Source organism: Serratia aquatilis (assembly GCF_044865145.1).
Classification (GTDB): domain Bacteria; phylum Pseudomonadota; class Gammaproteobacteria; order Enterobacterales; family Enterobacteriaceae; genus Chania; species Chania aquatilis.
This window is the reverse complement of record NZ_CP173186.1, coordinates 2877036-2932985: the sequence shown is the minus strand read 5'-3', so window position 1 is coordinate 2932985 and position 55950 is coordinate 2877036. Positions and strand designations below refer to the sequence as shown.

At 51.2% G+C, this 55950-nt stretch carries 57 protein-coding genes, 2 tRNA genes and 1 pseudogene (1 of these 60 cut by a window edge); 36 read left to right on the top strand and 24 right to left on the bottom strand.

The window, feature by feature from the left end; all coding sequences use genetic code 11:
• Together ychF and pth are read right to left on the bottom strand one after the other, a co-directional pair.
• A protein-coding gene (gene ychF / locus SAQUA_RS13245) for a redox-regulated ATPase YchF (protein ID WP_380675631.1) crosses the window boundary here: on the bottom strand, positions 1-540 show its beginning. It extends 552 nt beyond the left edge of the window; the window shows 540 of its 1092 coding nt (coding positions 1-540); its start codon is at positions 538-540; its stop codon lies beyond the left edge, outside the window.
• 765 nt (positions 541-1305) lie between these two features.
• Positions 1306-1896 carry an aminoacyl-tRNA hydrolase gene (gene pth / locus SAQUA_RS13240; protein WP_380675629.1) on the bottom strand — a complete coding sequence of 197 codons (591 nt, stop codon included), beginning with the start codon at positions 1894-1896 and terminating at the stop codon, positions 1306-1308.
• Between the two features lie 297 nt (positions 1897-2193).
• On the opposite strand from pth, the gene ychH reads away from it, so the two are divergent.
• A complete protein-coding gene (gene ychH, locus SAQUA_RS13235) occupies positions 2194-2472 on the top strand; it encodes a stress-induced protein YchH (protein WP_380675627.1) in 279 nt (92 codons plus the stop codon).
• A 226-nt stretch (positions 2473-2698) separates the two neighbouring features.
• Here the strand turns inward: ychH and prs are convergent, their stop codons facing one another.
• The 3 genes from prs to lolB all read right to left on the bottom strand — a co-directional run bounded on the left by prs (position 2699) and on the right by lolB (position 5308).
• Positions 2699-3646 carry a ribose-phosphate diphosphokinase gene (gene prs, locus SAQUA_RS13230; RefSeq protein WP_095996084.1) on the bottom strand — a complete coding sequence of 316 codons (948 nt, stop codon included), beginning with the start codon at positions 3644-3646 and terminating at the stop codon, positions 2699-2701.
• A 175-nt stretch (positions 3647-3821) separates the two neighbouring features.
• Entirely contained in the window at positions 3822-4688 is an 867-nt protein-coding gene (gene ispE / locus SAQUA_RS13225) for a 4-(cytidine 5'-diphospho)-2-C-methyl-D-erythritol kinase (RefSeq protein ID WP_380675624.1), read from the bottom strand.
• Complete coding sequence (lolB, locus tag SAQUA_RS13220; protein WP_380675621.1) at positions 4685-5308, bottom strand: lipoprotein insertase outer membrane protein LolB; 624 nt, start codon at positions 5306-5308, stop codon at positions 4685-4687. Before lolB ends, ispE begins: the two co-directional genes overlap by 4 nt.
• Before the next feature lie 232 nt (positions 5309-5540).
• On the opposite strand from lolB, the gene hemA reads away from it, so the two are divergent.
• From hemA to kdsA, 6 genes are read left to right on the top strand one after another with little or no spacing between them, the layout of a single operon-like run.
• A complete protein-coding gene (gene hemA, locus SAQUA_RS13215) occupies positions 5541-6803 on the top strand; it encodes a glutamyl-tRNA reductase (protein ID WP_380675619.1) in 1263 nt (420 codons plus the stop codon).
• A gap of 32 nt (positions 6804-6835) precedes the next feature.
• Positions 6836-7921, top strand: coding sequence for a peptide chain release factor 1 (gene prfA, locus SAQUA_RS13210; protein WP_380675617.1), 1086 nt, complete (start codon positions 6836-6838; stop codon positions 7919-7921).
• On the top strand, positions 7921-8751 hold the full coding sequence (gene prmC, locus SAQUA_RS13205) for a peptide chain release factor N(5)-glutamine methyltransferase (protein ID WP_380675615.1): 831 nt from the start codon (positions 7921-7923) through the stop codon (positions 8749-8751). Before prfA ends, prmC begins: the two co-directional genes overlap by 1 nt.
• Before the next feature lie 20 nt (positions 8752-8771).
• Complete coding sequence (locus SAQUA_RS13200; protein ID WP_380675613.1) at positions 8772-9170, top strand: SirB2 family protein; 399 nt, start codon at positions 8772-8774, stop codon at positions 9168-9170.
• Positions 9167-9976 (top strand): invasion regulator SirB1, encoded by an 810-nt coding sequence (gene sirB1 / locus SAQUA_RS13195; RefSeq protein ID WP_380675611.1) that lies wholly within the window; start codon positions 9167-9169, stop codon positions 9974-9976. Before SAQUA_RS13200 ends, sirB1 begins: the two co-directional genes overlap by 4 nt.
• Before the next feature lie 34 nt (positions 9977-10010).
• Positions 10011-10865 carry a 3-deoxy-8-phosphooctulonate synthase gene (kdsA, locus tag SAQUA_RS13190; RefSeq protein WP_380675609.1) on the top strand — a complete coding sequence of 285 codons (855 nt, stop codon included), beginning with the start codon at positions 10011-10013 and terminating at the stop codon, positions 10863-10865.
• 213 nt (positions 10866-11078) lie between these two features.
• On the opposite strand, the gene dauA is transcribed toward kdsA, so the two are convergent.
• From dauA to ttdA, 5 genes are all read right to left on the bottom strand, one after another.
• Positions 11079-12770: a C4-dicarboxylic acid transporter DauA gene (dauA, locus tag SAQUA_RS13185; protein WP_380675607.1), complete on the bottom strand. Its 1692-nt coding sequence runs from the start codon at positions 12768-12770 to the stop codon at positions 11079-11081.
• Positions 12771-13077: 307 nt separating this feature from the next.
• Positions 13078-13167 (bottom strand) — tRNA-Ser (locus SAQUA_RS13180).
• 141 nt (positions 13168-13308) lie between these two features.
• Positions 13309-14775: an anion permease gene (locus tag SAQUA_RS13175; protein ID WP_380675605.1), complete on the bottom strand. Its 1467-nt coding sequence runs from the start codon at positions 14773-14775 to the stop codon at positions 13309-13311.
• A 55-nt stretch (positions 14776-14830) separates the two neighbouring features.
• The gene (gene ttdB, locus SAQUA_RS13170; protein ID WP_380675603.1) at positions 14831-15436 is read right to left on the bottom strand and encodes a L(+)-tartrate dehydratase subunit beta; all 606 of its coding nucleotides are present in this window, start codon (positions 15434-15436) and stop codon (positions 14831-14833) included.
• Entirely contained in the window at positions 15433-16341 is a 909-nt protein-coding gene (gene ttdA, locus SAQUA_RS13165; protein WP_380675601.1) for a L(+)-tartrate dehydratase subunit alpha, read from the bottom strand. Before ttdA ends, ttdB begins: the two co-directional genes overlap by 4 nt.
• A gap of 306 nt (positions 16342-16647) precedes the next feature.
• On the opposite strand from ttdA, the gene SAQUA_RS13160 reads away from it, so the two are divergent.
• The 8 genes from SAQUA_RS13160 to SAQUA_RS13125 all read left to right on the top strand — a co-directional run bounded on the left by SAQUA_RS13160 (position 16648) and on the right by SAQUA_RS13125 (position 24451).
• Positions 16648-17565 (top strand): LysR family transcriptional regulator, encoded by a 918-nt coding sequence (locus SAQUA_RS13160; RefSeq protein WP_380675599.1) that lies wholly within the window; start codon positions 16648-16650, stop codon positions 17563-17565.
• Positions 17566-18145: 580 nt separating this feature from the next.
• Entirely contained in the window at positions 18146-19579 is a 1434-nt protein-coding gene (nrfA, locus tag SAQUA_RS13155; RefSeq protein WP_380675597.1) for an ammonia-forming nitrite reductase cytochrome c552 subunit, read from the top strand.
• A 42-nt stretch (positions 19580-19621) separates the two neighbouring features.
• On the top strand, positions 19622-20191 hold the full coding sequence (gene nrfB, locus SAQUA_RS13150; protein ID WP_380675595.1) for a cytochrome c nitrite reductase pentaheme subunit: 570 nt from the start codon (positions 19622-19624) through the stop codon (positions 20189-20191).
• On the top strand, positions 20188-20859 hold the full coding sequence (gene nrfC, locus SAQUA_RS13145; RefSeq protein ID WP_380675593.1) for a cytochrome c nitrite reductase Fe-S protein: 672 nt from the start codon (positions 20188-20190) through the stop codon (positions 20857-20859). The genes nrfB and nrfC overlap by 4 nt, the downstream gene beginning before the upstream one ends.
• Complete coding sequence (gene nrfD, locus SAQUA_RS13140; protein WP_380675591.1) at positions 20856-21803, top strand: cytochrome c nitrite reductase subunit NrfD; 948 nt, start codon at positions 20856-20858, stop codon at positions 21801-21803. Before nrfC ends, nrfD begins: the two co-directional genes overlap by 4 nt.
• Positions 21804-21834: 31 nt before the next feature.
• Positions 21835-23511, top strand: coding sequence for a heme lyase NrfEFG subunit NrfE (gene nrfE / locus SAQUA_RS13135; RefSeq protein WP_380675589.1), 1677 nt, complete (start codon positions 21835-21837; stop codon positions 23509-23511).
• Entirely contained in the window at positions 23508-23894 is a 387-nt protein-coding gene (locus SAQUA_RS13130) for a cytochrome c-type biogenesis protein CcmH (RefSeq protein ID WP_380675587.1), read from the top strand. The genes nrfE and SAQUA_RS13130 overlap by 4 nt, the downstream gene beginning before the upstream one ends.
• A complete protein-coding gene (locus SAQUA_RS13125; protein WP_380675585.1) occupies positions 23891-24451 on the top strand; it encodes a tetratricopeptide repeat protein in 561 nt (186 codons plus the stop codon). The genes SAQUA_RS13130 and SAQUA_RS13125 overlap by 4 nt, the downstream gene beginning before the upstream one ends.
• Before the next feature lie 138 nt (positions 24452-24589).
• On the opposite strand, the gene SAQUA_RS13120 is transcribed toward SAQUA_RS13125, so the two are convergent.
• The 7 genes from SAQUA_RS13120 to lsrA all read right to left on the bottom strand — a co-directional run bounded on the left by SAQUA_RS13120 (position 24590) and on the right by lsrA (position 31149).
• Positions 24590-24679 (bottom strand) — tRNA-Ser (locus SAQUA_RS13120).
• Between the two features lie 301 nt (positions 24680-24980).
• Positions 24981-25271, bottom strand: coding sequence for a (4S)-4-hydroxy-5-phosphonooxypentane-2,3-dione isomerase (lsrG, locus tag SAQUA_RS13115; RefSeq protein WP_380675583.1), 291 nt, complete (start codon positions 25269-25271; stop codon positions 24981-24983).
• 96 nt (positions 25272-25367) lie between these two features.
• Positions 25368-26243 carry a 3-hydroxy-5-phosphonooxypentane-2,4-dione thiolase gene (gene lsrF / locus SAQUA_RS13110; RefSeq protein WP_380675581.1) on the bottom strand — a complete coding sequence of 292 codons (876 nt, stop codon included), beginning with the start codon at positions 26241-26243 and terminating at the stop codon, positions 25368-25370.
• 54 nt (positions 26244-26297) lie between these two features.
• Positions 26298-27320: an autoinducer 2 ABC transporter substrate-binding protein LsrB gene (gene lsrB / locus SAQUA_RS13105; protein ID WP_380675579.1), complete on the bottom strand. Its 1023-nt coding sequence runs from the start codon at positions 27318-27320 to the stop codon at positions 26298-26300.
• 219 nt (positions 27321-27539) lie between these two features.
• Positions 27540-28538: an autoinducer 2 ABC transporter permease LsrD gene (lsrD, locus tag SAQUA_RS13100; RefSeq protein ID WP_380675577.1), complete on the bottom strand. Its 999-nt coding sequence runs from the start codon at positions 28536-28538 to the stop codon at positions 27540-27542.
• Positions 28535-29587 carry an autoinducer 2 ABC transporter permease LsrC gene (gene lsrC, locus SAQUA_RS13095; protein ID WP_380675575.1) on the bottom strand — a complete coding sequence of 351 codons (1053 nt, stop codon included), beginning with the start codon at positions 29585-29587 and terminating at the stop codon, positions 28535-28537. The genes lsrD and lsrC overlap by 4 nt, the downstream gene beginning before the upstream one ends.
• Complete coding sequence (gene lsrA / locus SAQUA_RS13090; RefSeq protein WP_380675573.1) at positions 29581-31149, bottom strand: autoinducer 2 ABC transporter ATP-binding protein LsrA; 1569 nt, start codon at positions 31147-31149, stop codon at positions 29581-29583. The genes lsrC and lsrA overlap by 7 nt, the downstream gene beginning before the upstream one ends.
• 249 nt (positions 31150-31398) lie before the next feature.
• Here lsrA and lsrR point away from each other — a divergent pair, with 249 nt between their 5' ends.
• From lsrR to SAQUA_RS13060, 6 genes are all read left to right on the top strand, one after another.
• Positions 31399-32364, top strand: a complete 966-nt coding sequence (gene lsrR / locus SAQUA_RS13085; protein WP_380675571.1) for a transcriptional regulator LsrR — start codon at positions 31399-31401, stop codon at positions 32362-32364.
• Between the two features lie 80 nt (positions 32365-32444).
• Positions 32445-34037, top strand: a complete 1593-nt coding sequence (gene lsrK / locus SAQUA_RS13080; RefSeq protein WP_380675569.1) for an autoinducer-2 kinase — start codon at positions 32445-32447, stop codon at positions 34035-34037.
• Positions 34038-34050: 13 nt separating this feature from the next.
• Positions 34051-34401 (top strand): cupin domain-containing protein, encoded by a 351-nt coding sequence (locus SAQUA_RS13075; protein WP_380675567.1) that lies wholly within the window; start codon positions 34051-34053, stop codon positions 34399-34401.
• 412 nt (positions 34402-34813) lie between these two features.
• The gene (ghrA, locus tag SAQUA_RS13070; protein WP_380675565.1) at positions 34814-35755 is read left to right on the top strand and encodes a glyoxylate/hydroxypyruvate reductase GhrA; all 942 of its coding nucleotides are present in this window, start codon (positions 34814-34816) and stop codon (positions 35753-35755) included.
• Positions 35756-35898: 143 nt separating this feature from the next.
• On the top strand, positions 35899-36636 hold the full coding sequence (locus SAQUA_RS13065) for a phosphatase (protein WP_380675563.1): 738 nt from the start codon (positions 35899-35901) through the stop codon (positions 36634-36636).
• A gap of 41 nt (positions 36637-36677) precedes the next feature.
• On the top strand, positions 36678-37256 hold the full coding sequence (locus SAQUA_RS13060; protein WP_380675561.1) for a molecular chaperone: 579 nt from the start codon (positions 36678-36680) through the stop codon (positions 37254-37256).
• Positions 37257-37296: 40 nt separating this feature from the next.
• On the opposite strand, the gene SAQUA_RS13055 is transcribed toward SAQUA_RS13060, so the two are convergent.
• From SAQUA_RS13055 to mdtH, 3 genes are all read right to left on the bottom strand, one after another.
• Complete coding sequence (locus SAQUA_RS13055; protein WP_380675559.1) at positions 37297-37860, bottom strand: lipoprotein; 564 nt, start codon at positions 37858-37860, stop codon at positions 37297-37299.
• A gap of 309 nt (positions 37861-38169) precedes the next feature.
• The gene (gene grxB, locus SAQUA_RS13050) at positions 38170-38817 is read right to left on the bottom strand and encodes a glutaredoxin 2 (protein WP_380675557.1); all 648 of its coding nucleotides are present in this window, start codon (positions 38815-38817) and stop codon (positions 38170-38172) included.
• 204 nt (positions 38818-39021) lie between these two features.
• The gene (mdtH, locus tag SAQUA_RS13045) at positions 39022-40227 is read right to left on the bottom strand and encodes a multidrug efflux MFS transporter MdtH (RefSeq protein ID WP_380675555.1); all 1206 of its coding nucleotides are present in this window, start codon (positions 40225-40227) and stop codon (positions 39022-39024) included.
• 386 nt (positions 40228-40613) lie between these two features.
• Between mdtH and rimJ the strand changes: the two genes are divergently transcribed.
• The 6 genes from rimJ (at position 40614) to SAQUA_RS13015 (ending at position 45280) form a co-directional block, all read left to right on the top strand.
• On the top strand, positions 40614-41198 hold the full coding sequence (gene rimJ / locus SAQUA_RS13040; protein ID WP_380676024.1) for a ribosomal protein S5-alanine N-acetyltransferase: 585 nt from the start codon (positions 40614-40616) through the stop codon (positions 41196-41198).
• A gap of 8 nt (positions 41199-41206) precedes the next feature.
• Positions 41207-41842, top strand: a complete 636-nt coding sequence (locus SAQUA_RS13035; protein WP_380675553.1) for a YceH family protein — start codon at positions 41207-41209, stop codon at positions 41840-41842.
• 1 nt (position 41843) lies between these two features.
• Positions 41844-42761: a Gfo/Idh/MocA family protein gene (locus SAQUA_RS13030; protein ID WP_380675551.1), complete on the top strand. Its 918-nt coding sequence runs from the start codon at positions 41844-41846 to the stop codon at positions 42759-42761.
• 119 nt (positions 42762-42880) lie between these two features.
• Positions 42881-44416 (top strand): murein biosynthesis integral membrane protein MurJ, encoded by a 1536-nt coding sequence (gene murJ, locus SAQUA_RS13025; RefSeq protein ID WP_380675549.1) that lies wholly within the window; start codon positions 42881-42883, stop codon positions 44414-44416.
• 232 nt (positions 44417-44648) lie between these two features.
• Complete coding sequence (locus SAQUA_RS13020; RefSeq protein ID WP_380675547.1) at positions 44649-44924, top strand: type II toxin-antitoxin system HicA family toxin; 276 nt, start codon at positions 44649-44651, stop codon at positions 44922-44924.
• Positions 44921-45280, top strand: a complete 360-nt coding sequence (locus SAQUA_RS13015; RefSeq protein ID WP_380675545.1) for a type II toxin-antitoxin system HicB family antitoxin — start codon at positions 44921-44923, stop codon at positions 45278-45280. Before SAQUA_RS13020 ends, SAQUA_RS13015 begins: the two co-directional genes overlap by 4 nt.
• A 187-nt stretch (positions 45281-45467) precedes the next feature.
• Here the strand turns inward: SAQUA_RS13015 and argS are convergent, their stop codons facing one another.
• On the bottom strand, positions 45468-47198 hold the full coding sequence (gene argS, locus SAQUA_RS13010; protein ID WP_380675543.1) for an arginine--tRNA ligase: 1731 nt from the start codon (positions 47196-47198) through the stop codon (positions 45468-45470).
• Positions 47199-47432: 234 nt separating this feature from the next.
• Between argS and SAQUA_RS13005 the strand changes: the two genes are divergently transcribed.
• Both SAQUA_RS13005 and SAQUA_RS13000 read left to right on the top strand, forming a co-directional pair.
• Complete coding sequence (locus SAQUA_RS13005) at positions 47433-47657, top strand: hypothetical protein (RefSeq protein WP_380675541.1); 225 nt, start codon at positions 47433-47435, stop codon at positions 47655-47657.
• A gap of 272 nt (positions 47658-47929) precedes the next feature.
• Positions 47930-48493, top strand: coding sequence for a VOC family protein (locus tag SAQUA_RS13000; protein ID WP_380675539.1), 564 nt, complete (start codon positions 47930-47932; stop codon positions 48491-48493).
• On the opposite strand, the gene SAQUA_RS12995 is transcribed toward SAQUA_RS13000, so the two are convergent.
• Complete coding sequence (locus SAQUA_RS12995; RefSeq protein WP_380675537.1) at positions 48490-49641, bottom strand: MalY/PatB family protein; 1152 nt, start codon at positions 49639-49641, stop codon at positions 48490-48492. The genes SAQUA_RS13000 and SAQUA_RS12995 overlap by 4 nt on opposite strands.
• A gap of 151 nt (positions 49642-49792) precedes the next feature.
• On the opposite strand from SAQUA_RS12995, the gene cutC reads away from it, so the two are divergent.
• A complete protein-coding gene (gene cutC, locus SAQUA_RS12990; RefSeq protein ID WP_380675535.1) occupies positions 49793-50551 on the top strand; it encodes a copper homeostasis protein CutC in 759 nt (252 codons plus the stop codon).
• Positions 50552-50640: 89 nt separating this feature from the next.
• Here the strand turns inward: cutC and SAQUA_RS12985 are convergent, their stop codons facing one another.
• Together SAQUA_RS12985 and SAQUA_RS12980 are read right to left on the bottom strand one after the other, a co-directional pair.
• A complete protein-coding gene (locus SAQUA_RS12985) occupies positions 50641-50727 on the bottom strand; it encodes a hypothetical protein (protein ID WP_404413211.1) in 87 nt (28 codons plus the stop codon).
• Between the two features lie 285 nt (positions 50728-51012).
• Positions 51013-51195 (bottom strand): annotated as a pseudogene (locus SAQUA_RS12980) (SDR family oxidoreductase); the annotation flags it as partial.
• Between the two features lie 197 nt (positions 51196-51392).
• On the opposite strand from SAQUA_RS12980, the gene hinT reads away from it, so the two are divergent.
• From hinT to ycfP, 6 genes are all read left to right on the top strand, one after another.
• Positions 51393-51743, top strand: a complete 351-nt coding sequence (gene hinT / locus SAQUA_RS12975) for a purine nucleoside phosphoramidase (RefSeq protein ID WP_380675533.1) — start codon at positions 51393-51395, stop codon at positions 51741-51743.
• A 30-nt stretch (positions 51744-51773) separates the two neighbouring features.
• The gene (locus SAQUA_RS12970; protein WP_380676020.1) at positions 51774-52145 is read left to right on the top strand and encodes a YcfL family protein; all 372 of its coding nucleotides are present in this window, start codon (positions 51774-51776) and stop codon (positions 52143-52145) included.
• A gap of 325 nt (positions 52146-52470) precedes the next feature.
• Positions 52471-53046, top strand: coding sequence for a penicillin-binding protein activator LpoB (gene lpoB / locus SAQUA_RS12965; protein WP_380675531.1), 576 nt, complete (start codon positions 52471-52473; stop codon positions 53044-53046).
• The gene (locus tag SAQUA_RS12960) at positions 53030-53905 is read left to right on the top strand and encodes a phosphotransferase (RefSeq protein ID WP_380675529.1); all 876 of its coding nucleotides are present in this window, start codon (positions 53030-53032) and stop codon (positions 53903-53905) included. The genes lpoB and SAQUA_RS12960 overlap by 17 nt, the downstream gene beginning before the upstream one ends.
• 117 nt (positions 53906-54022) lie before the next feature.
• On the top strand, positions 54023-55042 hold the full coding sequence (gene nagZ / locus SAQUA_RS12955) for a beta-N-acetylhexosaminidase (protein ID WP_380675527.1): 1020 nt from the start codon (positions 54023-54025) through the stop codon (positions 55040-55042).
• A 74-nt stretch (positions 55043-55116) separates the two neighbouring features.
• Entirely contained in the window at positions 55117-55659 is a 543-nt protein-coding gene (ycfP, locus tag SAQUA_RS12950) for an alpha/beta hydrolase YcfP (protein ID WP_380675525.1), read from the top strand.
• Positions 55660-55950: the final 291 nt, after the last annotated feature.

The window sequence follows — 55950 nt, the reverse complement described above, 5'->3', positions numbered from 1 at the left end:
CGCACGAAGCATACCGGCGTTTTCCAACTGCGGCAGGCATTTCTCCAGCGCGGCAAGTTCTGCTTTCGCGTCTTTATCACCGCCTTTGGCTTTCTTCTGGACGCGATGAATCGCGCGCTCGCAAGTCTCTAGATCAGACAGTGCCAACTCGGTGTTGATCACTTCAATATCGTCCGCCGGGTCTACTTTATTATTCACGTGGATAATATTGTCGTTCTCGAAGCAGCGGACCACATGGCCAATAGCTTCGGTTTCACGGATATTGGTCAGGAACTGGTTGCCAAGGCCCTCGCCTTTCGAGGCACCTTTAACTAACCCAGCAATATCAACAAATTCCATAGTAGTAGGCAAGATTCGCTGGGGTTTGACGATCTCGGCTAACTGCTCCAGCCGTGAGTCTGGCATTGGTACCACGCCGGTATTAGGTTCAATAGTGCAGAACGGGAAGTTGGCTGCTTCAATACCCGCTTTGGTCAACGCGTTGAACAGGGTGGATTTGCCAACGTTAGGCAGACCGACGATACCGCATTTGAATCCCATGTTTATGTCACCTTAAATATCTTAACTATCAGTAAGTTAATGTTAACCTACTGCATAGAGGGCAAATTTTTCGTATCATTATACACGGAACCAGCGATTTTCTCGATCTGCCCGTGGCATCGCGTGTTTCTTAACCTGCCTTTTTAACTCTCGTTGCTTACAACATGCAAATGACTTCTTTGCCAAAGTGATTACTTTTGCTGGTAATAACCACATTATTATTAGGTTAATTGGGTTATTAATGACCAAAATGACCCATGTGAGATTAATCTAATGCTGAGTCATAATAGTGATAATTACTTTTTGAGGAGTTAGCTTTATGGAGTTATCTTATATTGTTGGTTTTTTTTAACTCAAATATAAGGAACATCCCAACCGAATTTAATTATTTTAGGGTAAATGATAACAAAATTATCTAGAGGTATTGCTGGCGCTATTTTTTTAAGATAGCATTCTTCTATTATTTTCTGAGTGATTTTTTAGTAGGGAAGTTTATTCTTTGAATGGAGTCTATGAGTTTTCTGCTCCGGTGCTATTATTTATCTCTGTGATTTCTTTTATTATTCATTTTCGCAATGAACGTAAAAAGACCTTAATCGTAAGGCCTATTAACGTGAGGAAAAACAAGGTAAAAGTGGACAAGGTTATAACTATTCCGCTGCAGACTGCTGAACAAGATACACCTGCGTGCCAGCACAATAAGCTGTGCCATTTCTGCCCGGTGAAAAAATTCGGCTAAGCAAAATTTTTTGCTTAGCCTGGCAATCAGTTACCGGCTTTAAAGGCATGTAAACGGTTCATTGCTTTTACCATGCCTTCCTTTAACAAAATCTCTGTGCAACGTATTGATTCATCAACTGCATCATCAATCAGCGTTTGTTCTGCTGATGGCGGTTTACCCAAGACAAATCCCACAACTCTGTTTTTGTCACCAGGGTGACCAATGCCGATCCTCAAGCGGTAAAAGTTCGGAGTATTTCCCAACTTGTTCTGGATATCTTTCAAACCATTATGGCCCCCGTTGCTTCCCCCCAACTTCAGTTTGGCTACACCTGGCGGCAGATCCAGCTCATCGTGAGCTACCAGGATCTCTTCCGGCAGGATGCGGTAAAAGGTTGCCATCGCAGCAACGGCTTTACCACTCAAGTTCATAAATGTAGTAGGGACTAATAGCCGTACATCGTTGCCAGCCAAATTCAGGCGCGCTGTGTAGCCGAAGAATTTACTCTCTTCCTTCAGCGGCTGGTTGTGGCGCTGTGCCAGCAAGTCTACATACCATGCACCAGCATTGTGCCTTGTATTGGCATACTCTGCGCCTGGGTTTGCCAGGCCAACAATCAATTTGATACTGCTCACTGGGTGATTCACTTTGGTCGAGGTAATAGAAAGGGCACTAGTTTACCTGCCGATGGGAGGAATGACAAAAGCCTAACAGCGAGCGTGCTTGGCAGCGGAAAATCAGAAAACATTAAAAAAATATTTCAATTTGTTCGCTAATATTTAGCAAGGTGTAAAGATTTGTCAGTGTTTCTTTACCATTTGTGATCCCTTGCTCAATACCCATGCGGTATTCATGCCTATACTTGGTTTAACAAAGTGGGTTAACGAGTTAGCTGTTATCCCTCTTTTGGCGCAAAGCACTATGGGGGACTTATGAAACGTAAAAGTGCAGATCTGATAGGCAACGTGTTAATGGGATTGGGCATGGTAGTTATGGTTGGAGGTGTAGGATACTCCATTCTGACTGAAGTATCACAATTCAACTTGCCACAGTTTTTTGCTCACGGTGCCATTATGAGTATTTTTATTGGCGCCTTGCTTTGGCTGGTTGGTGCACGTATTGGTGGGCGTGAGCAGGTTGCGGATCGCTACTGGTGGGTTAAACATTTCGATAAACGTTGCCGGAATAACCCGTATCGCTCACAGCATTAATCAATAGCGCCAAACGGATTGTGGCGTGTAACAGCAAGGATACGCTTACGTACTAAGGTTTGAGGTTATGTTCCACGACAAGTAAAAAACCCGTTGTTGCTAATGCTTCAACGGGTTTTTTGTTTTCTGCGACGCCAGCTTGTGTAGCAAAATAGAACGCAAGCGGGGCTCAAGCAAGCTGACAGTAACGGGCTGGTGCAGCGATTAACCGCACCAGCCAGGCAGATTAATGTTCAAACATTGCAGAAATTGACTCTTCGTTGCTGATACGGCGGATGGCTTCAGCCAACATACCGGACAAGGTCAGAGTACGGACATTTTTCAGCGCTTTGATTTCCGCCGATAACGGAATGGTGTCGCAGACGATCACTTCATCAATGACAGAGTGCTTAATGTTTTCCACCGCGTTACCGGAAAAGATCGGATGCGTCGCGTAGGCAAATACGCGCTTGGCACCGCGCTCTTTCAGCGCTTCTGCAGCTTTACACAAAGTACCACCGGTATCGATCATGTCATCGACCAGCACACAGTCACGGCCTGCTACATCGCCGATGATGTGCATCACCTGAGAAACGTTTGCGCGTGGGCGACGTTTATCAATGATAGCCATGTCGGTATCATTCAGCAGTTTGGCAATAGCACGAGCACGAACTACGCCACCGATATCGGGAGAAACCACAATCGGGTTTACCAGGTTCTGTTGCAGCATGTCTTCCAGCAGGATTGGGCTACCGAACACGTTATCTACTGGAACATCGAAGAAGCCTTGAATCTGTTCAGCATGCAGATCCACCGTCAATACGCGGTCAACCCCCACACTGGAGAGGAAATCGGCAACAACTTTGGCAGTGATTGGCACACGAGCGGAACGCACACGGCGATCCTGTCGGGCATAACCGAAGTAAGGGATAACAGCAGTAATACGGCCAGCGGAGGCGCGACGCAGGGCATCAACCATAACAACCAGTTCCATCAGGTTATCGTTGGTGGGTGCACAGGTGGACTGGATGATGAAAATATCACCGCCGCGTACATTTTCGTTGATTTGCACGCTCACTTCGCCGTCGCTAAAACGACCTACAGCGGCGTCACCAAGGCTGGTGTACAAACGGTTGGCAATACGTTGTGCTAGTTCCGGGGTGGCGTTACCAGCAAAAAGCTTCATATCAGGCACGAGAAGAACCTCAGGCATGCGTCCAGAGAAGATATTGTCATACGGCCTTCGCCAAGGGGCAGTTGGCCAACGCCGACGCAATATACATACGGGTATGTAAAACTAATATTGAACCGCAGGCAGCGCTGAGATGTCTGGGCCAGATGTGAATGGTCCCATACAGCGAAACGTTGAGTTACGGCTCAAACTGCCCAGAACGTATGCGATGTAGTGGAGAGACGTTAACGCCTCGCGCTACAAATCCTCGCAACCACGACGGGGCTTGATTTAACACCTGAAGGGCAGCGGGCTCGGAGTCGAATTCAGCAAACACACAAGCACCTGTGCCAGTCAGGCGTGACGGCGCGTATTGTAACAGCCATGAAAGAAGCTGTTCAACCTCGCGAAAACGTTTTCTTGCGATTGGTTCGCAATCATTTGCGTAAGGAGCCTGCAACAGCACGCTCAGCGGGCGAATCGGGGTATCCCTTTTTAATTCTTTATCAGCAAAAATTACCGGCGTAGGGATGCTGATGCCAGGATGAGCGACCAAATACCACTTTTCAGCCGGACTGGCCGGTTGCAACTGCTCACCGATCCCTTCAGCAAAGGCGGCATGCCCACGGATAAATACCGGAACATCGGCACCAAGGGTAAGCCCCATTTCTGCCAGTTGATCGTCACTGAGGCCGCATTGCCAAAGTTCGTTCAGCGCTACCAGCACCGTGGCGGCGTTAGATGACCCACCACCGAGGCCGCCGCCCATTGGCAAACGCTTCTCTATGCTGATGTCTGCGCCACGCGGAAGTGTGGCAATCCCGTGTTCTAAACAGTAGCGTTGCAACAGACGAGCGGCTCGCACAATCAGGTTCTGTTCGTCAGGCACGCCTGCGACTGGGGTCGATAACTGAATACTATCATCCTGGCGAGGGTGAATAGTAAGCGTGTCGCCGTAATCAAGGAACTGGAAAAGCGTTTGTAACTGATGGTAGCCGTCTGCACGGCGGCCAGTGATGTAAAGAAACAGATTAAGTTTTGCCGGTGAGGGCCACTGGTGGGTCATTTAAGCGTCCAGTTATCCATTTTTAGCTTGATGCGTTGCTCACCCTGTTGCAGCTCAAGACGGCTGGGCAAAGGGGGCATCAGGTCGGTATTGTAATCCTGATAGGTCACCGTCCAGGTCAGATCGCCTTGCTGATAGGTCAGTTTGCTCAGACGATAGCGATCGTCGAGGCTGAAATCGGTGGCATCACCAGGCAGGCCGAGCATCCACTGGCGTAGATTATTCAGCGGTATTGCCATTCCGGTCAGTTTGCGGATCATCAATTCAGGATCATCGCTGACATAACGCTTACCCTGGTTATCGGTCAGATGAACCACGCTCTTCTGCACGTTCAGCTCTAATTCAGTGCTGCCCAGCGGGTTGGTCAACAGCAGGCGGTAACGCTCTGGTGCGAATTGCTGCCAGAAGAAGCGGGCATAAACTTTCTTTTCATCGGACAGGTAGGCAAAGGCGCCACGGGTCTGATACTGCTCAAGTTTCTGCACGGCCTGCTCGTGAGCACGCCACTGAGGCGAGGTCGGGCTGGTTGCCGGACCACTCGGTTTATTGAGGGTACACGCAGCCAGAAGCAGGCTGGCCAAGGGGATTAGGCGAAGCAAATTCACATTGCGGGTCGGCATAACTTTTTGTTGTCCTTTTGTCCTTGCGGGCACGTTCGGAGAAAACTTTTTCAGCGCTCACGCTAGCGGTGGAACGCCACAACGTCAATAATGTTATTCAACAGATGGTGTCAAGAAAATAACTATATCAGTGATTGTGTGGAACATGCCGTTGTTACTTTTATTGATCTCGTGCATCAAGTAGAATGCCGATCAATGAGAACCCGTACCAAGAGAAGTATTACTTGAAGCAATGACCCTTCTGGCGTTAGGTATTAATCACAAAACTGCTCCGGTTTCTCTGCGAGAACGTGTCACCTTCTCTCCGGAGTCGATCGATAAAGCGCTGAATAGCTTGCTCCAACAGCCAATGGTGCAGGGCGGCGTAGTGTTGTCTACCTGTAACCGTACTGAGTTATATCTCAGTGTTGAACGGCACGGTGACATCCGTGAGCGGCTGGTTGCCTGGTTATGTGATTATCATCACCTGCGCCCGGAAGAAGTCAGCAAGAGTCTCTATTGGCACCAAGGCAACGATGCTGTCAGTCATTTAATGCGCGTTGCCAGCGGGCTGGACTCTTTGGTACTTGGGGAGCCCCAAATCCTCGGTCAGGTGAAGAAAGCTTTTGCCGAGTCACAGCGTGGTCAGTCACTTTCCGGTGAGTTGGAGCGTCTGTTTCAAAAGTCATTCTCTGTAGCCAAGCGTGTGCGTTCCGAAACTGAAATCGGTGCCAACGCGGTGTCTGTAGCCTTTGCTGCCTGTACGCTAGCCCGTCAGATTTTCGAATCTCTCTCTGAACTCAACGTTCTGCTGGTGGGCGCGGGGGAAACGATAGAATTGGTGGCTCGGCATCTGCGCGAGCATAATGTGCAGCACATGATCATCGCCAACCGCACTCGCGAACGCGCTCAACTGTTAGCCAAAGAGGTGGGGGCAGAGGTGATCACGCTGCCTGAGATCGACGAACGCCTGGCGGATGCCGATATCATTATCAGCTCCACTGCCAGTCCGTTGCCAATTATCGGCAAGGGCATGGTAGAACGCGCATTGAAAGCACGACGCAACCAGCCCATGTTGCTGGTGGATATTGCCGTTCCGCGCGATATAGAGCCTGAAGTTGGTAACCTGCCAAACGCCTATCTGTACAGTGTGGACGATTTGCATGCGATTATTCAGAGTAATCTGGCGCAGCGCAAGGCGGCGGCTGTGCAGGCTGAATCGATCGTCCAGCAAGAAAGCAGCAATTTCATGACCTGGCTGCGCTCACAGGGCGCGACAGAAGTCATCCGCGACTACCGTTCCCAGGCCAACGAAATCCGTGCGGAAATGGAATCGAAAGCGATTGCCGCCATTGCGCAAGGTGCCAACGTGGAACAAGTGATCCATGAGCTGGCTTATAAACTGACCAATCGTCTTATTCATGCCCCTACCAAATCCCTCCAGCAAGCTGCCGGCGATGGCGACATGGAGCGGTTACAAATTTTACGCGACAGCCTCGGGCTGGATCAGCATTAGTTATCTTTTACTTACAGGGTTTAAAACCACGCATGAAGTCTTCTATTGTTGCCAAACTGGAAGCGTTACAAGAGCGTCATGAGGAAGTTCAGGCATTACTCGGTGATGCCGGTGTTATTGCCGATCAGGATCGGTTTCGTGCCTTGTCGCGCGAATATGCTCAGTTGACGGATGTTAGCCGCTGTTTTCTGGAATGGCGCCGGGTGCAGGAAGACCTCGCGACGGCAGAAATGATGCTGGATGACCCTGAAATGCGTGAAATGGCGCAAGAAGAACTGAAACAGTCGAAAGCGGCGACAGAAGAACTGGAACAGCAACTGCAAGTATTGCTGCTACCCAAAGATCCTGATGATGAGCGGGGTTGCTTCCTGGAAGTGCGAGCCGGGACTGGCGGTGACGAAGCGGCGATTTTTGCTGGCGATCTGTTCCGTATGTACAGCCGTTACGCTGAAACCCGCCGTTGGCGCGTTGAGATAATGAGTGCCAACGAAGGCGAACACGGTGGTTACAAAGAGGTGATCGCCAAGGTTTCTGGTGAGGGCGTTTACGGCCAGTTGAAGTTTGAATCCGGTGGGCATCGGGTGCAGCGTGTGCCGGAGACCGAATCTCAGGGGCGTATTCACACCTCTGCTTGTACGGTGGCGGTGATGCCGGAAGTGCCTGAGGCGGAAATGCCTGATATCAATCCAGGCGATCTGAAAATCGATACATTCCGTTCATCCGGGGCGGGTGGGCAACACGTTAACACCACTGACTCGGCGATCCGCATCACCCACTTACCGACTGGCATTGTGGTTGAGTGCCAGGATGAACGTTCGCAGCACAAGAATAAAGCCAAGGCGATGTCAGTTCTGGGGGCGCGTATCCGTGCCGCCGAAATGGCGAAACGCCAACAGGAAGAAGCCTCTACGCGCCGTAACCTGTTAGGCAGCGGTGACCGTTCCGACCGCAACCGCACCTATAACTTCCCGCAAGGCCGAGTTACCGACCACCGCATCAACCTGACGCTCTATCGGTTGGATGAAGTAATGGAAGGGAAATTGGATATGTTGATCCAGCCGATCGTGCAGGAATATCAAGCCGACCAGTTGGCCGCACTGTCTGCCGAGCCTGAGTAATGGATTGTCAAACCTGGCTGAAAACCGCTGCATTGCGCCTTGCGCAGAGTGAAAGCGCCAAACGCGATGCGGAGATCCTGCTGGGCTTCGTTACTGGCCGAACCAGGACTTTCCTGCTGGCATTCGGTGAAACTCTTCTGACACCGATGCAAATAGAGCAGCTTGATGCTCTATTGGCTCGTCGCGAGCGTGGTGAGCCTATGGCCTATCTGGTGGGAGAGCGTGAGTTCTGGTCTCTGCCGCTGTCGGTTTCTCCTGCCACATTGATCCCACGTCCAGATACTGAATGTCTGGTTGAACTGGCCTTGGCCCGCTTACCCGAGGCACCCTGCGCCATTCTGGATCTGGGTACTGGCACCGGTGCCATTGCTTTGGCTTTGGCCAGTGAACGGCCCGATTGTCAGGTGACAGGTATCGATCTACAAGCTGATGCCGTGATGTTGGCTCGATATAATGCGCAGAAATTGGCGATTGGTAATGCACACTTCAAGCAAGGTGACTGGTTTACGCCAGTGGCTGGGCAAAAATTTACACTGATTGTCAGCAACCCTCCGTATATTGATCCAGCTGATCCCCATCTGGCGCAGGGCGATGTGCGTTTTGAGCCTAGTAGCGCATTGATTGCTGCCGATAACGGCTTGGCTGATCTGGCGACAATCGTGCAACAGGCGTCAGGCTTTTTGCTGCCGCAGGGCTGGTTGCTGCTTGAGCATGGGTGGCAACAGGGTGAAAATGTGCGAACGTTATTGAATAAAGCAGGATTTAACGCAGTTGAAACCCACCGTGACTACGGTAGCAATGAACGTGTGACGCTAGGTCAAAAAGCATAATAAACAATAAGGAAGCTGCCATGGCCGCCTATACGGTTCTAAAAAACCTACATTTATTAACGGTTTTTATCAGTATTACATTGTTTATACTGCGTTTTTTCTGGAAGTGGCGTGATTCCCCAATGATGCAGAAGCGCTGGGTCAAGATAACCCCCCATGTTAATGATACAGTGCTGTTGGTCAGTGGTGCGGCTTTGGTGGTGATGCTCAAACTATATCCACTCTTTGGCATGGATTCCTGGCTGACCGAGAAATTGTTTGGCGTTATCATCTATATCCTGCTGGGCTATGTCGCATTAGGCAAGAAAACGCAAAACTGGGCTGCACGTACCTGGGCATTTGTTCTGGCTCTGGGTTGCTTGTATCTGATAATTAAACTTGCCACGACGAAAATACCGTTTTTGATGGGATACCTATGAGTAGCATTGCTGATTTCGAATTTAACGCATCCCTCCTGAGTGAAGGCGTGATCCTGGTATCGCAGGCTATCCGGCGTGATTTCCCGGTGGCTGAAGTGGAGCGCAAGTTACAGCTCCTGTCAGAAGAGGCACGTGCCACGATCTCTGACGATCTCAATCAGGAAGATCAATTGGATGCCCTCATCGTTTTATTCTTTAAAACCTGGGGGTTTGGTGGGGCCAGCGGGGTTTATCGGCTTTCTGACGCTATCTGGTTGGATAAAGTACTGGACTCTCGTCAAGGTACCCCGGTCTCATTGGGAACTATTTTCCTGCATATTGCTCATCATCTGGATTTGCCGCTGATGCCTGTGATTTTTCCAACACAGTTGATACTGCGTGGCGACTGGTTGGATGAAGAGATGTGGCTGATCAACCCGTTGAACGGTGAAACGCTGAACGAGCATCAGCTAGAGGTTTGGCTGAAGGGTAATCTGGGGTTGGGTGCGGAACTGGAAGATGGCGATCTGGATGAGTCAGAAAACATTCTGGTGGTGCGCAAAATGTTGGACACCTTGAAAGCCACGCTGATGGAAGAAAAGCAGATGGAGTTGGCCTTGCGAACCAGCGAAGCGGTGTTGAGTTTTGACCCGGATGATCCTTATGAAATCCGTGACCGTGGGCTGATTTATGCGCAGTTAGAGTGCAATCATATTGCTATTTCCGACCTTAACTATTTTGTTGAGCAGTGCCCTGAAGATCCGGTCAGTGAAGTGATAAAAATTCAAATCCATTCGATTGAGCTGAAACAGGTCACGCTGCATTAATTAATTTTGATTTATCTTCAACTAAGGCGAAAGCATGAAACAGAAAGTGGTTAGCATTGGTGACATCAACGTAGCGAACGATCTGCCGTTTGTGCTGTTTGGCGGTATGAACGTACTTGAGTCACGCGATTTGGCGATGCGCATTTGCGAACACTACGTTACCGTGACGCAGAAACTGGGCATACCTTACGTTTTCAAAGCCTCTTTTGATAAAGCCAACCGCTCTTCCATCCACTCCTATCGTGGGCCGGGTCTGGAAGAAGGAATGAAAATTTTCCAGGAAATCAAAAGCACCTTTGGTGTGAAGGTGATCACCGACGTGCACGAAGTGGCACAGGCGAAGCCGGTTTCTGAAGTGGTCGATGTGATCCAGTTGCCTGCTTTCCTGGCGCGGCAGACCGACCTGGTGGAAGCGATGGCCAAGACCGGCGCGGTGATCAACGTTAAAAAACCACAGTTTGTCAGCCCCGGTCAGATGGGCAACATCGTTGATAAATTCAAAGAAGGTGGTAACGATCAGGTTATCCTGTGCGATCGTGGTAGCAACTTCGGCTATGACAACCTGGTAGTGGACATGCTGGGGATTAACGTGATGAAAAATGTCACAGGTGGCCACCCGGTGATTTTTGACGTCACCCATGCATTGCAGACGCGTGATCCTTTTGGTGCCGCTTCCGGTGGCCGCCGCGCTCAGGTAACCGAGCTGGCTCGCGCAGGCATGGCAGTAGGTTTGGCAGGGCTGTTTATCGAGGCCCATCCAGAACCTAACAGCGCCAAGTGTGATGGCCCTTCAGCATTACCGCTGGACAAGCTGGAACCTTTCTTGAAGCAAATGAAAGCGATTGATGATCTGGTGAAAAGCTTCCCAGAACTGGATACCAGCAATTAAGTTGATTGCTAACTGAAAAGGCCCGGCAAATATGCCGGACCTTTGAGATTAATGACAAAGTCGCCTTCTGACCCAAGATACCCGGGCATAGCGCACCGAGGGGCGCTCCGACGGCTTACGCCGTTACGACCCCATCTGCACGCTCTCCCTAATAACGGGGTTTATCAGCAGTCTGAAAGGCCCGGCAAAATATGCCGGGCCTTTTTGATCTGCTTAACTGGCATCCAATGCGGCCAGTGCGTCTGGCAGGGTGGGATAGAAATGCAATCGACTCTCGATCGGTTTCATGCGCGCGCGCGCCAGAGTTTTTAACGGTTGGAAGGGGATATCGGTTATTACTAGCTGTTTATCGGCTGGCAGCGCCTCAATATAGCGTTGCAGGGCGTTCAAGCCACCTGCATCCAATACTGGTACGGCGTCCCACTGCAGCACGATAGTGTGATAGTCCTCACCACGAAACAGAAGCTCGTTAAAAATACGCTCTGCGGCAGCGAAGAACAGCGGTCCGTTTACACGGATGACCAGGCGGCCATTCTCGGCACTCAACTCACTGAGCCGCGTCATGAGTGCAATACGGCGCATAAATAGCAGCGAAGCCAATACAATCCCCACGGTAATCGCGATCACCATGTCAAACATCACGGTCAGTGACATACACAACAGCATGACCAGAATGTCATCCTTTGGCGCGCAGCGGAGCAAATAAATGACCTTATGCGCTTCACTCATATTCCATGCCACTAACAGCAACAGCGATGCCATGGCTGCCAGCGGGAGATAAGAAAGCCACGGAGCAAGCACCAACAGTGCCAACAGAACCAACAGTGAATGGATGATGGCCGATACCGGCGAAGTCGCGCCAGCCCGCACGTTAGCCGCTGAACGGGCAATGGCTGCCGTTGCGGTGATCCCACCGAAGAAGGGAGCGATAATATTACCCGCACCCTGACCAATCAATTCGGCATTGGAGTGGTGTTTTTTGCCCGTCATTCCATCCAGCACCACGGCGCAAAGCAGCGACTCAATAGCACCCAGCATGGCCATGGAAAATGCAGCGGGCAGCAGGGCCGAAAGCATATGCCAGCTTAATTCCATCGGTTTGCCATCAGCGGCAGGCAGGTTCCAGGGCAGTACCCATTGTGGAAGGATCGGTGGGATCCCTTGACCAATGGAGCCATCGGCCAGTTGAAAGCTGTAACGTGAACCGATAGTAGCTACCTGATGGTCGAACATCGCCAGAATGGCCATTACCGCAGTCCCGGCCAGTAGCGCGGGCAGGTGCCCAGGAACGCGCAGCCCCAATTTTGGCCACACCAGTAAGATCAGCAACGTGACCGCACCAATCAGCGTATCACCAAAGTCCAGGGTCGGGAGCGCGTGAAACAGTGCATTGACTTTACCGACGTAAGTTTCTGGAACTTCGGCCAGATGCAATCCAAAGAAATCCTTCACCTGCATGGTAGCGATGGTGATCGCAATACCAGAGGTAAAACCCAGCGTGACGGAAAGTGGGATGTATTCAATCAGGCGGCCAAACCGAGCCAGGCCCATAATTACCAGGAACAACCCGGAAAGCATGGTTGCTATCAGTAGGCCGGAAAGCCCAAACTGTTGCGATACAGGGTACAGGATCACCACAAAGGCTGCCGTAGGGCCGGAAACGCTAAAACGTGAGCCCCCGCTGACGGCTATCACTATGCCGGCAATCGCTGAAGTGTAGAGGCCATATTGCGGTGGAACGCCACTGGCAATTGCCAGTGCCATCGCCAGTGGGATGGCGATAATACCAACGGTAACGCCAGCAATGGCATCTTTCAGCAAGCGTTGGAGTGAATAAGGTTCCCGCCAGCAGGCGTCTATCAGGGCGCTGAAGGGGCGAATCCCGTTAATTTGGTGCGTTTTCATCTATGTTGCAAACCAGATCCAGAAAAGAGAAAGGAATGGCGGGCCAGATGAGGTCCGTCTCGAATAGCTGACGGTTACAATACGCCTTTATTTGGGTAGATATCTAGATTTGTATCAATGCAGGGAAGATTGATTGTCGTTGGCGTTAGCCCTCGGAGTCGCGACCTCGAAAGCTTGCCCTAAGACAATCAGCAATGGAAAAGTGGTGTTTTTACCGCTTAGGTGACTGATGAGCAGTGATCGGGCGATAAAATGCACACATGCAACAAAAAAGCCTGAACTTGCGTTCAGGCTTTTTTGTTAAATTTGGCGGTGAGAGAGGGGTTCGAACCCTCGATACGCTTACGCGTATACACACTTTCCAGGCGTGCTCCTTCAGCCACTCAGACACCTCACCGTATTGTTGCCCCGCTACTCAGTGCAACGGGGCGTAACTATAGGGAGAGTACGCTAACCGGTCAAGAATATTTTCGCAGTTTTGGCTCAGATGGTTAAGCTGTGGCCGCTTTGCTGCAAACTCAGACATTAAAGTCACAAGTTAACTCATTACCAGCGGCATCCAGACTAATCCGGTGACGATTAACAGCACTAAAAAGATCAGACCAAAGATTGCCCCAAGTCGCCAGTAGTCGGTAGTAGGGAGATAACCACTGCCATAATAAATTGGGCTAGGTCCGGTTGCGTAGGGCGTGACGATGCTCCCCAAACCAATTGCCACACCAATCATCAGGCTGAACGTTTGCAGTGGGATCGCGGGTAGCATCAACGCTGCGGCTATCATCATCGGTGCTAACGCAGAAGTATATGCGGTTGCGCTGGCGAAAAAGTAGCGCAGCAGATAGAACACCACTACCAGCAACACCATGACAATAGAAGTTGAGAACCCTTGCAAACCCTCGGCGATCAGCTTGCCGAACCAGTTGATAAAGCCAACTTTATTAAGCCCGGTAGCTAACGCAATCAGCGAGGCAAGCCAGAAAAAGACGCTCCATGCTGCTTTATTGCTGATGATATCGTCCCAGGTAATAATCTTACCCAGCAACATCAAAGCGACCACGGCGTAACCCACCAGTGCGGCATCAATGTATTGCCCACCGAAAATCCATAGCAACAAGGCGATAATCATTAATGCCAGCATTTTCTTTTCACGCAGGCTGAGTGGCCCCATAGCGTTCAATTCTGCAGAGGCCCACTTTGGTACCTGCGGGCCGGATTTGATTTGCGGTGGGTAGAGCAGGTAACTCAGCCACGGCACCAGTGCAATCAGCAGCAGGCTGAGAGGCAACATCCCTATGAACCAGTCGCCCCAGGATAACGTTGCCGCGTGTGATGACGATTTGAGCAACCCGACGAGCAGCAAGTTAGGTGCCATCGCCGTAAGGAAAATGGCGCTGGTCACGCAGTTGGCACAGATACCCATCCACATAACATAAGAACCGATACTCCGCGCACTTGATGAATTGGGTTGGGAGTCATAAAGAGGCGGTAGGTTGCGGATAATCGGGTAGATAATACCGGCACCGCGCGCCGAGTTGGAAGGCGTAACCGGCGCGAGCAGCAGTTCTGAGAGCATGATGGCATAACCGAGCAGCAGGGTTTTATGCCCCATTTTCTTCACCAGGATTAGCGCAATACGCCGGCCCAGTCCGGTTTTCTCATAGCCGGTACCAAACATAAATGCGGCGAAGATCAGCCAGATCACCGAGTTGGAGAAACCGGAAACCATCCAGGAAAGCGAACTGGAGGTATATTTAAAGCCGGGCACAGCTAGCTGTTCTGGGCTAAATAACAACCAAGGGGAGAGAATAGCGATAATCGCCAACCCGGTCATTGCCACCACGGCCCCTGGCGCTGGCTCAAGTATTAATCCAACGATAACGCCAAGAAAAACAGAAAAATAGAGCCAGGCATGGGGCTGTAACCCCGCTGGCGTCGGGCACAGGGCGAGGGCGAGCGCAACCAACACGGGTGCGGCCCATCGCCATGACAAATTAAGCTTTGCCATAGTTGGATCCTCTGCTAATTATCGGTGAAGAGGGGCCGAGGCCCCTCTTGGAGGATTACTTGATGTAATGCACGTGCTGGCAAATTTCCTCAACGATGGGTTCGCAGCGTTGGGCAAAAACCTGCTTGTTTTGGTCGATCAGGTTATTGCCAAAGGTGTCGATAGAGACAATCAGCGGGCCAAACTCCTTAACCCTACAAACCCATAATGATTCCGGCATGCCTAGCTCAGTCCAGTGAACCTCTTCGATTTCTTCTACCTGTGTTGCCGCGACTACCGCACAACCCGCAGGGAAAATGACATGTAATGCTTTGAATTCCTTGCAGCCAGCCTCGGTATTTGGCCCCATGCCACCTTTACCGACGATCAGCCTAACGCCGGTCTGCTCGATAAACGCTTTCTCAAAGCTTTCCATCCGCATACTGGTGGTTGGGCCAATGGAGACCATCTCCCATTTATCACCGTTCTTGCGTACGATTGGGCCCGCGTGGAAAATCGCTTTTCCGCGCAAGTCATAGGGGATGTCGCGTTTGAGTTCGATCAGCCGGCGGTGGCAGACATCGCGGCAGGTAACCAAGGTGCCATTGAGATAGATAACGTCTCCCACTTTGATATCAGCCAAGTCTTGTTCTTTAATTGGCGTAGTCAGGATCTTTTTCATAATGCCTCCCGGGTATGGGAAATGCTTTCAAATGACAGGTCTTGATGAACCAGCAGTGTTCCGCGGCGGTGGGCCCAGCATCCCGTAGAGACGGCAACACCAATTGTGGAAGGATGACGAGCTGCCGACTCGATATGTACCCCCATCACCGAGCTTTTTCCCATTAACCCTTGTGGGCCAATACCTAACTGGTTGAGTCCCTGCTCCAAACGCAACTCAAGATCTGCTGCGATTGGGTTAGGGTGGCGGCTACCGATAGGGCGCAAAATGGCTTTGCGGGAGAGTACCGCGGCGGTTTCTACAGAAGTGGCAATACCCACCCCGACCAGTACCGGTGGACAGGCATTAACGGCTAATGTGGAGATATTCTCAAAAACGAACTTCACTACGCCTTCATAGCCTTCGGCTGGCATTAAGACTTTGGCGCGGCCAGGCAATGTACAACCACCGCCGGCCATATAGACTTCAATTTCCGCGTCCGTCCCCTCGGGAACCAGTTCCCAGGTTACCCACGGCACCCCCGACCCGGTATTTTTGCCCGTGTTGACTTCGTCAAATATTTCTACTGCGTTATGGCGCAGAGGTGCCGAAACAGTCGCATCTTCCACTGCCTGTTTTAGCGAGGCCTGTAATTCGGCCAACAGGGGAAAGGCTGTTCCTACCTTAACGAAAAACATGATTTCACCGGTATCCTGGCAGGCAGGCCGGTTTAATGAGATGGCTTTTTCCATATTCTCAAACATTGTATGGTAAATAATCTTACCTATACCGTCTTGCTCTAAATCCCTTAGCTGTTTTAATTTATCGACAACGTCATCCGGCATTCTTGTTGAAATCATTGCCGTGAAATTGGCAACAATGCGGGTGAGTTTTTCCACCTGTGTGTTTTTATCAATTACGTCCATAAATGTGACTCCCGTCAGGCTTAAATCAACACATTCAAAATTAATGAGTTGTTAAGTCATTTTTCTTGGCCTGAATAAACGCTAACATAGCGCTGTGGGGCAATCTTCAACTGGATTGTGAACCATTAATTCACATAACGTTAATTACCATTATTTGTTTTAATTCAAGGTAATGAATCCAAGGTGAAAATTCAGGGGGAAACCGTTTTAACATAAATGTACTAAAGAAAAACATATAAAGAGCTATAGCGTAAACTATTCGTAACCATTTGGTGTTGCGATGAAATACAGTGAGGCCAAAGCGTTATGTCATTAAAACATTATCCGCAACCCAAAGATTTACAGGTGCTTATTGCGGTGGTTAATACTGGGAGCTTTGGTGCCGCAGCCGAAGCCCTGGGGCAAACCCCGGCTTTTGTGACCAAGCGCATCCAGCAAATGGAGTCATTGCTCGGTGTGAGGTTACTCAACCGTTCCTCTCGCGGTATGGCACTGACTGAAAGTGGACAAACGGCCTATGAACATGCGTTAGAAATTATGCAAAGGTTGCAAAACTTAATGGATGAAGTGACCCATATTAAAGAGCAGCCGGTAGGTATGATTCGTATTGGCTCCAGTTTCGGCTTTGGTCGCGCTTATATTGCACCTGCTATTATGGAAATAATGGAAAATTACCCGGAGTTACAAATCAATTTTGAGCTATTTGATCGGCAAATTGATCTTAACCGGGATAATGTGGATTTGGATATCCGGATTAATGATGATATTCCCGATCATTATATTGCCAAATTACTTGCCAAGAATCGGAGAATTCTTTGCGCCTCACCGGGGTATATCCAACAACGGGGCGTGCCAGAGACACTGGCAGATTTACAGCACCATGACTGCCTGGTTACCAAGGAGCGTGACCAAACCATTGGTATCTGGGAGCTGGAGAATCTGCAAGGCAAGAAATCGGTCAAAATATCCGGGCATCTTTCGTCTAACAGTGGTGAGATCGTTCTGCATTGGGCGCTGAATGGCAAAGGCATTATGTTGCGCTCAGAATGGGACGTATTGCCTTTTTTGCTGGATGGCAGCTTAGTGCAGGTTCTTCCCGAATATGCTCAAAGTGCCAATATTTGGGCGGTGTATCAAATGCCGCTTTACTCTTCAACCAAACTGAAGGTTTGCGTCGAGTTCTTTAGCCAGTACTGCCGCAATATGGGAAAAGCCGTTTCTTGACGTCAGTGTGAACGGCTTTAGGATTGAGGAAGCCAACTAGGCTGTGTCCCTTAACTGTCCGTGGTGCCGTCGCAGACCCAAAAGCCCGTTATCAAGGCGGAGGGCGAAGGGCATAGTGGGCCTCTGTTCAAGCCCGACTTTACTTCGAACGGGCTTTTGGGGCGCGACCCTTCGGGCTGGGGCCATTTGCGCGCATTGCTGCGTTGTTTGCCGCTTATTTGGTCCACCAAACCTCGCGGCTCACGCCTTGCCCTGCGCGAAAATGACCGCCAGTGGCGCTCGCGTGCAGTTAAGGGACACAGCCTAGGTGTTCGGAACGCAGCTTAAGTGAAACCTCTCTCACACGCAACTCATCATATACCTCTTATTAGGTAGTTGATTTGTAAGCATGTTCTGCTGTGTTGCGCCATTTCGCAAAATTCAATCGAAGTCGTGAATTAGCCCTCCTTAACTTGATTAAAGACAACAATTTTTGTGTGGTCTATGTTATCCATAGCGTGCAATGTCGATCATATGTCCTTTGTGGATCTAATAACTAATAAGCCGCTGTTAACACGCAGGCTAAATGGATGGAATGCTTATGACTAAGGTAAGCGATATATTGGCCATTTTTCTGGCAGGGATCTGTGCGGGGCTTGTCTCGTTTTCGCTACAAGCCGACGCCTCTAAAACCGCCGTACCGCAGAAGATAGAAGCCAAAAACGAAACATTCTCTGCGCCTCACCCCGATCAATACCAATCATGGAAAGCAACGTCAGAGCAGTCGGAGCAGAGCGATGCGCTGGGGGAAGATCCGCGCCTAGTGATTCTGTGGGCCGGATATCCTTTTGCTAAAGACTACAAGAAACCGCGCGGTCATGCCTATGCCTTGACGGATGTGCGTGAAACGCTGCGCACTGGGGCACCAAAAACTGCGGAAGATGGGCCATTGCCAATGGCTTGCTGGAGTTGCAAAAGCCCAGATGTCGCCAGAATGATCACCGAGCAGGGTGAAGAAGGGTATTTCCATGGCAAATGGGCGCGCGGCGGCCCGGAAATAGTTAACAACCTCGGCTGCGGGGACTGCCATAATACCGCTTCAGCAGAATTCGCCGAAGGTAAACCAGCGTTGACGCTTTCCCGTCCTTATGCTGCTCGGGCAATGGAGGCGATCGGTAAACCCTTTGATAAAGCGGGGCGATTCGATCAGCAAGCCATGGTGTGCGGGCAGTGCCACGTTGAGTATTATTTTGATGGCAAAGATAAAGCGGTGAAATTCCCTTGGAAGAATGGGACAACCGTCGATGATATGGAAATCTACTACGACAATATCGCTTTCTCCGACTGGACCAATCCACTGTCCAAAGCACCGATGATCAAAGCCCAGCATCCGGAATATGAAACCTGGCGCGCAGGTGTGCATGGGCAAAACAACGTGACCTGTATCGACTGCCACATGCCGAAAGTGCAAAACGCCCAAGGCAAGATCTATACCGACCATAAAATCGGAAACCCATTCGATAACTTCGAAAAAACCTGCGCCACCTGCCATACCCAGGATAAGGCTAGTCTGCAAGGGGTCGTGGCCAAGCGTAAAGCAGATATCACCGAGATCAAGCTGAAGGTCGAAGACCAATTGGTGCATGCGCACTTTGAGGCGAAAGCCGCATGGGACGCGGGGGCCACCGAGGCTGAGATGAAACCGATCCTGACGGATATCCGCCATGCGCAATGGCGCTGGGATTATGCTATCGCGTCGCACGGCATCCATATGCATGCCCCGGACGTCGCGTTGCGGGTATTGGGCACCGCGCTTGATCAGGCCGCGCAGGCCCGCACCAAACTGCTTCGCTTGCTGGCAACCAAAGGTATCAGCCATGAAATCCCGTTGCCGGATATTTCTACCAAACAAAAGGCGCAGTTGGCCTTGGGTATGGATATGCCACAGCTCAATGCGGAAAAGCAGGAATTCCTCAAGACTGTGGTACCGCAGTGGGATGAGCAGGCGCGTAAAGCCGGGCGACTCAGCCAATAACCCCTCCGCCCCGTGCGCGGGGCGTAAAGAAATGGAGTGAATATGAGCGTACTGCGTTCGTTATTAACTACCGGGGTGCTGGTCTGCTGTCTTTGGCTGACAGTATTACCGATATCAGCCCAGACTGCTGGCCCGGTGGTGCAACAGAAAACCGCTGACGTGACGTTACAGCGTAACCCCGATGATGCCTGTTTGCGCTGCCATAAGCCGCAGCAAAATGCGATGCATGGCAAACATGCTAGTGCGATCAACCCAAATAACCAGCTACCGATAACCTGTACCAACTGCCACGGTAATCCTTCACTGCACCACCGCGAAGGGGTGAAAGATGTGATGCGTTTTAATGAGCCGATGTATGGCGTAGAAACGCAAAATAGCGTCTGTATGTCTTGCCATCTGCCGGAGGCGCTGCAAAAAGCCTTCTGGCCACATGATGTTCATCTGGCAAAAGTCACTTGCGCCAGTTGCCATCAGCTTCATCCTCAGCTGGATAAAATGCAGGGGTTGAGTGATAAGGGGCGGGTACAGATCTGCGTGGATTGCCACCGTCAGCAACAGGATGATCCGGCGTTTAATCCAGCAGCCGTGCGGCTGGGTAAGGAGCAGCCATGAGCTGCTCAAGACGCCGTTTTATTACCGGGATAGGCGTTTTGGCCGTGGCGTCTACTGCGGTAGAAAAAGTGCTGGCACGCACGATGAACGTGAATGGCGTGCGTTATGGCATGGTGCATGATGAATCGCGCTGCATCGGTTGCACCGCCTGTATGGACGCCTGCCGTGAAGTTAACCAGGTACCGGAAGGTGTTTCGCGCCTGACGATTATCCGCAGTGAACCGATCGGTAATTTCCCTGATGTGAAGTATCGGTTTTTCCGCCATTCCTGCCAGCATTGCGATGATGCGCCCTGTGTGGATGTCTGCCCGACCGGGGCTTCATTCCGTGATGCTGCCAGCGGGATTGTCGACGTTAACCCGGATCTTTGCGTCGGTTGCCAATACTGTATTGCCGCCTGCCCTTATCGGGTGCGGTTTATTCACCCGATCAGCAAAACGGCGGATAAATGCGATTTTTGCCGCAAAACCAATCTTCGCCAGGGTAAACAGCCTGCCTGCGTGCTGTCTTGCCCTACTCAGGCACTGATCTTTGGCAATCTCGACGATCCAAACAGTGATATCTCGCGCCTGCTGAGGCAGACCACGACTTACCGCTACAAAATTGCGCTGGGTACCCGGCCTAAAATGTATCGCGTGCCTTTTAAATATGGGGAGATAAGTCAATGACCTCTGCATTTCATTTTGACTCTCTAGTCTGGGACTGGCCGATCGCGATTTACCTGTTTCTGATCGGGATTTCCGCTGGTCTGGTAACCCTGAGTATTCTGCTGCGCCGCTACCACCCGCAAGAAGGCACCTCACATAGCCGCATCATGCGCACAACGCTGTTTATTGCGCCCAGTTCGGTCATGTTGGGGCTAGTGATCCTGATTTTCCATCTGACGCGCCCATGGACCTTCTGGAAACTGATGTTTCATTACAGTTTCACCTCGGTGATGTCGATGGGGGTTATGCTGTTCCAGGTGTATATGCTGGTGCTGGTGGTTTGGCTGGCGTTGATTTTCCGTGACGAAGTCGCTGCACTACAGCAGCGCTGGTTGCCGAAGTTGACGCTGATCCCCAACCTGCTGGCGCGTTTACTGCCGTTTATGCGCCCGATTGAAACCTTGATGATGGTGCTGGCCGTGCTGCTGGGAGCTTATACCGGGTTCCTGTTGTCAGCGCTGAAATCCTACCCGATGCTCAATAACCCATTGCTACCCGCACTGTTTTTGTTCTCAGGGGTTTCATCAGGGATCGCAGTGGCGTTGTTAGCCTTTGTGTTCGGCCCTAAGGGCGAACAGCACAGCAAGGAATTACATTTTCTGCATCGTCTAGAAACTCCGGTGGTCTGGCTGGAGATCTTCCTGCTGGCGGCCTTTTTTATCGGCCTGTGGTTGGGGGATGACGGTAAACTACGCGCGCTGTCGGCGGCGCTGGGCGGTGGCTTCTGGGCCTGGTGGTTCTGGCTGGGTGTCGTAGGTGTCGGGCTGTGCTTGCCGTTGTTGTTGAAAGCAGTTGGTTGGGGCAAAGCCCAGCTTCATATTCTGCTGATCAGCGGTAGCAGCCTGTGCGGCGTGTTGCTGTTGCGCTATTTCATTCTGTATGCCGGGCAAATGACGGTAGCCTGAAGGCAGCTGGCAGCGAAAAAAGGCGGTAAACGTGCTGTTGTGGTTACCCGAATTGGGATTTGGTGCACTGTTGTTGGCGTGTACAGCGTCGTTGCTGATATCTGGCGTGACGCTGTTCGCGCGCTTTCGGGTAGCGTTGTTGCCAATCCGCAGTTGGAGCCTGGCGATATTTGCTTTGGTCGCGCTGGCGTTCGCTATCCTGCTGCTGCTGTTTTTACGCGATGATTTTTCGGTGCTGTACGTTGCCCAGCATGGGCACCGTCAGTTGTCAGGCTTGCTTAAAGCCGGGGCGCTGTGGGGGGGCCACGAAGGCTCGTTACTGCTGTGGTTACTGTGCCTGAGTGGTTGGGCCGCCAGTTTCGCTTGGCGTAGTAAGCCGCAGGATCCGCTGGCTTCTATTACGCTGGCGATCTTGGCGCTGATTGTCGGTTGTTTTCTGATTTTCATTCTGTGCTTCTCCGATCCCTTTGTTCGCGTTTTCCCTTCAGCGGTTGAAGGGCGTGACTTGAACCCGATGTTGCAACATATCGGGCTGATCCTGCATCCGCCTTTGCTGTATCTCGGCTATGCCGGGTTTGCCGTCTGTAGCGCCTTGATGCTGGCTGCACTAATTAAAGGAGAGTTTAGCGCCCAGATTGCAGCGCAGTGCCAGCGCTGGGCTTCTCCGGCCTGGTGTTTTCTCACCGCCGGGATCATTCTTGGGTCCTGGTGGGCCTACAGTGAGTTGGGCTGGGGCGGTTGGTGGTTTTGGGATCCGGTCGAAAATGCCTCTTTACTGCCCTGGTTGACCGCAACGGCATTGTTGCACAGTCTCTCCGTCAGCCAGCGTACCGGCGGGTTGCGGCATTGGTCACTGCTATTGGCGCTCGGGACCTTTGTGCTCAGCCTGTTGGGAACCTTGATCGTGCGTTCCGGTGTGTTGCTCTCGGTACATGCCTTCGCGCTGGACGAACAGCGAGCATTACCGTTATTCGTGCTGTTTGCTTTCCTGAGTGGTGCCTCTTTTCTGATCTACGCCCTGCGTGCCAACCGAGGGGAGCAACCGGCGCCACCCGCTCAACCTGTGCTGTTGGTGACATTGCTGCTGTTCAGTTCGGCTGCGCTGATCGTGTTGATTGGCACGCTCTACCCGATGCTTTACCGGCTGATGGGGTGGGGGCAGATTTCTGTGGGGGCGCCTTACTTCAATCTGGTTCTGCTGCCTTTTGGGCTGTTAGCGCTGATATTCATGTGTGTCGGTGGTTTTCGTCGCCAGCTTCCGCAGTGGATCGCGCATTCCGGCGTGCTACTTGTCGCTTTGGGGATCGGGTGTTCATCGCTGCAACACCATGAAGTTAGCCTGAATGTGACCGTAGGGGAAAGCGTAGAGCTGGCGGGGTACGAATTCTCGTTCCGCTCGATTGAGCTTCAGGCGCAGGGTAATTTCACCACCGAACAGGCGGTGATTGATGTTTCACAGCAAGGTAAAGCGGTAGCGCAGCTCAGGCCGGAGCGGCGTTTTTATACCGCGCGTCGGCAGCAGATGTTTGAACCAGGCATCGATTGGAGCGTGCTGCATGATTGGTACGTGGTGATGGGTGAAAAGAGTGGTGAAGATCGCTATGCCATGCGTTTTTACGTGCAGACCGGCATCCGTTGGATCTGGTGGGGTGGTGCATTGATGATGATTGGTGTGCTGGCCGCCAGTTGGCAAAGGAGGAAGCCATGACCAGAATAACCATTTTGCTGTGGTGGTGCCTGCTGGCATGGCCGCTGCGGGCACAGGTGGTCGATACCTGGGCATTTTCCTCGCCAGTGGTAAAAGAACACGCCCTGTCGGTAGCGGCCAAAATACGCTGCCCGCAGTGCCAGAACCAGAATCTGCTGGAGTCTAATGCCCCAGTTGCGATCACCATGCGCCATGAGGTTTTTGCCATGACGGAGCAGGGCAAAACGGAAAGTGAGATCATGAGTTTCATGACCGCGCGTTACGGCAATTTTGTGCGCTATCAACCCGAATTAGCGGCTTCAACCCTGATCTTGTGGGGGCTGCCGCCGCTGATGTTGGCATTGATCGGTTTTGTGCTGTGGCGCAGCAGGAGTAAGCCATGACGCCGCGCCGTTTTCATCAGCTGTGTATCGGTTTGGTACTGGTGATTGCGGTTGGTCTCTATCTGGTGAGCGGTCGCCCGGTAAGCCTGTTGGCTCAACAGCAGTTACAGAGCCTAACTCCACCACAACAGGCCGATAGTGGGCTGATGCGGTTACAGCAAAAAATTAGCCAGACTCCGCAAGACAGCGTGCTGTGGGCTGAATTGGGGGAATATTATCTTTACACAGATAATTTTGACGCCGCGCTCAAGGCTTATCAGCAGGCGTTGACGTTGCGGGGTAGCAATGCGGAGCTTTATGCCGCGCTGGCGACGGTGCTCTATTATCAGGCTGGGCAGCATCTGACGCCGGAGGCGGCGGGCTACATAGAAAAAGCCTTGCAGATGGATAAAGAAGAAGTATCAGCCTTGATGTTGCTGGCCGCAGATGCTTTTATGCAAGCGGACTATGCGCGGGCGATCGGTTTGTGGCAGAGCCTGTTGGACAGCAATTCGCCGCGAGTGAATCGCCAGCAGCTTATCGAGGCGATTAATATGGCAAAAATGTTGGCGCGGTAGCCTTTGTGGGCTGTGGGCACGTGAAGTAACCCTGGTATAGCTGAACCCGCAAACACAACCGCCAGCTTCTCTGCGCAGTTGCGTTGGTCATAGGCAACAAAAAAGCCTGAACTTGCGTTCAGGCTTTTTTGTTAAATTTGGCGGTGAGAGAGGGGTTCGAACCCTCGATACGCTTACGCGTATACACACTTTCCAGGCGTGCTCCTTCAGCCACTCAGACACCTCACCGTATTGTTGCCCCGTTACTCAGTGCAACGGGGCGTACTATAAGGAGACACAGGGGGGCGGTCAAGCGTATTTTCACTGTTTTGGCGCGGGCGGTTAAGCCGTGTTCGCAATGCTGCAAAGTCAGGCTGAAATAGCGGCTGGCCTGAGGTTGCGAACTTTAATGCCAATTGGTAAACCGCTCAAGTACATCACCGCTCACTCGAAACTCAGCCGTCTCTCTTTATGGCAGGGAAGGTGGCGGTTCCGCACTGCAATCATAGCTTAGGGGCGACCCGGCAAACGCCTGTTGAATAATATGTCATCAAGGCATCAAGCCAATAAAGACCGTCTTCTTGCGTGGGCAACTCATCAGCGCTTCTAACTTCTCGACACAGGCTTGATAGTGTGGGGTGGTTTTATGAAAAGCAACCGCCTGCTCGTCGACGTAAGCCTCATAAATATAAAACCGCGTTGGGATTTCAGGATCCTGTAATACATCGAAGCGCAAATTCCCTTTCTCCTGAATGGAGCCTAAATGGTTTTGGCGAAAGACTTCAATAAACTGTTCAACCTTGTTGTCATGAACGTTAATTTCGACCAGTGTAACGTGCATAATATATCTCCATTAAAGGAACGTGGTCTGACAAATGCATTCCCTCTTCCTGAGAAAGAGGGAATGTCACTTTTTAATCGCCAACTGTAACCGGTATTATCCTTTTTCGCTAAGGAACAATTGATAAGCTCGCTCTGCGGTCTCGTTGTGATGAACAATCGCATTCACCGCTTTGATCATGGCAACTGGAGCCTGCGACTGGAAAATATTCCTGCCCATATCGACACCAGAAGCACCCTGGTCAATTGCCTGGAAACACATTTCCAATGCTTCCCGTTCAGGTAGCTTCTTTCCACCAGCGATGACGATCGGCACCGGGCAACCCGCAACAATGCGCTCAAACCCTTTTTCTACATAGTAGGTTTTGATGATTTGCGCGCCCATTTCTGCGGCAATACGCGTGGCTAATGAGAAATAGCGCTGGTCGCGGACCATATCCTTGCCTACACCGGTCACAGCCATGGTAGGCATTCCCACCTTAAGGCCAGCATCAATCAACTGTATGATATTTTTAATTGACTGATGCTCATATTCGGTACCGATATAAATCTGAGCCGCGACGGCGCAGCTATTAAGACGTACCGCATCGTCCATAGCGACGGCTACCGCTTCATTGCTTAATTCTGTCAGAATGGAGTTCGCACCAGAAGCACGCAGGGCTATGGGTTTATTAGTGGCTGGGGGAACTACGCTGCGCAGAATACCCCGGGTACACATCAATACATCGGCCTGTTCAAACAGTGGCGCGATATTAATATCAATACGCTCCAGCCCGGTGGTTGGCCCCTGAAAATAGCCGTGATCGAAAGCCAACATCACGGTTCTATTAGTCCGTGGATTGAAAATACGCGCAAGACGGGATTGCATTCCCCAATCTAGAGCAGCGCATCCCTTCAAGCCAAAAAGGGTGTTTTTCTGCGGTTGGTCAATATGAAAGTCTTTACCATCTTTAATGTCATCTAAATCAGCCATTACGTTACTCCATTGGAATAAAAAATCAGCAGATATGAACTTTTGCTCGATAGATTAGAAGTTATATTTGTCGATATTCTCTTTGTTAAACACCACTCGTTCAGGTAACAACACAATGCCATTTCCTTTTGCTTCGTAGTCATAGCCCTGTACGCTGTTCGCTGAGACTTCTACCTGGCCGACACCAGGGATATCGAGCTTGTCACCAACCTTCAAATCGCCATTTTTCAGCAAGGCGTTGGCAACATACACCGAGATTTTCCCCTGATTAACCACGTCCCACAGACCGAACTCTTTCACCGTTCCACGTTGGATATACGGGCGCATGACGTTAGGAGTACTGAAGCCGACGATGGCGACATTGCTACGTTTCAGGTTCTCTGCAGCCTGTGCTGCGGCGGGCAGGGCGTTGGCATCTGGCGCGATGATGACATCGAGATCGTCGTAGGCTTTCAGGATACCTTCGGCGGTTTGCAGTGATTTGGTGGCATCGTTGTAACCAAACTGCGTAGTAACAATTTTCCAGCCAGGATGGTCTTTTTCGATTTTACGTTTGGCTTCATTAACCCACTGGTTTTGGTCGGTTACCGTTGGGCTAGAGTAGAAAAATGCAACCTTAGCCTCTTCTTTTTGTACCTGATTTGCCGCCATATCGATCAGCATGCTTCCCAATTGCGCTGGCGTACCCTGATTGATGTAATAAGAGCGGCATTCGGGTTTGGTGTCTGAGTCCCAGGTCAGTACCTTTACGCCACGTTGCATTGCGCGTTTTAACGCCGGGCATAAGCCCTCAGGGGAGACTGCAGAAACGATAATGGCGTTATAGCCCTGGTTGACAAAGTTATTGATCAACTGCACTTGCCCCGAGACGCTGGGTTCGGTTGGGCCATCGTAAGTCACATCGACCCCCAATTCTTTTCCCGCGTCTTGCGCACCATTACCACCACTGGTGAAAAAACCGACGCCAACCAGTTTGGGGATAAATGCAATGCGCTCTGCTGCCTGCACGCTAATGCTCAGTGAAGCCATGCCGAGCAGGCCTAACAGCGCGGCTTTTTTGATACGTTGTATAGTCATGTTTTTCTCCGTATATCGCGTTGCCACAAGAAGTGTGTCTGAAAAGAGCAGTATGTCAGGCTGTGTCCCTTAACTGGCCCCAGTCCTGCGGGTCGCGCCCCCAAAGCCCATCCTCTGCGTTGTCGGGCTTGAACAGAGGCCCGCTATGTCCTTCGCCCTCCGCCTTGATAATGGGCTTCTGGGTCTGCGACGGCACCACGGACAGTTAAGGGACACAGCCTAATCCTGCCTGATGGTACGTCTTCGTTGGATCCACTCCTGAATATGATGTCGATGCAGGCTGACTGAACGTCCCACTACGACAATAATCAGTAGCGCGCCTGAGAGTGCGCTGGAAACCTGATTGGCTACGCCGACCATCTGCAACCCTTGTTGCAGATAACCCACCAATAAAACGGCAACGGCGGTGCCGATAATCGAGCCTGAACCACCGTAAATATTCGCCCCGCCAAGAACGACGGCGGTAATAGCGGGCATCAGGAATGAAACACCCAGATCGGAACGTGCCGAACCGAAATAAGAAACCAGTAATACCGCCGCTATAGCGGCAGCGAAGCCAGTCATGGAATAGAGAGCACACAAGGTACGATTAACCGGGATGGCGCTGTACTGAGCCACTCGGCTGCTCTGGCCAATCAGGAAAATGTTGCGTCCGCTATGGGTTCGGTGCATCAGTAACCAGCACAACAGTACACAAAAGATAAAGATGGTCAGAGGAACCGGCAGACCAAACACCGTCAGGTTAGCGAAATCGGTAAAGGCCATGGGAAAACCGCCGATACCCTCATAGCCGGTTGCCCCTGAAATCCCTGAAAGCAGCAGGGCGCTGCCACCAAACAGATACATCGTACCCAGAGTGATAACCAGTGGATTGATACCGGTGTAGATGATTAACCCGGCGTTAATTAACCCACACAGTGCTCCTAATGCCAGCGTGAAGGTTATTGCCAGCGGTAAAGGAATACCTGCTTGAAACATCACGCCCAGCGCTATGGCGCATAGGCCGATAGTGGAACCAAACGAGATATCAATGCCACCGCTGACGATCACCATAGTCAAAGGCAAGGCCACAATCCCGATGCAGATAAAGTCACTGGTGCTGAACAACAGAACGTTAATGTCCAACATGCGCGGGTTGGCCAGGCCAAAAACCAGGATCTCCATTACAAGCAGAACCGCCAGCGCCAATTCCCATCCGTAACGTTGCCAATGTGTCATTCGATGATCTCCTGGTTTTTTCTCTGCGTAGGATGTTTTGTGGCGGAATTGGTTGCCTGAGAAGAGGCTTGGGGATCGGTAAAACGAGCATATTTTTGCCGCCGGATATTCTTTTCCAGCGCGCAGCGCAGCCGACCGTCAAAAATCAACACGGCTAGCAGAACCAGGCCGGCAATAAAGTCGTTCCACCATGCCGGAATGCGTAAAAGAACTAACACACTGTCGATTTGTGTCAGGAAATAGGCGCCCAGAATGGCACCGACTACCGTTCCAGAACCTCCCAGCAGGCTGATGCCTCCCAGAACACAGGCAGCGATAGCTTTCATCTCCAGCCCGGTCCCGGTCTGGTTGGGAATAAAACCAATCTGTGAGGCAAAAACGATCCCTGCCAGAGCAGCCATTAACCCATTGAGAGAGAAAGCGATAATGCGGATGGCTTCTGTGCGTATCCCGAGTTGGCGCGCGCCTTGCAGATTGTCTCCAGTCGCATAAAAGCTGCGCCCAAAGGATGTCTTCAGCAGTACCCAAGCCATTAACGCCAGCAATATCAGCGTTAGCCAACCGATGGGTGAGATGCCCAATAAAACAGGGGAGGAGAGTTGCTTAAGCGAGCTTGGTAGCCCCTCGATCCATTTGCCACCGGTCCACAGCAGCATGACGCCGCGATAGAGCCCAAGCGTTCCGAGTGTTGCCACAATAGCCGGAATTTTTAACCACGCTACCAGAACACCATTGATAAAACCGGCCAGTAGGCCGAGTAGCAGGGTGACGGCGAAGGCGAAAGGCAGACTGTATCCTGCACTGAGCGTTAACCCGAGCAGAACTGCACACATCCCGGTGATCGAACCAACGGAAACATCTATATTGCGGGTCAGCATTACCAGCGCAGCGCCGATGGCCAGTAGCATCAGGATCTGCGAACTGCTGAAGATCATGGTCAACGTCTGGAAGCTGAAATAATTACTATCAATGATCCCCAATAGCGCGAATAAGCCAATAATTGCCAGTAGTGCGGTCAGTTCTCTATTGTTCTGTATCAGCTTTAGCATGATGACTCTCCGTGATGATCTGTAGGACGAGTGGAGGGCCGAATAGCATGTTCTTCGCCAAAAGCCATATGCATAATGGTGTCGACATTAATCTCGTCGCCGCAAAGCGCTGGCCCGGTAATTTCGCCCTGATGCATCACGTAGACGCGATCTGCCATCATTTCAATCTCTTCGAGATCGGATGAAATAAGTAGAATGGCGACATTTTGCTGGGCAATACTGCGGATGAGCTGATAGATGTCATTTCGCGCAGTGACGTCTACGCCACGAGTGGGTTCATCAATAATCAGCACTTGCGGTGAGGCTTCCAGGCATTTTGCGATGAGGATTTTTTGCTGGTTGCCGCCAGACAACGTGCGTGTGGGCTGTTCCGGATGGGTGAATTTTATATTCAGTGCGCGGCGATAACGCTCAAGGGTTGCGTTATCACGCTGCGCACGGCTCCAGAATCCGTTGGTATTATGCGTTAGCGAACAGATGTTCCAGGATAATGAAGCGTCCAGATACAGGCCGGAAGACTGCCGATCTTCCGGCAAATAGACCAAGCCGCGTTGTAACCGCTGCTGTGTGGTCAATTTGGCAATCTCTTCACCATTGAGTGTGATGCTGCCTGTGCGTATTGGGCGTAAACCATACAGTGTCTCAGCCAACTCTGTTCGCCCGGCCCCGACCAGGCCGGCAAGACCAAGGATTTCCCCTGCATGGACGGCGAACGCGGCCTGTAAGAAACCTTCTCCGGTCAGATTTTTAAGCGTCAGCACCGCTTTGCCATGCTCGTTGGTCGGGCGGTTACCCGGTAATTCAAGCCAAAGTTTCTGGCTGGCAGAAAGATCGAGATTACGTGCGGCGGGTGTGATTGCCTGGATGATCTCATCGGTTGTCAGCGAATGGGTGCTCCCCGTCAAGGCAATTTTACCGTCACGCATCACGCTGACGCAGTCGGCAATCTGGCGGATCTCGGGAAGTTTATGGGAAATAAACACGATGCCAACACCTTTGCCAAGCAGTTCTCGCAGGCGGGTAAACAGGCGTTCTGTTTCGGCAGGAGTCAGTGAAGCGGTGGGTTCATCCAAGATCAGGATCTGTGAGTCGCGCATTAATCCGCGCATGATTTCTACTATCTGGCGATCGGCGACATCTAACGAACCAGCCATACTGTTGGGGTCAAGTTTGCATCCTAATAATTCAAGTAACTGATGCATTTTTTTCACAAAGCCCTGTTTGGCAGGCAGGCCAAACAAAATGTTTTCTTTGACCGACAGGCTGGGGAATAACAGCGGTTCTTGCGGAACCAGATAAATCCCTAACTGATGGGCTTTTACCGGAGTCAGGTTGGTACAACGCTTGCCGTTGATTTCGATTGAGCCCCCATCTGGCGGCACAATGCCAGCAATGATCTTCATCAGCGTCGACTTTCCCGCGCCATTGCCTCCGAGTAGGGCGTGTGCCGTTCCTGCATGCAGGGTAAAGTTGATGCTTTTCAGTACCTCAACGCCAGAATATTGCTTATTGATGTTCCGTACGCTGAGCAGCGGTGGAACGGGGTTTTCACCGTTTTGCATCTTGCCTCCGTTCACCCGCAAGTGGGTTACTGAGTTGAACAAATATTTTTTGGAAAACGAATTGTTCATAACCTTAGCTATGCTTTGGTGATAAAACCATCACTTCGATCACGTTTTATGAATAATTGTATTTCATGAAAACTAAAGTTCATTTTTGGTGGATATTTGTGGCGCAGTTCACAGCTATTCTTGGCTGATAACAGAACAATTGCATTCAAGATTTTAAAATGTTCAAAGAGACGCGGATTTATGACGATAAATGACAATGCATTCACAGCCGAACAGGGTATGTGCGAAGAGGAGCAAGTCGCCCGCATCGCGTGGTTCTACTACCACGACGGTTTAACGCAGAGCGAGATCAGTACACGGCTTGGGATCACACGTCTTAAGGTTTCACGGCTGCTGGAGAAAGGGCATCAGTCAGGGATCATACGGGTACAGATTAATTCCCGTTTCGAAGGCTGCCTTCAGTATGAGGATGCGTTGAAAAGGCATTTTAATCTGAAAAATATCCGCGTGTTGCCTGCTTTGGCCGAGGTAGATGATAGTGCAAGACTGGGGATCGGCGCGGCCCACATGTTGATGGAACTCCTGCAGCCTCAGGCGTTGCTGGCGGCGGGGTTTGGTGAAGCCACCATGAGCACCTTGAAGAGGTTAAGCGGGTTTATTTCCTCGCAGCAAATTCGTCTGGTGACGCTTTCAGGCGGCGTAGGGCCCTATATGACCGGTATCGGGCAACTGGATGCTGCTTGCAGTGTCAACATGATCCCGGCGCCGTTGCGGGCCTCTTCGGCTGATATTGCCCGAACGCTTCGTAATGAAAACAGTGTCAAAGATGTCCTGCTTGCCGCCCAGGCGGCCGATGTGGCGGTGGTAGGTATTGGTGCGGTTAATCAAAAGGAGTTCGCTACTATTTTACGTGCGGGCTATATAACGGAAGGCGAGCAGTTGATGATTGGCCGCAAAGGCGCGGTTGGTGACATTCTGGGTTATTTCTTTGATGCTAACGGCGAAATTATCCCCGAGATGAAAATTCATAATGAATTAATTGGCTTGAGCTTAAGTGCGCTGGCAACTATCCCTACCGTCGTTGGGGTTGCTGGGGGAATACAAAAAGCCGAGGCAATCGTTGCCGCTATGAAGGGGCACTATATCAACGCATTAGTTACCGACCAGAACACTGCGGCAGAAATACTGAAATTAATTGAAGAATAATAATTTTTATAAAAGTCATTAGTCTGTGACAGACCAAATCCTTTTCACACATTGAAGCAACACCAGCAGAGGACAAACGTATGGCTCGACTCTGTACTCCTATCACCTCAGGCCAATACCTGATGGCTCTGGACGCTGGCACGGGTAGCGTCAGAGCAGTGATTTTTGATCTGGAAGGTAACCAAGTCTCAGTAGGGCAAGCTGAATGGCAACATCTGGCTGTTCCTGATGTACAGGGCTCAATGGAATTCGATCTTGATAAGAATTGGCAGCTTGCCTGCCGGTGCATTTATCAGGCGCTAAACAGCGCGGCCATTACGCCGGAGTCCATTGCCTCGGTAGCGGCTTGTTCAATGCGTGAAGGGATTGTGATCTACGATGAACAACACCAGCCAATCTGGGCTTGCGCCAATGTGGATGCGCGGGCAACACATGAAGTCACTGAACTGAAGGAGCTTTACAATCATACGTTTGAAGATGAAATTTATCGCTGCTCAGGGCAAACGCTTGCGCTAAGTGCGATGCCCAGGCTGCTGTGGCTGAAACACCATCGCCCGGATATCTATCGGCGTGCGGCGGCGGTTACCATGATCAGTGACTGGCTGGCTTATATGCTCAGCGGTGAGTTGGCGGTCGACCCATCAAACGCAGGTACAACCGGGCTGCTTGATTTGGAGACTCGTGACTGGCGAGGTGGTTTGCTGGAAATGGCCGGTTTACGTTCCGACATGCTTTCGCCAGTTAAAGAGACGGGGACGCCATTAGGCCAGGTTACAGAAAAAGCGGCCAAACTGTCTGGTCTCAAGGTTGGTACGCCGGTGATTGTTGGCGGTGGGGATGTGCAATTGGGTTGCCTGGGGCTTGGGATTGTCAGGCCAGCACAAACTGCCGTACTGGGTGGCACCTTCTGGCAACAGGTAGTGAATCTTCCTGCACCAGTCACGGATCCTGATATGAATGTGCGTATAAATCCGCATGTTATACCGGGAATGGTTCAGGCCGAGTCGATCGGCTTTTTTACCGGACTCACCATGCGCTGGTTTCGGGATGCCTTCTGCGCCGAAGAGAAATTGATCAGCGAGCGTTTAGGTATTGATGCCTACACCTTGCTGGAGGAGATGGCTAAAAGAGTGCCTGCAGGAGCCCACGGTGTGATGCCAATTTTCTCTGATGTGATGCGCTTTAAGAACTGGTATCACGCGGCCCCTTCGTTTATCAATCTGTCGATTGATGCTGAAAAATGCAACAAAGCCACGCTGTTCCGTGCCCTTGAAGAGAATGCGGCCATGGTGTCGGCCTGTAACCTGCAACAGATCGAAGCGTTTTCAGGTGCTAAGGCAGATTATCTGGTGTTTGCTGGTGGTGCATCGAAGGGCAAACTCTGGAGCCAAATACTGGCCGATGTTACCGGGATGAGCGTGCGGGTTCCGGTGGTGAAAGAAGCGACTGCGTTAGGGTGTGCGATTGCGGCGGGTGTTGGGGTCGGGATCTATTCATCCTTGGCTGAAGCGGGGGAAAGGCTGGTGCGCTGGGACCGGGAACATTTACCTAACCCGGAAAATTACACGATCTATCAACAGGCTCGTCAAAAATGGTTAGCGGTTTACCATGATCAACTTGGCCTGGTTGATCATGGGTTGACGACTTCAATGTGGAAGGCACCCGGTCTTTAGAAGGAGACACAGAATGATCAAGACCAATGAGATGGATCACGCCTATCGGTTTGGTGACAACGGCCCGAAATATTTGATCCGCGGACCGATGTGCGACTTAGGTGTTGTGGTGTTGCAGCCAGGGCAGTCATTCAGAAATCATCGTCACAAAGAAGTTTGCGAAGTGTTTTATACCCTTAGTGGCGAAGTGTGCCTGTATCTGGACGGAGAGATGCAAATACTGCAAGAGGGCGATGTGCTGCAATGTGACCCTGGAGAAGCGCATTACCTGGTGAATAAAGGAACGGTTCCTTGGAAGGGAGTCTTCGTGAAGTCGCCACACGTTAACGGCGATAGCCATCCTGCTGAGCCTGATTGTTATTAGGCAAAAATAATCAGGGATAAAACCAATATAAGCTGCAATAGTGATTCGTAAAGGCTAGGCTGTGTCCCTTAACTGCACGTGAGCGCCGCTGGCATACAATTAAGGAACATGGCCTAACCCGAATAGGTAGCGGAAATGGTCTGCAAGGGCATAATTCGCTGTGTAATTCCTCGTCGTTAGCCATCTTATTGAGCATTTGATAGCCACGCTTTCCAAGCCAGCGCCTCAATCCTCCCATTCGCCTCTGCTTAGCGCTATTTGCTGATTTGACCAACGAAAACACTCGCTTCAAGCGATACGCGTCTGTTGTAAATGCCGTTATTGTAGGAATGCAAACCGGTAAAAACAGTCTTATGCTTGCAACGGCCTGCAAACCGCGAAAAGATGCGTGCATAACAAAAGGAAGCTGATTATGAACATAATTTTCTATCACCCGTTTTTTGAAGCGCAGGATTGGTTGACCGGAATGGCGCAGCGATTGCCGCAAGCCAACATCAGGGCTTGGGAGCCGGGGGATGATCGTCCGGCGGATTACGCGCTGGTATGGCACCCACCGCATGAGATGCTGGCCAATCGGCACGACCTGAAAGGCGTTTTTGCCTTGGGGGCTGGCGTTGATGCCATTTTGCAACAGGAGCGCCAACAGCCTGGAACCTTGCCCGCCGGAGTACCACTGGTCAGGCTGGAAGACACTGGCATGGTGCAACAGATGCAGGAGTATGCACTGGCTTGCGTCTTACGCTATTTCCGCCGTTTTGATGAGTATCAATTACAGCAGCAAAAACAAAACTGGTTGCCGCTGGAACCCCACCAGCAGGATAACTTTACCATTGGCATTCTGGGTGCAGGGGTATTAGGGGGCAGTGTGGCGCAAAAACTGGTGGAGTTTGGTTTCAATGTGCGTTGCTGGAGCCGGAGCCATAAACAGATCGCTGACGTGCAAAGTTTTGCTGGCAAGGAACAGCTAATGGCATTTCTTAATGGTACGCGTCTGTTGATCAATCTGTTGCCGCATACGCCGGAAACGGTAGGCATTCTAAATCGCCAGTTGTTCGCCAACCTGATGCCTGGGGCTTATCTGGTTAATCTGGCGCGCGGTGCGCATCTGGTCGAAGTCGATCTGTTACAGATGCTGGATCAAGGGCAAATTGCGGCAGCCACGCTCGATGTCTTCGTCAGAGAGCCACTACCGCAGCCCCATGCCTTCTGGCTTCACCCCCGTGTCACAATGACGCCGCATATTGCTGCTGTTACCTTACCTGCACAGGCGATGGATCAGGTCAGCACCAATATTCTGGCTATTGAAGCCGGAAAATCACCTGCTGGTTTGGTGGATATTCAACGTGGCTACTGAGCTGTGTTCCTTGACCGCCCAAAAGGGTTACTGCGTAATATTTCTCATTCCTGTACGCTGTTGGTGTCATTATTAACTGCTATGCTGACCAAAGATCGCCCATCCCTCCAATGACTGCGTTGAGCGCCAAAGAAGGAGAAAGAATGTACCCCGTTGATTTACATATGCATACCGTGGCCAGTAGCCATGCCTATAGTACTCTGCACGACTATATCGCCGAAGCGAAGCTCAAGGGCATCAAGCTGTTTGCTATCACTGACCATGGGCCAGATATGGCCGATGCGCCACATTACTGGCACTTTATGAATATGCGTGTCTGGCCGCGTCTGGTGGATGGGATTGGCATCCTGCGTGGTATCGAAGCCAATATTAAAAACCTGGCTGGTGATATTGATTGTACTGGGCCAATGCTCAATGAAATCGATCTGATCATTGCTGGGTTTCATGAGCCGGTTTTTGCTCCCCAAGGCAAAGCTGCCAATACCGAAGCGATGATTGCCGCCATGGCGCAAGGGGATGTGCATATCATCAGCCACCCTGGTAACCCGAAGTATCCGATCGATATCCCTGCCGTTGCGGCAGCGGCTGCGAAGTATCAAGTTGCGTTGGAGCTCAACAACTCCTCGTTCAGCCATTCGCGCAAGGGCAGTGAAGCGAATTGCCGTGCTATAGCGGCGGCGGTGCGTGATGCAGGGGGATGGTTGGCACTTGGTTCCGATTCGCACGTGGCCTTTTCTCTTGGCAGTTTCGAGCACTGTGAGCGTATTCTTAAAGATGTTGATTTCCCGCAGGAGCGTGTCCTAAATGTGTCACCACGCCGCATACTGAACTTTCTGGAGCAGCGAGGTAAGCCGGCGATTGCGGAATTGGCGGTTCTGTGACATCGTCGCGGGAAATTTTCTGTCTTGTATAGGGCTTTATCATGAATGAGTTTTCCGTTGTTTGCCGGGTGCTGGGTACGCTGTTTTACCGCCAGCCGCAGGATCCATTACTGATTCCCCTTTTTACTCTAATCAAAGAGGGTAAACTTCAGCAGCATTGGCCGTTGGAACAGGATGAACTGCTGACGCGTCTGCAACAGCACTGTGAAGCCCATCTACTGGCTGCCGATTTTAACGCCATGTTTGTTGGCAGCGAGTGCAGCGTTTCTCCGTTCCGCTCGGCTTACGTTGAAGGTGCAAACGAAGCTGAAGTCCGCGTTTTCCTGCAGCAAAGGGGCATGCCGTTAGGTGAAGCCCCGGCCGATCACTTTGGCTCGTTATTACTGGCCGCTTCGTGGCTGGAAGATCAATCGCAAGCAGATGAAGCGCAGGCACAAATCACGTTGTTTGACGAGTTTTTGCTGCCGTGGTGTGGGCGTTTTCTGGGTAAAGTAGAAGCACACGCGACCAGCGGTTTCTATCGGACGTTGGCATTACTCACTCGTGAGGCGATAGCCGCAATGCGCGATGAACTGGCAGAATATGAGCAGCAGGAACAAGGGCCGGGGGAAGACGAGTAAGGTGATTGGGCACAGTGGTTACAAACTGCGCCCAGTAAAGTTAGTCGGTGAAGGGGATCACTAACTGACCGGGTTTGACTTCCAGTCCCTTGGCCAGTTTACGTGCCAGCGCCTCTGTTTTACTTTTTTCTGAGTCGAGCACAAACGCTGGCTGCTGATCGAAATAGGTTTTCAGCGATTGATTGAGGTAAGGCGTCAGCGCTTTCATCACCGTATCCATCTTTTCCGGTTGCACCTTGTAATCAACCAATTCCATGTCTTTGAGGAATACGGCACCCTTTTCGGGATCGTAGACGGGTTGTGCCTTCAACGTCAGTTGTAGATCGGCGTCTTGTGGACCGAGTATCGAAGTGATGTTCACCTTGGCATTACCTGAAAGCGTAACTTTGCCCGGTTCAGTGCGGCCAATCTGGCTTTGCAACTGGGTTAACACGATATTGGCATCAACCAGCCCCGCAACACCGATCTGTTTTCTATAGTCATTGTGTTTTTGCAGGTAATCATTCACTTCCTGCTCACTGATGGTGTATTGGGTCAATGGGTTGCAACCAGCAAGCAGACTGGCAAAGACCAGTGCGGCCATGCTCATCAGGATCTTTTTCATTCGTGCCTCATAACACTGTCAACGGATATGCTGCAGACAAGCGCTTTTACCTGGCGGATTTCATGCTGCTGCCTGAAAAGTACTGAGTAAAAACGCCATGCGTCAGCAAAGGAAAATTTGTTCGTCAAGCAGAATAGCAGATGATGTAGCGCGATGGGGAGTTTAGACTTCGGATAATGCTGAAACCGATTATTGCAGCAGTGCTTTCTTGGAAAAGCTTGTAAGCATAGCCCACAGCTAAATCGGTTTCAGACTGGTACTGATGTCAACAGCGTGACAGGGCTCGACTACCCGCAAATCGACCTATTACTACTGTTCCATATCCAGCAGCAACGAGATTTCACAGCGCTTGGCCATCCGGTTGCGATAGGCTTCCACGTTATCGGGCAACGTGACTCCCGCCACTATCGACAGTGAACGCAACAGTGGGAAGAGCTGAATGTCATCCTCAGAAAGCGTGCCGTTGACTGCATCAGGGGACACGATAAGCGTTGATAGGGTTTGCAGATCTTCCTCCAATTGGGCAATCAAATCCGCACTGTCGGCAAGCAGGGCAGCAAAATCAACGCCAGTGCTCTGCTTTTTATCAGCGAAATAACCACGCGCGTTGTCAGTGGCGAACTCTTCGAAATCGGCATTGGCAAAACGCGGCATTAACAACTTGCCGGTGTAACTTTGGGCATGGCTCAGCCATGCAGCGATCGCGGGGTTGGTTTGCCCCGTCAGGATGGGTTTACCGTCCAGACCATCGATATAATGAACGATATCCATGCTCTCTGGCATAAAGGTACCGTCGTCTTTTTGCAGGATTGGCGCCATTTTCTTGCCAATCATGGCGGTAGGGGTGGTTACATCGTCGTAGAGAAGGGTGACCAGGCGGACTGACAGATCCTTCAGGCCGAAAATCATGCGGGCTTTCACGCAAAATGGGCAATGATCGTAGATAAAAAGTTTCATGCTTGTTCCCTTCGTCAGGTTTCAAAAGCAATAGTTATCACAGCCAACGCTATCTGCTGCGCAAGGTTGTGGCTTGGCAATTCGCCATAATAAACTTTTCTGCATGCCTTTTCTTGCTAACTGACTAGCAACAACAGAAAAATGCTCTGCCCTTGGCAATAACACCGCGCTGTTGATCACCGCCCGTGTCAATATCCGGCTGACTTAACCACCGCTGATTATCGCTGGTGTGGCGGAACGCGGATTGAATTGCCAATACAAGGCAAACAGCGTGATAAAACCAACCAGCCCCAGCAGAAACCAAGGGAGCTCCGGTCTTCCCAGTGCATGCCCGGTATCATACATCCAACCGCCACCGGTATAGCCTAATGCACCACCGAGGGCAAGCCCAAGACGGCTGAATCCCATATAACTACCACGAGCACGCGCGTCGGCCAGCGAGGCACTCAGGGTTTCGCGCGCCGGTTCGGCAATAATAGATCCCAAATAGAAACAGCAAATCAGGATAAAGACCATTTGCAGGCTGGCGGCAAGGCCGATGGGGATCAGGCTCAGTGTCATCAGCAGTAAACCCACCATCAGCCGCTGCTCCAGCCTGAAATGTTTCTCGCTCCAGCGGGCTAGTGGATAAAGTAAAGAGAGTGACAGCGCCGCCTCAATGGCATACATCCATTTCACTGCCGACGGCGTACCGGCGATCTCGTTAACCAGGATGGGTAACATCAACATCACCTGTACCGAAAGCATGTAGTAGCCTGTCAGCGTAAGCACATAAGTCAGAAAACGGCGGTCACGCAGCACCAGCATCATGCCGTCTTTCATTGGTGTACGGACAGTAGAGATACGGTATGCGGGTAGCAACCAGGCGTTCCATCCTGCAGCCAGCACAAAAATACCTGCCCCCACCCAGCAGACAAAATGGAAATCGTATTGCAGTAGCCAGCTACCGATTAATGCGCCGACCACGGCTCCGGCACTGTCTTGCATCATCAGAAGAGAAAAGAAACGGCTACGTTCATGCGGACGGGTTAATTTGATCACCAGCGCGGTACGTGGCGGATCAAACAACGTGCCGCCAAGGGCGGAAAGGGCACAGGAAAACAGCAGGATCCAGGGCCTATCAGCCATTGCCATGGTAGCAAAGCCCGCCGCACGCAGTAACATGCCGGTGACTATCATCGGTTTGGCACCAAAGCGGTCGGCAATCGCTCCGCCAAAGATCCCCAAGCCTTGTTGAACCAGTTGTCGTAACCCTAACGCAAGCCCCACGATCAGCGCAGCCCAGCCGAGTTGATCGACAAAACGAATGGAAATAAGTGGGAAGACAACAAAAAATCCTAAAACAACTAACAGATTGTCGAATAATAAAAAATACTTACCCAAGCTCCGAGCTTGCGATAACAGAGACATGCTTCACCACGAACTATGTATGAGGGAGAGAAAGGCCACTCGCTTATTCTCTACTCAATGCGCTGAGGCTGATAGGGGGACAATAGATAATATTTTTTTATCGTCAATATGTTACGTGCGCGATAAAGGAGTACAAAAAACAGTCAGAATGATTAAATGCCTATTTACTGAACAGAAGGGGTCTTACCTGCGGAGCGAGCTGCGGTTATATTAACTGTGAGTACGTACGGTTCTGTACCCTTTACTGACCATCATCACGTTGGCGCTGAAGGTAATAAGGTTAGGCTGTGTCCCTTAACTGTCCGTGGTGCCGTCGCCAGCCTTATCATTCAGACGCTCACCTAATCAATACTTCTTATCGTACCGTTTTAACTACGGGAGAAATGATGTTTGGCTATCGCTCTGCATCACCGAAAGTTCGCCTTACCACCGACAGGTTGGTCGTCCGTTTGGTTTATGAACGGGATGACTACCGCCTGGCTGAATATTATGCAGCAAACCGGGCTTTTCTGAAGCCTTGGGAACCGATAAGGGATGAGAGCCATTGCTATCCCTCAGGTTGGCAGGCGCGGCTGGGTGTGATTACGGAAATGCAAAAACAGGGCAGCGCTTATTATTTTATCCTGCTCGACCAGGAAGAACACGAAGTGCGCGGCGTCGCCAATTTCAGCAATGTGCTGCGGGGTTCTTTTCATGCCTGCTTCCTTGGCTACTCTCTCGGTGAGAAGTGGCAGGGGCAGGGATTGATGCAAGAAGCATTGCAATCGGCTATTCGTTATATGCAGCGTCAGCAACGGATGCATCGCATTATGGCCAACTATATGCCGCACAACCAGCGGAGTGGCGCGCTGCTTGCCCGGTTGGGTTTTGAACGTGAAGGCTACGCCAAAGACTATTTGCTGATCGACGGAAAGTGGCAGGATCACGTGCTCACTGCCTTGACTAATAATGAATGGCTACCACCAAGCTGAGGCCGTAAATGAAATATGAATTGAATGCCAAAGAAGCCAGAGTGATTGGTTGCATGCTTGAAAAGCAGGTAACTACGCCCGATCAATACCCACTCTCTCTGAATGCGATCACGCTGGCCTGTAACCAGAAAACCAACAGGGAACCGGTGATGGACCTGTCGGAAAGCGAGGTCCAACAGATCCTCGATTTACTGCTGCGCAGACACTTTTTGCGCACAGTGAGTGGCTTTGGTAACCGGGTGATGAAATATGAGCAGCGTTTTTGCAATTCCGAATTCGGCCAGTTGAAATTATCTCCCGCCGAGTTGGCCGTGATTACCACACTGTTGCTGCGTGGTGCACAGACGCCTGGCGAACTCAGGACACGCACCAATCGTATGCATGAATTCAACGATGTCAGCGAAGTTGAAGAGATCTTGCAACAACTGACTACGCGTGAAGATGGTCCCTTTGTCGTACGCCTGCCGCGTGAACCTGGCCGGCGTGAAAGCCGGTTTATGCATCTGTTTAGTGGTCAGATCGATGAAGCGCCTGCTGAAGTATTGGAAGCTCAGGGCAGCGATCTGCATCAACGCGTTGCGTTACTGGAGGCAGAAGTTGCCGAGTTAAAGCAACAACTGCAGGATCTGCAGGCGCGAGGATAACATGAGTAAATTGCGTATCGGCGTTGTCGGTTTAGGTGGAATTGCGCAAAAAGCCTACTTGCCACTGCTCAGTCAGGCAACTGATTGGCAATTGGTGGGCGGATTTTCACCCAATCAGCAGAAGGCCAAACTAATCTGCGACAGCTACCGTATGGCCTGTTTTTCCCAGCTCGATAGTCTGGCTCAGCAGTGCGATGCGGTGTTTGTGCACAGCAGTACCGCCAGCCATTTTGAGGTAGTTGGTGAATTGCTAAAACACGGTGTACATGTTTATGTGGATAAACCGTTAGCCGAAACCGCTGAGCAGGGGGAGCAACTGGTTGCTCTGGCAGATAAGTGCGGTAAGGCGCTGATGGTCGGCTTTAACCGCCGTTTTGCCCCTTTGTATCGCCAATTGAAACAGCAAATGCAATTGCCTGCTTCAATAAGGATGGATAAACACCGTGCTGACAGCGTTGGACCCAACGATCTAAGCTTTACCTTGCTGGATGATTATCTGCATGTGGTAGATACCGCACTGTGGCTGGGGAGCGGGGCCGGTAACCTGCTGAGCGGTAGCCTGCGTGCTAACGATTCAGGTGAAATGCTTTACGCTGAACATCATTTTGCCTGCGGGGAGACGCTGGTGACTACCAGTATGCATCGCCGCGCGGGTAGCCAGCGGGAGAGCGTGCAGGCGGTAACCGACGGAGCGGTTTATCAAGTGAATGACATGCGCCAATGGCTGCGAGAAGATCGGCAGGGTGTTATTGAGCAGCCAGTGCCGGGGTGGCAATCAACGCTGGCACAACGTGGCTTTGCCGGAGCGGTACAGCACTTTATTCAGGCGGTAGGCAATCAGACCAGGCCAGACACCGCCGGCGAGCAGGCGCTTTATGCGCAGCGTCTGCTCGAAAAAATGCTGCGTGATGCCGGGTAACCCCATGTAACATCTGGCGGTAGCTATTACCTGCCTGGGTACGTAGACTATCGCCACTCAACTGACGCCTGCGGATGCAGGCGTTGATATTTACACGTCGTACTCATCAGAAAAACCACATGAATCTACTAAAATCACTGGCTGCCGTCAGTTCGATGACCATGTTCTCGCGGGTGCTGGGCTTTGCGCGCGATGCTATTGTCGCTCGCGTCTTTGGGGCTGGGATGGCCACCGATGCTTTCTTTGTGGCCTTCAAGTTGCCGAACCTGTTGCGGCGCATTTTTGCCGAAGGGGCTTTCTCACAGGCGTTTGTACCTATTCTGGCGGAATACAAAAGCCAACAAGGGGAAGAGGCAACCAGAACGTTTGTTGCATATGTATCCGGCCTGCTGACGTTGGTGCTGGCAATAGTGACGATATTGGGCATGTTGGCCGCGCCGTGGGTAATTTACATTACCGCTCCCGGGTTTACCGACACGCCGGACAAGTTTGCACTCACCTCGGCACTTCTGCGCATCACTTTCCCTTATATCCTACTGATTTCATTGGCTTCACTGGTAGGGGCGATCCTCAATACCTGGAACCGTTTTTCGATCCCGGCCTTCGCGCCCACGCTGCTTAACGTCAGCATGATCGGCTTCGCGCTGTTCGCCGCCCCCTATTTCAATCCGCCGGTATTGGCGCTGGCCTGGGCGGTGGTAGCCGGGGGCGTGCTGCAACTGGGTTACCAATTACCGCATCTGAAGAAGATAGGCATGTTGGTGCTACCGCGCCTGAAACTGAATGATGCAGGGGTATGGCGAGTGATGCGCCAGATGGGGCCGGCAATTCTGGGGGTTTCGGTGAGCCAGATTTCACTGATTATCAACACCATTTTTGCCTCGTTCCTGGCCTCGGGCTCTGTTTCATGGATGTACTATGCTGACCGCCTGATGGAGTTTCCTTCTGGGGTGCTCGGGGTTGCATTGGGGACTATCTTGCTGCCCTCGCTGGCGAAGAGTTTCTCCAGCGGCAATCATGATGAATACAACCGTCTGATGGATTGGGGATTGCGTTTATGCTTTGTGCTGGCGTTACCGAGTGCCATTGCGCTAGGTATTTTGGCTAAACCGCTCACGGTCTCACTCTTTCAGTATGGGAAATTCACCGCTTTTGATGCGGCGATGACGCAGCGTGCGCTGGTGGCTTATTCTGTCGGCCTGATGGGGCTGATTGTGGTGAAAGTGCTGGCTCCTGGGTTTTACTCGCGGCAAGACATCAAAACACCGGTCAGGATTGCCATCATTACGTTGATCATGACGCAGGTTATGAACCTGATGTTTATTGGCCCGCTGAAACATGCCGGGCTTTCATTATCGATTGGTCTGGGGGCCTGTCTGAACGCGTCGCTGCTGTACTGGCAACTGCGTAAGCAGAAGATCTTCCAGCCTCAGCCGGGTTGGGCAATATTCCTGGCCAAGCTGGTAGCCGCTGTGCTGGTAATGTCAGCCGTTCTGCTTGGTGTGTTGTGGTTTATGCCAGCGTGGGATCAAGGCAATATGCTGGCCCGCCTGTTGCGTTTGGCGGTGGTAGTCGTAGCCGGTGCCGTGAGCTACTTTGCGGTGTTGGGGATCTTGGGTTTCCGACCGAGAGACTTTGCGCGCCGGGTGGTTTGAGATCCAGCCCACCAGTTGAATAACAACCAGGCTGCAACCGCGCTCATTTGAGGTGGGCGCGGGTGCTTCTCGCGGGTAATAATCTTTTAATACTTGGTCTGTAGTGAATGGCAGTGGTTGATACCTCAGTCTGAGTTAACAGCAGTGCACTCAGTAATAGTGACTTCATAAATTGATCTCATATTAAATATTGCACATAATGACTTCATAAAGTGACTTCATGGGCTGCGAGATGGAAGAACAGATTTCAGCGCTAAGGAAAAGGCAAAAGAACACGTTAGAACAGATCTTTAAAACACCTGTTTTGTCCGGGATAAAGTGGTCAGATGTAGAATCGTTGATAAAAGCGTTGGGAGGGGAAGTTAAAGAGGGGCGTGGTTCGCGTTGCAAGTTTCTGTTAAATAACAGCATCGCTAATTTTCACCGCCCTCACCCCTCACCTGATTCAGACAAAGGCGTAGTGGTCAGCCTGCGTGAATGGTTGGAAAGCATAGGAGTGAAACCATGACGAAACCAGCTAAGCCCAACACTATGGAAATAGCTGGGCAACCCGCTGTTATCAGCTATGTTCCAGAAATTGACATGTTTCGCGGCAAGTTCCTTGGTCTGTCAGGATATTGCGATTTTGTTTCTGACAGCATTCAGGGGTTGCAGAAAGAGGGAGAGTTATCTTTGCGCGAATACTTGGATGATTGCAGTGCTGCAGGTATTGAACCATACACCAAACAGGAAAAAATCAAGACATTTACCTTACGTTATCCTGAGTCTTTTGGTGAGCGATTAATCCGTGCTGCAGCTGAGAGTCAGGTCTCTGTAAACGCCTTCATTGTGGAAACACTGAACGAACGTATTAAACACGTGTGACTCGGGTGGTGAATATATCAGACTCTAGAGCTTCCAGCCGGAACGCTAACAGGCTTTAAAGCCAACAACCAAGCCCACTGGCAATCAGCAACATGCTGATCGAAGGCGTGGTATTGGTTATTGATGTGCCAAAAGAAAGCCGCCAAATAGGCGGCTCTCGGGTGACTTCTGATCGCTGATATTTGGTTTACATACGCTCGACGGTTTCGATACCCAAGGTTTCCAAACCGGTTTTCAGCGTCTTGGCCGTCAGCAAGGCCAACTTCAGGCGGCTTTGACGCGCTTCTTCGCTGTCTGCATTCAGGATCTGGCAGTGTTCGTAGAAACTGGAGAATAACCCCGCCAGATCGTACAGGTAAGTACACATCACGTGTGGGGTTCCCTCACGGGCGACCACGGTGATGGTTTCTTCGAACTGCAACAGGCGGGTAGCCAGCGCTATTTCACGCTCTTCGCTCATTACCAGCGGCAGCGTCAGGTGGCTTTCGTCAACCCCCGCACGTTTAAACACCGAGGCAACACGGGTGTAGGCATATTGCATGTAGGGAGCGGTATTACCCTCAAACGCCAGCATGTTATCCCAGTCGAAAATGTAGTCGGTGGTGCGGCTTTTTGACAGATCGGCGTATTTCACCGCGCCGATGCCGACGACATTGGCAACGCTCTGCATTTCATCGGCGGACATATCAGGGTTCTTCTCGGCGATTAATTTACTGGCGCGCTCAATGGCTTCATCCAGTAGATCCGAAAGTTTTACTGTGCCGCCTGAGCGGGTTTTGAACGGCTTGCCATCTTTACCCAGCATCATGCCGAACATGTGGTGTTCCAAAGGAACCGAGTCTGGTACGTAGCCGGCTTTGCGAACGATAGTCCAGGCTTGCATCAGGTGTTGATGCTGGCGTGAATCGATATAATACAGAACGCGGTCAGCGCCTAGGGTCTCAAAACGGTATTTGGCACAGGCGATGTCGGTAGTGGTATACAGATAACCACCATCTTTCTTCTGGATGATCACACCCATCGGTTCGCCATCTTTGTTCTTGTATTCGTCAAGAAAAACGACCGTAGCCCCTTCGCTTTCTACTGCCAGGCCTTTGGCTTTCAGATCGGCGACAATACCGGGCAGCATGGCGTTATACAGGCTCTCGCCCATAACGTCATCTTCGCTCAGCGTTACATTCAAGCGGTTATAGGTGATCTGATTCTGCGCCATGGTGATATCCACCAGCTTGCGCCACATTTTCAGACAGTAGTCGTCGCCACCTTGCAATTTCACCACGTAACCACGGGCGCGCAGAGCAAAATCTTCGTCTTCGTCGTAGTTTTTCTTGGCTTCACGATAAAACTGCTCAAGGTCGGAGAGCCCCATGTCACTGGCGTTCTCGTTCTGCATTTTTTCCAGGTAGGCAATCAACATGCCAAACTGAGTGCCCCAGTCACCGACATGGTTAGCTCGGATGACCTTATGGCCAAGAAACTCTTGGGTGCGAGCAGCGGCGTCACCGATGATCGTCGAACGCAGGTGCCCCACGTGCATCTCTTTCGCGACGTTTGGCGCAGAATAGTCGATCACAATGGTTTGCTGCTTGACTGGAGCAACTCCTAATCTCTGTGCGCTAATGGCCGCATCGGCCTGGCGGGCAATCCAGTCACTGTTGAGAAAAATATTGATAAAACCCGGCCCTGCAATTTCCACTTTGCTGGCAATGTCGCCCAGATCGAGCAGTTGGGTGACTTTCTCTGCCAATTGTCGCGGAGGCATGCCGAGTTTTTTGGCAACGGACATAACACCGTTCGCCTGATAATCACCAAACTGCGCTTTAGCAGACTGACGGATCTGAGCTTCGCAATCTGCTGGCGCGCCTGCGGCAATCAGCGCCTGGCTGACTTTATCTGATAGTAGAGCCTGAATATTCACCGGGTTACCTTAATAACGAACGAGGGCAGCACAAATATGCCCTCCGGGTTCAAAGGTGGTTCTATACCCGTCATACTTCAAGTTGTATGCGTGCCAACGACTTGAAATCCACAGAGTATGATGCCGCACAGGGTAGCGGCGACCAACCACAAAACAGTCGGTAATTGTAACCGATCAGATAGGCCGCGTCAGTAACTGACGCGGGGTGATGATGCGAAAGAAGGGTAAAAAAGCATGATGGAAGTACGTTGCCTGTTGGGCTTAACCTGGTGTAAAACCGTCCAGATTGTGGATATTTTAGCGTTTTCTATTGTGGCGGTCGGAACGCAACAGATTATTGCGGCGCGTTTTGTAATGTCGATAAATTGCATAGCAAGCCACTATTATCAGAACAATAGATATGCACAAGAAGATCATATTTATTTACTCAAGATTAATTTCGAATTTAAGTTAGCGTAATATTCATTCCTAGGCAATTGCACTCGTGTTGTTTAAGAGATTTCTTACATGATTATTAATTTTTTATTAATTAAAACAATAAATTAAAATATATCTAACGCTATTTTATAATAAGCTCTTGCGCTGCGATTATGTGAGCTGGCGCATATTTAAGAAAATTCCCGGGAATTTTTAAATATCCTATTCAGTATGCCAACGGTAAATTTGCCTACGTGGCACTCAGCAGGTAAATTATGGGCCTTCTGCTTTTACCTGGAACAACAGAGAATCATATGCTCCATCTGTCTTCGATTAACGATCTTAATGATCTGGCTCTGGATTTACCCCGTTTTGAATTGGCGCTGGAGCGGTTTGCTCAAAAATTGCACCTCGATCTTGCGCAGTTTAAAGCTGACCATATCTCGGTCCGTTGCCATCAAAATACGACTGCTGATCGTTGGCGTAATGGTTTTATGCAGTGCGGTTCTTTACTCTCGGAAACGATGATTAATGGCAGGCCTATTTGTCTGTTCGATCTGACAGTCCCCGTCAAGCTTGGCCCTTGGCAGATAGATTGCATAGAATTGCCTTATCCAGGCGAAAAACGCTATCCCCACGAAGGGTGGGAACATGTTGAGTTAGTGCTGAGTGGCGATCCTGCCACGTTGTATGCCCGCGCCTTGGAACAACTGGCAGATGAAGCCTTGTTGTTGCCGGGGATCAAGCTTAAGCAGAGTTCACCAAGTGCGGAGGGGGAGCGTCTGGCAAACCCGACGCTGGCGATCACCGACGGTAGCATCACTATCAAATTCCATCCGTATCATATTCGCGACATCGTGGCCAGCGAGCGTCCCTAGCCGCTATAAACGCGCTGGATCGCCTGTGCCATGCGTTCCAGCGCAGTGATCAACAGTGAGTAGCGACAGCCGAAATTCAGGCGTACAAAGCGACGATCGCCAAAATCCAGACCTGGGCTTAAACCTACCCCTGCCTGCTCGAAGAAAGCGTGGGGATTATGGACAGGCAAACCACTGCAATCGATCCAGGCCAAGTAGGTGGCTTCCACGGGAACCATCTGTAGACCCGGCATCGCGTTTATGCGTTCAGTGACCAGATTGCAGTTGGTGCGCAAATAGTCTAACTGCGCATCCAGCCATGGTTGTCCATCGCGGTATGCCGCTTGTGCGGCTACCAGTGCCAGGATGTCAACCTCCGGTACAATACCGCTGCGTGCACGACAAAACTGCAAACGTAATTCATCATTCGGGATGATAGCCATCGATGCGCCCAAACCAGCAATATTGAAGGTTTTGGACGGGGACATCAGCGTAATACTCCGCTGTGCTGCATCGTCATTCAGGCTGGCAAACGGAATATGCTGTAAGTCTGGTTGCAGTAGCAGGTCACAATGGATCTCGTCCGAACAGACAACCAGATCGTGAGCCTGTGCAAACTCGTATACTGCTTGCAGTTCTTCGCGCCGGTAGACCGTCCCGCCGGGATTTTGCGGATTGCACAGCATCAACAAGCGCTCATGGCCCTCTAAAGCGTTTTCGACAGCCTTTAAATCCAAAACCCAGCGCTGATTGTTGAGCAATAGCGGGATCTGTCGCTGTGCGCGGCCTGCGAATTTTGCCGCTTTACGGAAAGGGGGGTAAATCAGCGAGGGGGCCAGTGTACTCTGACTTTCACGGGTTAACGCGCGTACGCAGAGATTCAAACCGCAAACCAGCCCTGGTAACAAAACCACCCATTCGGGCTTGATGCCCCAGCCGTAGCGCTCTAACATGCGCTGGGTAAAAACCGTAACAAGCTCAGGGGATGGATGGCCGTAACCAAAAATGCCATGTGAAACACGTTGTTGCAGTGCTTCGATCACTGCGGATGGTGAGAGGAAGTCGGTATCTGCGACCCAGAGTGGGATAATGTCCCGGCCGCGATATTTATCCCACTTAACGCTATCACTGTGACTGCGGTCTACCCATTGATCAAAATTGAATGCCATAGTTATCACCTTGAGCCAGTTCGTTACGTAGGTAAGTATATCCTGTGACGATACCCTATGAATTTCAAACTACTGTGAGGTTGTGAGGGTAGTTTGAGAAACTTGGGATATCAACGTTGCTGCTGTATTTTGGCCGTTTTTGGGGGTAACAATGATTAAACTGGAAGTTTGTTGCTATAGCGTCGGTTGTGCGATAACGGCTGAACAGGCGGGTGCGGACCGTATTGAATTGTGTGCCGGTCAAGCAGAGGGAGGACTGACACCCAGCTTTGGATCTTTAAGGCTAGCCAGGGAGAAATTAACGATACCCGTTCATCCGATAGTACGCCCGCGCGGCGGGGATTTTTGCTATAACGCTTCGGATTTTGACATCATGAAAAATGATATTGCGCAAATTCGTGAGATGGGTTTTGCCGGGGTGGTGGTCGGCATGCTGGATGATCAAGGGCATATTGATTTACCGCGTATGCGCGAAGTAATGAAATTGAGCGGTGATATGGCGGTCACTTTCCATCGGGCTTTTGATATGTGCCAAAACCCTCTGGTGGCGCTGAGTCAACTGACAGAGTTAGGCGTGGCGAGAATTCTCACTTCGGGTCAACAGCAGAATGCGGAACTGGGGTTACCACTGTTGCGCGATCTGGTGCGTGCCAGCCAAGGGCCGGTAGTGATGGCGGGGGCAGGTGTACGTTTGAGTAATATGCATAAGTTTGTCGATATCGGTATCCAGGAGTTGCATAGTTCTGCCGGGCAGACGCTGCCTTCCACCATGCGTTATCGTAAAGCCGGTGTGACGATGTCTTCTGACGATGAATTTGATGAGTTTAGCCATTACTGCGTTGATGGAGAAATGGTCGAGGCGATGAAGAATGCGCTAGTATTAATGAAGCCTTCGCTGACCAATGTCTGATATGACAGCAGTAAAATCTGGGGAACAGCAGTTACAGATGCGGTTAGCCTCATCTGTAACTGTAACGAACAGCGCTACCGAGTCATGCATCAGGCGGTGGCTAAATTCCTGACGCCGCCATCAACCAACAGTTCGCTACCCACCATATAGCGTGATTCGTCAGAGGCGAGAAACACCGCAGCTTTTGCCAGTACTAGGCTGTGTCCCTTAATTGCCCGTGGTGCCGTCGCAGACCCAAAAGCCCGTTATCAAGGCGGAGGGTGAAGGGCAGAGTGGCCCTCTGTTCAAGCCCGACTTTACTTCGAACGGGCTTTTGGGGCGCGACCCTTCGGGCTGGGGCCATTTGCGCGCATTGCGGCGTTGTTCGCCGCTTATTTGGTCCACCAAACCTCGCGGCTCACGCCTTGCCCTGCGCGCAAATGACCACCAGCGGCGCTCACGTGCAATTAAGGGACACAGCCTAGAGTAGTCCCCATACGGCCAATTGGCACCAAGGCGCGAATTTCGCAGCGTAATGCTTGCTCTTCCTCTGTAGGCAAACCCAGCTTGCCCAGAGCCGGTGTTTCGGTAGGGCCGGGGCTCAGACCGTTAACACGAATACCGCGCGGGTGCAGTTCAGCAGAGAGTGAGTGCGCCAAAGACACAGCTGAGGTCAACACTGGATTCACTGGCCGAATGGATGCGCAGTAACGCGCCACAGTTGATAGGTAAATAGCCGAGGTAGCATCCCAATTGGCTGATTCTGCAGCACTCAATGCAGAAAGTGCGCAATCGAGTTGAAAGCAGTAGAATTTGTCACTCATACTGCCTGAACCTTTTTACGCTAAACAAGGAGTTCCAAATGGCCGAAGAAACTATTTTCAGTAAAATAATCCGCCGTGAGATCCCTGCTGATGTGGTTTATCAGGACGAGTTGGTCACCGCATTCCGTGATATTTCTCCACAAGCTCCCACCCATATTCTGATCGTACCAAACGTTCTAATCCCAACGGTGAACGACGTTAACGTTGAGCATGAGGCGGCTTTGGGGCGGATGATTACTGCGGCGGCTAAACTTGCCGAACAGGAAGGGATTGCCGAGGACGGTTATCGCCTGATCATCAATTGCAATCGTCATGGCGGGCAAGAGGTCTACCATATACATATGCATCTGGTTGGTGGGCGCGTATTAGGTTCGATGCTGCCACGTTAACGGGGGAAAACCATGCGCTATTTCGACACAATACGTTACTTGATGGCGCTGGTGCTTCCCGCCGCGATGCTCATAGGGTGCAGTAGCCCGCAGGAAATTGCTGTCAATCAACGGCAAACCGTAGTGATGGATCCATCGGTACTGACAGCAGGTATTTTGGCGAGCAACCCGTCTATTAGTGAGAGCTCTGGCCGCTTGGTGACCAGTTCGCTGCTCAGCAATACCCAGAATACGCCGGTAACGGTGCAGTATCGTTTCTACTGGTATGACAAACAGGGGTTGGATATTCTGCCCTTTGAAGCCCCCCGGACAATAACAGTTGCACCGAACTCAGATACCAGGATCGATTCGCAGAATAGTAACATCGATGCTAAACGTGTGCGTCTCTATGTTTTTCTATAAGTTTTATACTCTAAATAATTCGAGTTGCATGACAAAAACGCAATGCGTTTTTGAACAGCGCTTGCGCTGGCCCCGCAGGGGCGAGGCCCAGATTGGGCCGAGTAACGCGGCAACGCAGTGAATCCTTAGGAGCTTACTCAAGTAAGTGACTAGGGTGAGCGAGGAAAGCCAACACACATGCAACTTGAAGTATGACGAGTATATACCCATCCTCTTTCAGGCTGCTGCGCTGGCTGTATTGCTTGAGCGAGCCTAGGGGCGGAATTGGCCGTTTATGTTGTTGTAACTTGAGAACCATGGGTATAGGTTCCGTTGGAGAAGGGTAATGAAAAAGTATCTATTTGTGGCGGTGGCCGCGTTAGTGTTGACGGGCTGTCCGTCACGGCCACCTGAGCCACCACAGCCACCTGTGGTCGTTGAGCCACAACCGCAGCCGGAGCCAGAACTGCAGCCACCAACTGGCGAACCGGTACCGCAGCCGCCGAAGATCCAGCAACTCGATTGGCTGGGCAGCGTTCAGCCGCTGGTAAGCCAGATGTTGAACGCCGAGGGTGTAACTCCTGGCAGCGTGCTGTTGTTGGATAGCGTGAAAAATAGCACCAATGGTGCATTGCAGATCGCTAAAGCCACTTCAGCCCTGCACGAGGCGCTGGCGTCCAATCAGACTTTCACTCTGGTGCCTGAGGCACAGTTGGTGACGGCCAAGCAGACGCTTGGTCTATCGGCGGAAGACAGCCTTGGTTCGCGCAGCAAAGCGATTGGACTGGCGCGGATTGTCGGTGCTCAGTATGTGCTGTATAGCGATGTCAGTGGCGACGTGAAGTCACCGGCAATGGAAATGCAACTGATGCTGGTGCAAACCGGTGAGATCGTCTGGTCAGGTAATGGCGACATCAAATAGTGAGGCGCAATTTCGGCAACTTCTTCAGCAGCGGCTTCCGGCGGTTAATACCGCCGGTTGTCATTTTAGCCTGGTAGAAGGATTGACAGGCGAAAGCTGGCGTATCGAAAGTGATAATGTCCCGCTGCTGGCACGGCCACAGACACGGGAAAAACAGGCATTAGGTGTCAGCCGTCGCCGCGAGGGACGCGTGTTGAAACGCAGTGGGCAGGGGATAGGCCCGCAGGTTTTGTTACGGTGTCACGATTGGTTGGTTGTCGAATGGTTGGAAGGTGAGAAAGTCAGCGAAAGCGCGTTTACCGCGCTCAATACCGGCGGTGAGCTGGCGGCGTTGACCGCACGGCTACATAAACAACCACTGAGTGGTTACCGCTTGGATCTACAGCTGCAGTTTGCTGCTTACTGGCCGCTGATTGATCGGCGGCGTATGACACCAGCCTGGTTGGCTTGGCAACACTATTTCACGCAACGCAAGATGCCAAACCCATTAATGATGGCACCGCTGCACATGGATATTCATGCGGGTAATCTGGTCAAGCAGGGGCAGCGGCTAAGGCTGATCGACTGGGAATATGCTGCCGATGGCGATATCGCGCTGGAACTGGCAGCACTGTTTCGATTCAATCAATTCCCGCCGCATCAGCAACGGCTTTTTTTACGCCACTATACGCAGCAGGGTTACGCTGATTTACCGCAATTGGTTTTACAGGTACAGCGTTGGCTACCTTGGGTGGATTACCTGATGCTGATGTGGTTTGAGGTGCGCTGGCAACAGTGCCGAGATCCGGCATTTTTGCTCTGGGGTGCAGCGCTGTACCAGCGTTTTTGTTTATCATCCGTGTTGCCTGGTAATCAATGAATCTACTCTAGATAATTCGAGTTGCATGATAAAAACGCAATGCGTTTTTGAACAGCCCCCATGCAACTTGAAGTATGACGAGTATACAAAAGAAGTGAGGTGGTCGTGGGCCCTGTAATGTTAGATGTTGTCGGCTATGAGCTAGACGCAGAAGAACGCGAAATTCTGAAACATCCGCTTGTGGGCGGGTTGATCCTGTTTACCCGCAATTTTCATGATGCTGAGCAACTTCGTGAATTGGTACGGCAGATCCGTGTGGCTTCCCATGAGCGGTTGGTGGTGGCGGTGGATCAGGAAGGGGGACGCGTACAGCGTTTCCGTGACGGTTTTACCCGCCTGCCCGCAGCCCAATCGTTTGCCGCGCTGAATGACGTTAATGAGGCGGGTCGTCTGGCTCAGGACGCAGGATGGCTGATGGCATCGGAAATGATTGCACAAGATATCGATATCAGCTTTGCCCCGGTGCTCGATGTTGGCCATGCCTGTGGCGCGATTGGTGAACGCGCTTTCCATAGCGAGCCAAAGTCCGCCCTGGCGATGGCTGAACGCTTTATCCAGGGAATGCACAGTGCGGGCATGAAAACCACCGGCAAGCATTTCCCAGGGCATGGTTCTGTGATTGCGGATTCTCATAAAGAAACGCCGCGCGATACGCGCCCGTTGGCGCAAATACGCCAGCAGGATATGTCTTTGTTCCGTGAACTGATCCAGCGTGGGTTATTGGACGCCGTGATGCCCGCTCACGTCATCTATACTGAAGCAGACCCGCGTCCGGCAAGCGGGTCGCCCTATTGGCTTAAGGAGATCCTGCGCCAGGAATTGGGTTTTGACGGCATTATTTTCTCCGACGATCTGTCGATGGAAGGGGCGGCAATCATGGGCAGTTATGCTGAACGTGGTCAGGCGGCGTTGGATGCCGGTTGCGATATGATCCTGGTATGCAATAACCGGGCTGGGGCGGTCAGCGTGTTGGATAACCTGTTCCCGGTCAAAGTAGAAAAATTGCAGCGGTTATATCATCACGGTCAGTTCACCCGTCAGGAACTGCGTGACTCGGACCGCTGGCAAAAGGCACATAAAGAACTGAGTCTACTGAGCGAACGTTGGGAAGAGCGCAAACAGCGCTCTGCAGGGTGAATGGTCTGGGCGCCGCAAGATGGCGTTAATAATGGGAGTTGCTGTGCAGCCCCCAGCTTGTTGCGAGGATCCACATGATTATCTATTTACATGGCTTCGATTCCACTAGTCCCGGCAATCATGAAAAGATTATGCAGTTACAGTTCATCGATCCGGACGTGCGTTTTATCAGTTACAGCACGTTGCATCCGCGCCATGATATGCAGTACTTGTTGAAAGAGGTGGATAAAGCGGTTCATCAGGAAGGGGACGCCAATCCTTTGATCTGTGGCGTTGGCTTAGGGGGTTTTTGGGCTGAGCGTATCGGTTTCCTGTGTGGGATCCGTCAGGTGATGTTCAACCCGAATCTTTATCCTGAAGAGCATATGCACGGTAAGATTGATCGGCCGGAAGAGTATCGTGACATCGCCACCAAATGCGTGGAAGATTTTCGCGATAAGAACCGCAATCGCTGTCTGGCTGTGCTTTCGCGTCATGATGAAGTGCTGGACAGCCAGCGCAGTGCAGAATTATTGCAAAAATATTATGAAATCGTCTGGGATGAACAGCAGACGCACAAGTTTAAAAATATTTCGCCACATCTGCAGCGTATCAAGGCATTCAAAACGCTGGCGTAACAGATTTATAACCTACCAAAAGGCCGCGATCGTTGCTCTTTCAGGGCAAAGATCGCGGCTTTTTTGTTTCTGCCGGGTTGCTTTGGCTTGGCCAGAAATAGAATTCATAAATGTGATCTGATGCTAACTATTTGAATCACAATCCCCAAAAAAAGCCTTCGTCCAGCCTTTAAACAAAAAACTTTGATGTACATCAATTTTGGTATGACCAAATAACCTGTCGTGCTATTCTGGCTTCAGATAGCAGGTTTAACTTAAGCGAACCCACTGTAATATAAGGATATTATTATT

What these genes read in the sequence shown, in the direction of transcription:
- dauA (WP_380675607.1), bottom strand. Translation starts at nt 12,770, where the DNA reads ATGAAAACGCACCAAATTAACGGGATTCGCCCCTTCAGCGCCCTGATA.
- SAQUA_RS13005 (WP_380675541.1), top strand. Translation starts at nt 47,433, where the DNA reads ATGATGGAAGTACGTTGCCTGTTGGGCTTAACCTGGTGTAAAACCGTC.
- grxB (WP_380675557.1), bottom strand. Translation starts at nt 38,817, where the DNA reads ATGAAACTTTTTATCTACGATCATTGCCCATTTTGCGTGAAAGCCCGC.
- SAQUA_RS13055 (WP_380675559.1), bottom strand. Translation starts at nt 37,860, where the DNA reads ATGAAAAAGATCCTGATGAGCATGGCCGCACTGGTCTTTGCCAGTCTG.
- SAQUA_RS13160 (WP_380675599.1), top strand. Translation starts at nt 16,648, where the DNA reads ATGTCATTAAAACATTATCCGCAACCCAAAGATTTACAGGTGCTTATT.
- lsrK (WP_380675569.1), top strand. Translation starts at nt 32,445, where the DNA reads ATGGCTCGACTCTGTACTCCTATCACCTCAGGCCAATACCTGATGGCT.
- lsrG (WP_380675583.1), bottom strand. Translation starts at nt 25,271, where the DNA reads ATGCACGTTACACTGGTCGAAATTAACGTTCATGACAACAAGGTTGAA.
- ghrA (WP_380675565.1), top strand. Translation starts at nt 34,814, where the DNA reads ATGAACATAATTTTCTATCACCCGTTTTTTGAAGCGCAGGATTGGTTG.
- SAQUA_RS13175 (WP_380675605.1), bottom strand. Translation starts at nt 14,775, where the DNA reads ATGGCAAAGCTTAATTTGTCATGGCGATGGGCCGCACCCGTGTTGGTT.
- SAQUA_RS13060 (WP_380675561.1), top strand. Translation starts at nt 36,678, where the DNA reads ATGAATGAGTTTTCCGTTGTTTGCCGGGTGCTGGGTACGCTGTTTTAC.
- ycfP (WP_380675525.1), top strand. Translation starts at nt 55,117, where the DNA reads ATGATTATCTATTTACATGGCTTCGATTCCACTAGTCCCGGCAATCAT.
- SAQUA_RS13065 (WP_380675563.1), top strand. Translation starts at nt 35,899, where the DNA reads ATGTACCCCGTTGATTTACATATGCATACCGTGGCCAGTAGCCATGCC.
- nrfD (WP_380675591.1), top strand. Translation starts at nt 20,856, where the DNA reads ATGACCTCTGCATTTCATTTTGACTCTCTAGTCTGGGACTGGCCGATC.
- SAQUA_RS13075 (WP_380675567.1), top strand. Translation starts at nt 34,051, where the DNA reads ATGATCAAGACCAATGAGATGGATCACGCCTATCGGTTTGGTGACAAC.
- ispE (WP_380675624.1), bottom strand. Translation starts at nt 4,688, where the DNA reads ATGACCCACCAGTGGCCCTCACCGGCAAAACTTAATCTGTTTCTTTAC.
- hinT (WP_380675533.1), top strand. Translation starts at nt 51,393, where the DNA reads ATGGCCGAAGAAACTATTTTCAGTAAAATAATCCGCCGTGAGATCCCT.
- cutC (WP_380675535.1), top strand. Translation starts at nt 49,793, where the DNA reads ATGATTAAACTGGAAGTTTGTTGCTATAGCGTCGGTTGTGCGATAACG.
- prfA (WP_380675617.1), top strand. Translation starts at nt 6,836, where the DNA reads ATGAAGTCTTCTATTGTTGCCAAACTGGAAGCGTTACAAGAGCGTCAT.
- prmC (WP_380675615.1), top strand. Translation starts at nt 7,921, where the DNA reads ATGGATTGTCAAACCTGGCTGAAAACCGCTGCATTGCGCCTTGCGCAG.
- lsrF (WP_380675581.1), bottom strand. Translation starts at nt 26,243, where the DNA reads ATGGCTGATTTAGATGACATTAAAGATGGTAAAGACTTTCATATTGAC.
- nrfB (WP_380675595.1), top strand. Translation starts at nt 19,622, where the DNA reads ATGAGCGTACTGCGTTCGTTATTAACTACCGGGGTGCTGGTCTGCTGT.
- lpoB (WP_380675531.1), top strand. Translation starts at nt 52,471, where the DNA reads ATGAAAAAGTATCTATTTGTGGCGGTGGCCGCGTTAGTGTTGACGGGC.
- ttdA (WP_380675601.1), bottom strand. Translation starts at nt 16,341, where the DNA reads ATGGACGTAATTGATAAAAACACACAGGTGGAAAAACTCACCCGCATT.
- mdtH (WP_380675555.1), bottom strand. Translation starts at nt 40,227, where the DNA reads ATGTCTCTGTTATCGCAAGCTCGGAGCTTGGGTAAGTATTTTTTATTA.
- SAQUA_RS12995 (WP_380675537.1), bottom strand. Translation starts at nt 49,641, where the DNA reads ATGGCATTCAATTTTGATCAATGGGTAGACCGCAGTCACAGTGATAGC.
- SAQUA_RS13030 (WP_380675551.1), top strand. Translation starts at nt 41,844, where the DNA reads ATGAGTAAATTGCGTATCGGCGTTGTCGGTTTAGGTGGAATTGCGCAA.
- nrfC (WP_380675593.1), top strand. Translation starts at nt 20,188, where the DNA reads ATGAGCTGCTCAAGACGCCGTTTTATTACCGGGATAGGCGTTTTGGCC.
- SAQUA_RS13000 (WP_380675539.1), top strand. Translation starts at nt 47,930, where the DNA reads ATGCTCCATCTGTCTTCGATTAACGATCTTAATGATCTGGCTCTGGAT.
- rimJ (WP_380676024.1), top strand. Translation starts at nt 40,614, where the DNA reads ATGTTTGGCTATCGCTCTGCATCACCGAAAGTTCGCCTTACCACCGAC.
- lsrC (WP_380675575.1), bottom strand. Translation starts at nt 29,587, where the DNA reads ATGCTAAAGCTGATACAGAACAATAGAGAACTGACCGCACTACTGGCA.
- ychH (WP_380675627.1), top strand. Translation starts at nt 2,194, where the DNA reads ATGAAACGTAAAAGTGCAGATCTGATAGGCAACGTGTTAATGGGATTG.
- lolB (WP_380675621.1), bottom strand. Translation starts at nt 5,308, where the DNA reads ATGCCGACCCGCAATGTGAATTTGCTTCGCCTAATCCCCTTGGCCAGC.
- SAQUA_RS12960 (WP_380675529.1), top strand. Translation starts at nt 53,030, where the DNA reads ATGGCGACATCAAATAGTGAGGCGCAATTTCGGCAACTTCTTCAGCAG.
- SAQUA_RS13035 (WP_380675553.1), top strand. Translation starts at nt 41,207, where the DNA reads ATGAAATATGAATTGAATGCCAAAGAAGCCAGAGTGATTGGTTGCATG.
- ttdB (WP_380675603.1), bottom strand. Translation starts at nt 15,436, where the DNA reads ATGAAAAAGATCCTGACTACGCCAATTAAAGAACAAGACTTGGCTGAT.
- SAQUA_RS13130 (WP_380675587.1), top strand. Translation starts at nt 23,508, where the DNA reads ATGACCAGAATAACCATTTTGCTGTGGTGGTGCCTGCTGGCATGGCCG.
- SAQUA_RS13125 (WP_380675585.1), top strand. Translation starts at nt 23,891, where the DNA reads ATGACGCCGCGCCGTTTTCATCAGCTGTGTATCGGTTTGGTACTGGTG.
- hemA (WP_380675619.1), top strand. Translation starts at nt 5,541, where the DNA reads ATGACCCTTCTGGCGTTAGGTATTAATCACAAAACTGCTCCGGTTTCT.
- kdsA (WP_380675609.1), top strand. Translation starts at nt 10,011, where the DNA reads ATGAAACAGAAAGTGGTTAGCATTGGTGACATCAACGTAGCGAACGAT.
- sirB1 (WP_380675611.1), top strand. Translation starts at nt 9,167, where the DNA reads ATGAGTAGCATTGCTGATTTCGAATTTAACGCATCCCTCCTGAGTGAA.
- nrfA (WP_380675597.1), top strand. Translation starts at nt 18,146, where the DNA reads ATGACTAAGGTAAGCGATATATTGGCCATTTTTCTGGCAGGGATCTGT.
- murJ (WP_380675549.1), top strand. Translation starts at nt 42,881, where the DNA reads ATGAATCTACTAAAATCACTGGCTGCCGTCAGTTCGATGACCATGTTC.
- nagZ (WP_380675527.1), top strand. Translation starts at nt 54,023, where the DNA reads ATGTTAGATGTTGTCGGCTATGAGCTAGACGCAGAAGAACGCGAAATT.
- lsrD (WP_380675577.1), bottom strand. Translation starts at nt 28,538, where the DNA reads ATGACACATTGGCAACGTTACGGATGGGAATTGGCGCTGGCGGTTCTG.
- lsrR (WP_380675571.1), top strand. Translation starts at nt 31,399, where the DNA reads ATGACGATAAATGACAATGCATTCACAGCCGAACAGGGTATGTGCGAA.
- SAQUA_RS13200 (WP_380675613.1), top strand. Translation starts at nt 8,772, where the DNA reads ATGGCCGCCTATACGGTTCTAAAAAACCTACATTTATTAACGGTTTTT.
- lsrB (WP_380675579.1), bottom strand. Translation starts at nt 27,320, where the DNA reads ATGACTATACAACGTATCAAAAAAGCCGCGCTGTTAGGCCTGCTCGGC.
- lsrA (WP_380675573.1), bottom strand. Translation starts at nt 31,149, where the DNA reads ATGCAAAACGGTGAAAACCCCGTTCCACCGCTGCTCAGCGTACGGAAC.
- SAQUA_RS13015 (WP_380675545.1), top strand. Translation starts at nt 44,921, where the DNA reads ATGACGAAACCAGCTAAGCCCAACACTATGGAAATAGCTGGGCAACCC.
- SAQUA_RS13020 (WP_380675547.1), top strand. Translation starts at nt 44,649, where the DNA reads ATGGAAGAACAGATTTCAGCGCTAAGGAAAAGGCAAAAGAACACGTTA.